51 protein-coding genes, 3 tRNA genes and 1 pseudogene (1 of these 55 running past the window's edge) are annotated in these 57671 nt (G+C 65.0%); 31 read left to right on the forward strand and 24 right to left on the reverse strand.

Annotated elements, in window-relative coordinates; translation table 11 throughout:
* From G557_RS14145 to G557_RS13455, 3 genes and pseudogenes are all read left to right on the forward strand, one after another.
* Positions 1-356 (forward strand): annotated as a pseudogene (locus G557_RS14145) (hypothetical protein); the annotation flags it as partial.
* The gene (locus tag G557_RS0107600) at positions 356-2053 is read left to right on the forward strand and encodes a type I secretion system permease/ATPase (protein WP_084627071.1); all 1698 of its coding nucleotides are present in this window, start codon (positions 356-358) and stop codon (positions 2051-2053) included. The pseudogene G557_RS14145 and the gene G557_RS0107600, both read left to right, overlap by 1 nt.
* Positions 2050-3375, forward strand: a complete 1326-nt coding sequence (locus tag G557_RS13455) for an HlyD family type I secretion periplasmic adaptor subunit (protein ID WP_028245575.1) — start codon at positions 2050-2052, stop codon at positions 3373-3375. Before G557_RS0107600 ends, G557_RS13455 begins: the two co-directional genes overlap by 4 nt.
* A 188-nt stretch (positions 3376-3563) precedes the next feature.
* On the opposite strand, the gene G557_RS0107610 is transcribed toward G557_RS13455, so the two are convergent.
* The 3 genes from G557_RS0107610 to G557_RS12375 are packed head-to-tail and all read right to left on the reverse strand — an operon-like array spanning position 3564 to position 8188.
* Complete coding sequence (locus tag G557_RS0107610; protein ID WP_028245576.1) at positions 3564-6086, reverse strand: MMPL family transporter; 2523 nt, start codon at positions 6084-6086, stop codon at positions 3564-3566.
* 32 nt (positions 6087-6118) lie between these two features.
* Positions 6119-6733, reverse strand: a complete 615-nt coding sequence (locus tag G557_RS13460) for a TetR/AcrR family transcriptional regulator (protein ID WP_028245577.1) — start codon at positions 6731-6733, stop codon at positions 6119-6121.
* Positions 6734-6760: 27 nt separating this feature from the next.
* Positions 6761-8188 carry an LssY C-terminal domain-containing protein gene (locus tag G557_RS12375; RefSeq protein WP_051224848.1) on the reverse strand — a complete coding sequence of 476 codons (1428 nt, stop codon included), beginning with the start codon at positions 8186-8188 and terminating at the stop codon, positions 6761-6763.
* A gap of 172 nt (positions 8189-8360) precedes the next feature.
* On the opposite strand from G557_RS12375, the gene G557_RS0107625 reads away from it, so the two are divergent.
* The 3 genes from G557_RS0107625 to G557_RS14150 all read left to right on the forward strand — a co-directional run bounded on the left by G557_RS0107625 (position 8361) and on the right by G557_RS14150 (position 11310).
* The gene (locus G557_RS0107625) at positions 8361-9731 is read left to right on the forward strand and encodes an Nramp family divalent metal transporter (protein ID WP_036961906.1); all 1371 of its coding nucleotides are present in this window, start codon (positions 8361-8363) and stop codon (positions 9729-9731) included.
* Positions 9732-9823: 92 nt separating this feature from the next.
* Complete coding sequence (locus G557_RS0107630; protein WP_028245579.1) at positions 9824-10513, forward strand: DedA family protein; 690 nt, start codon at positions 9824-9826, stop codon at positions 10511-10513.
* A gap of 56 nt (positions 10514-10569) precedes the next feature.
* Entirely contained in the window at positions 10570-11310 is a 741-nt protein-coding gene (locus G557_RS14150) for an alpha/beta fold hydrolase (RefSeq protein WP_281167734.1), read from the forward strand.
* Here the strand turns inward: G557_RS14150 and G557_RS0107640 are convergent.
* The 3 genes from G557_RS0107640 to G557_RS12385 form a co-directional block, all read right to left on the reverse strand.
* Entirely contained in the window at positions 11300-12049 is a 750-nt protein-coding gene (locus G557_RS0107640; protein WP_245542785.1) for a sulfite exporter TauE/SafE family protein, read from the reverse strand. The genes G557_RS14150 and G557_RS0107640 overlap by 11 nt on opposite strands.
* 402 nt (positions 12050-12451) lie before the next feature.
* Positions 12452-12541: transfer RNA gene (locus G557_RS0107645), tRNA-Ser, on the reverse strand.
* A 64-nt stretch (positions 12542-12605) separates the two neighbouring features.
* Entirely contained in the window at positions 12606-13943 is a 1338-nt protein-coding gene (locus G557_RS12385; protein WP_051224852.1) for an LCP family protein, read from the reverse strand.
* Between the two features lie 140 nt (positions 13944-14083).
* Between G557_RS12385 and nucS the strand changes: the two genes are divergently transcribed.
* A complete protein-coding gene (gene nucS / locus G557_RS0107655; RefSeq protein ID WP_028245581.1) occupies positions 14084-14779 on the forward strand; it encodes an endonuclease NucS in 696 nt (231 codons plus the stop codon).
* A gap of 172 nt (positions 14780-14951) precedes the next feature.
* Here nucS and G557_RS0107660 read toward each other — a convergent pair whose 3' ends face one another.
* Positions 14952-16349 (reverse strand): MATE family efflux transporter, encoded by a 1398-nt coding sequence (locus tag G557_RS0107660; RefSeq protein ID WP_245542786.1) that lies wholly within the window; start codon positions 16347-16349, stop codon positions 14952-14954.
* A gap of 304 nt (positions 16350-16653) precedes the next feature.
* Positions 16654-17175, reverse strand: a complete 522-nt coding sequence (locus G557_RS0107665; RefSeq protein ID WP_028245583.1) for a YbhB/YbcL family Raf kinase inhibitor-like protein — start codon at positions 17173-17175, stop codon at positions 16654-16656.
* A 41-nt stretch (positions 17176-17216) separates the two neighbouring features.
* On the opposite strand from G557_RS0107665, the gene G557_RS0107670 reads away from it, so the two are divergent.
* From G557_RS0107670 to G557_RS0107680, 3 genes are read left to right on the forward strand one after another with little or no spacing between them, the layout of a single operon-like run.
* Positions 17217-19199: a M13 family metallopeptidase gene (locus tag G557_RS0107670; protein WP_028245584.1), complete on the forward strand. Its 1983-nt coding sequence runs from the start codon at positions 17217-17219 to the stop codon at positions 19197-19199.
* A 15-nt stretch (positions 19200-19214) separates the two neighbouring features.
* The gene (locus G557_RS0107675) at positions 19215-19439 is read left to right on the forward strand and encodes an SCO4848 family membrane protein (RefSeq protein WP_028245585.1); all 225 of its coding nucleotides are present in this window, start codon (positions 19215-19217) and stop codon (positions 19437-19439) included.
* Between the two features lie 43 nt (positions 19440-19482).
* Positions 19483-20028: an antibiotic biosynthesis monooxygenase gene (locus G557_RS0107680; protein ID WP_028245586.1), complete on the forward strand. Its 546-nt coding sequence runs from the start codon at positions 19483-19485 to the stop codon at positions 20026-20028.
* 1 nt (position 20029) lies between these two features.
* Here the strand turns inward: G557_RS0107680 and G557_RS0107685 are convergent, their stop codons facing one another.
* Genes G557_RS0107685 through G557_RS12390 form a run of 3 tightly spaced genes read right to left on the reverse strand, consistent with a single transcriptional unit; the run spans position 20030 to position 22346 of the window.
* Positions 20030-21379 (reverse strand): D-alanyl-D-alanine carboxypeptidase family protein, encoded by a 1350-nt coding sequence (locus G557_RS0107685; RefSeq protein WP_028245587.1) that lies wholly within the window; start codon positions 21377-21379, stop codon positions 20030-20032.
* The gene (locus tag G557_RS0107690; protein ID WP_028245588.1) at positions 21376-21744 is read right to left on the reverse strand and encodes a hypothetical protein; all 369 of its coding nucleotides are present in this window, start codon (positions 21742-21744) and stop codon (positions 21376-21378) included. The genes G557_RS0107685 and G557_RS0107690 overlap by 4 nt, the downstream gene beginning before the upstream one ends.
* The gene (locus G557_RS12390) at positions 21741-22346 is read right to left on the reverse strand and encodes an EndoU domain-containing protein (protein ID WP_028245589.1); all 606 of its coding nucleotides are present in this window, start codon (positions 22344-22346) and stop codon (positions 21741-21743) included. Before G557_RS12390 ends, G557_RS0107690 begins: the two co-directional genes overlap by 4 nt.
* A 77-nt stretch (positions 22347-22423) precedes the next feature.
* Here G557_RS12390 and G557_RS12395 point away from each other — a divergent pair, with 77 nt between their 5' ends.
* The 4 genes from G557_RS12395 to G557_RS0107715 all read left to right on the forward strand — a co-directional run bounded on the left by G557_RS12395 (position 22424) and on the right by G557_RS0107715 (position 25828).
* Positions 22424-22945, forward strand: a complete 522-nt coding sequence (locus tag G557_RS12395; RefSeq protein ID WP_051224854.1) for a YbaK/EbsC family protein — start codon at positions 22424-22426, stop codon at positions 22943-22945.
* Complete coding sequence (locus G557_RS0107705; RefSeq protein ID WP_028245590.1) at positions 22942-23541, forward strand: nitroreductase family protein; 600 nt, start codon at positions 22942-22944, stop codon at positions 23539-23541. The genes G557_RS12395 and G557_RS0107705 overlap by 4 nt, the downstream gene beginning before the upstream one ends.
* Positions 23542-23670: 129 nt before the next feature.
* The gene (locus tag G557_RS0107710) at positions 23671-24249 is read left to right on the forward strand and encodes an NADPH-dependent F420 reductase (protein WP_028245591.1); all 579 of its coding nucleotides are present in this window, start codon (positions 23671-23673) and stop codon (positions 24247-24249) included.
* 187 nt (positions 24250-24436) lie between these two features.
* Complete coding sequence (locus G557_RS0107715) at positions 24437-25828, forward strand: NAD-dependent succinate-semialdehyde dehydrogenase (RefSeq protein WP_028245592.1); 1392 nt, start codon at positions 24437-24439, stop codon at positions 25826-25828.
* A gap of 83 nt (positions 25829-25911) precedes the next feature.
* Here G557_RS0107715 and G557_RS0107720 read toward each other — a convergent pair whose 3' ends face one another.
* The 4 genes from G557_RS0107720 to trhO form a co-directional block, all read right to left on the reverse strand.
* Positions 25912-26172 carry a GlsB/YeaQ/YmgE family stress response membrane protein gene (locus G557_RS0107720; RefSeq protein ID WP_028245593.1) on the reverse strand — a complete coding sequence of 87 codons (261 nt, stop codon included), beginning with the start codon at positions 26170-26172 and terminating at the stop codon, positions 25912-25914.
* Positions 26173-26279: 107 nt separating this feature from the next.
* Positions 26280-28766 (reverse strand): bifunctional lysylphosphatidylglycerol flippase/synthetase MprF, encoded by a 2487-nt coding sequence (locus tag G557_RS12400; protein WP_084627074.1) that lies wholly within the window; start codon positions 28764-28766, stop codon positions 26280-26282.
* A complete protein-coding gene (locus tag G557_RS0107730) occupies positions 28763-30112 on the reverse strand; it encodes an alpha/beta hydrolase (RefSeq protein WP_028245594.1) in 1350 nt (449 codons plus the stop codon). Before G557_RS0107730 ends, G557_RS12400 begins: the two co-directional genes overlap by 4 nt.
* Positions 30113-30123: 11 nt before the next feature.
* Complete coding sequence (gene trhO, locus G557_RS12405) at positions 30124-31026, reverse strand: oxygen-dependent tRNA uridine(34) hydroxylase TrhO (protein ID WP_051224858.1); 903 nt, start codon at positions 31024-31026, stop codon at positions 30124-30126.
* Positions 31027-31125: 99 nt separating this feature from the next.
* On the opposite strand from trhO, the gene G557_RS12410 reads away from it, so the two are divergent.
* Both G557_RS12410 and G557_RS0107745 read left to right on the forward strand, forming a co-directional pair.
* Positions 31126-32025 carry an alpha/beta hydrolase gene (locus tag G557_RS12410; RefSeq protein ID WP_051224859.1) on the forward strand — a complete coding sequence of 300 codons (900 nt, stop codon included), beginning with the start codon at positions 31126-31128 and terminating at the stop codon, positions 32023-32025.
* Complete coding sequence (locus G557_RS0107745; RefSeq protein ID WP_051224862.1) at positions 32022-32891, forward strand: DNA-methyltransferase; 870 nt, start codon at positions 32022-32024, stop codon at positions 32889-32891. Before G557_RS12410 ends, G557_RS0107745 begins: the two co-directional genes overlap by 4 nt.
* 3 nt (positions 32892-32894) lie before the next feature.
* On the opposite strand, the gene G557_RS0107750 is transcribed toward G557_RS0107745, so the two are convergent.
* Positions 32895-33896 carry an extracellular solute-binding protein gene (locus tag G557_RS0107750; protein WP_028245596.1) on the reverse strand — a complete coding sequence of 334 codons (1002 nt, stop codon included), beginning with the start codon at positions 33894-33896 and terminating at the stop codon, positions 32895-32897.
* Between the two features lie 55 nt (positions 33897-33951).
* Here G557_RS0107750 and pheA point away from each other — a divergent pair, with 55 nt between their 5' ends.
* Both pheA and G557_RS0107760 read left to right on the forward strand, forming a co-directional pair.
* On the forward strand, positions 33952-34893 hold the full coding sequence (gene pheA / locus G557_RS0107755; RefSeq protein ID WP_051224864.1) for a prephenate dehydratase: 942 nt from the start codon (positions 33952-33954) through the stop codon (positions 34891-34893).
* A 233-nt stretch (positions 34894-35126) separates the two neighbouring features.
* Complete coding sequence (locus G557_RS0107760) at positions 35127-36143, forward strand: hypothetical protein (protein ID WP_028245598.1); 1017 nt, start codon at positions 35127-35129, stop codon at positions 36141-36143.
* A gap of 163 nt (positions 36144-36306) precedes the next feature.
* On the opposite strand, the gene G557_RS0107765 is transcribed toward G557_RS0107760, so the two are convergent.
* Positions 36307-37323 (reverse strand): diacylglycerol/lipid kinase family protein, encoded by a 1017-nt coding sequence (locus tag G557_RS0107765; protein ID WP_028245599.1) that lies wholly within the window; start codon positions 37321-37323, stop codon positions 36307-36309.
* 41 nt (positions 37324-37364) lie between these two features.
* Between G557_RS0107765 and serS the strand changes: the two genes are divergently transcribed.
* The 5 genes from serS (at position 37365) to G557_RS0107790 (ending at position 42418) form a co-directional block, all read left to right on the forward strand.
* A complete protein-coding gene (gene serS, locus G557_RS0107770; RefSeq protein ID WP_028245600.1) occupies positions 37365-38633 on the forward strand; it encodes a serine--tRNA ligase in 1269 nt (422 codons plus the stop codon).
* Between the two features lie 65 nt (positions 38634-38698).
* Positions 38699-39580, forward strand: a complete 882-nt coding sequence (locus tag G557_RS12415; protein ID WP_051224866.1) for an HAD hydrolase family protein — start codon at positions 38699-38701, stop codon at positions 39578-39580.
* Between the two features lie 136 nt (positions 39581-39716).
* Positions 39717-39804: transfer RNA gene (locus G557_RS0107780), tRNA-Ser, on the forward strand.
* Between the two features lie 34 nt (positions 39805-39838).
* A complete protein-coding gene (locus tag G557_RS0107785; RefSeq protein ID WP_028245601.1) occupies positions 39839-40828 on the forward strand; it encodes a glycosyltransferase in 990 nt (329 codons plus the stop codon).
* 18 nt (positions 40829-40846) lie between these two features.
* A complete protein-coding gene (locus G557_RS0107790; RefSeq protein ID WP_028245602.1) occupies positions 40847-42418 on the forward strand; it encodes a helicase HerA-like domain-containing protein in 1572 nt (523 codons plus the stop codon).
* On the opposite strand, the gene G557_RS0107795 is transcribed toward G557_RS0107790, so the two are convergent.
* The 4 genes from G557_RS0107795 to G557_RS0107810 all read right to left on the reverse strand — a co-directional run bounded on the left by G557_RS0107795 (position 42405) and on the right by G557_RS0107810 (position 46494).
* Entirely contained in the window at positions 42405-43160 is a 756-nt protein-coding gene (locus G557_RS0107795; RefSeq protein ID WP_028245603.1) for a glycerophosphodiester phosphodiesterase, read from the reverse strand. The two genes, G557_RS0107790 and G557_RS0107795, sit on opposite strands and share 14 nt — an antisense overlap.
* Before the next feature lie 70 nt (positions 43161-43230).
* Positions 43231-44610: an ABC transporter substrate-binding protein gene (locus G557_RS0107800; protein WP_036961909.1), complete on the reverse strand. Its 1380-nt coding sequence runs from the start codon at positions 44608-44610 to the stop codon at positions 43231-43233.
* A 64-nt stretch (positions 44611-44674) separates the two neighbouring features.
* The gene (locus G557_RS0107805) at positions 44675-45577 is read right to left on the reverse strand and encodes a carbohydrate ABC transporter permease (RefSeq protein WP_036961914.1); all 903 of its coding nucleotides are present in this window, start codon (positions 45575-45577) and stop codon (positions 44675-44677) included.
* Positions 45577-46494 (reverse strand): carbohydrate ABC transporter permease, encoded by a 918-nt coding sequence (locus G557_RS0107810; protein WP_425414039.1) that lies wholly within the window; start codon positions 46492-46494, stop codon positions 45577-45579. The genes G557_RS0107805 and G557_RS0107810 overlap by 1 nt, the downstream gene beginning before the upstream one ends.
* Before the next feature lie 270 nt (positions 46495-46764).
* On the opposite strand from G557_RS0107810, the gene G557_RS0107815 reads away from it, so the two are divergent.
* Entirely contained in the window at positions 46765-47853 is a 1089-nt protein-coding gene (locus tag G557_RS0107815; RefSeq protein ID WP_028245607.1) for an ABC transporter ATP-binding protein, read from the forward strand.
* Positions 47854-47992: 139 nt separating this feature from the next.
* Here G557_RS0107815 and G557_RS0107820 read toward each other — a convergent pair.
* A tRNA-Leu gene (locus G557_RS0107820) sits at positions 47993-48076 on the reverse strand.
* 130 nt (positions 48077-48206) lie between these two features.
* On the opposite strand from G557_RS0107820, the gene G557_RS12420 reads away from it, so the two are divergent.
* The 7 genes from G557_RS12420 (at position 48207) to pknB (ending at position 56883) form a co-directional block, all read left to right on the forward strand.
* Positions 48207-48881 carry an FHA domain-containing protein gene (locus G557_RS12420; RefSeq protein ID WP_036961917.1) on the forward strand — a complete coding sequence of 225 codons (675 nt, stop codon included), beginning with the start codon at positions 48207-48209 and terminating at the stop codon, positions 48879-48881.
* Positions 48878-49387: an FHA domain-containing protein FhaB/FipA gene (locus tag G557_RS0107830; RefSeq protein WP_028245608.1), complete on the forward strand. Its 510-nt coding sequence runs from the start codon at positions 48878-48880 to the stop codon at positions 49385-49387. Before G557_RS12420 ends, G557_RS0107830 begins: the two co-directional genes overlap by 4 nt.
* A gap of 7 nt (positions 49388-49394) precedes the next feature.
* On the forward strand, positions 49395-50675 hold the full coding sequence (locus G557_RS0107835) for a PP2C family protein-serine/threonine phosphatase (RefSeq protein WP_028245609.1): 1281 nt from the start codon (positions 49395-49397) through the stop codon (positions 50673-50675).
* Positions 50672-52051 carry an FtsW/RodA/SpoVE family cell cycle protein gene (locus G557_RS12425; RefSeq protein WP_036961921.1) on the forward strand — a complete coding sequence of 460 codons (1380 nt, stop codon included), beginning with the start codon at positions 50672-50674 and terminating at the stop codon, positions 52049-52051. Before G557_RS0107835 ends, G557_RS12425 begins: the two co-directional genes overlap by 4 nt.
* On the forward strand, positions 52048-53499 hold the full coding sequence (locus G557_RS0107845) for a peptidoglycan D,D-transpeptidase FtsI family protein (RefSeq protein ID WP_028245610.1): 1452 nt from the start codon (positions 52048-52050) through the stop codon (positions 53497-53499). The genes G557_RS12425 and G557_RS0107845 overlap by 4 nt, the downstream gene beginning before the upstream one ends.
* Positions 53496-54989 carry a protein kinase domain-containing protein gene (locus G557_RS12430; protein WP_051224870.1) on the forward strand — a complete coding sequence of 498 codons (1494 nt, stop codon included), beginning with the start codon at positions 53496-53498 and terminating at the stop codon, positions 54987-54989. Before G557_RS0107845 ends, G557_RS12430 begins: the two co-directional genes overlap by 4 nt.
* A gap of 112 nt (positions 54990-55101) precedes the next feature.
* On the forward strand, positions 55102-56883 hold the full coding sequence (pknB, locus tag G557_RS12435) for a Stk1 family PASTA domain-containing Ser/Thr kinase (protein WP_051224872.1): 1782 nt from the start codon (positions 55102-55104) through the stop codon (positions 56881-56883).
* Between the two features lie 50 nt (positions 56884-56933).
* Here pknB and G557_RS0107860 read toward each other — a convergent pair whose 3' ends face one another.
* The gene (locus G557_RS0107860) at positions 56934-57569 is read right to left on the reverse strand and encodes an anthranilate synthase component II (protein WP_028245611.1); all 636 of its coding nucleotides are present in this window, start codon (positions 57567-57569) and stop codon (positions 56934-56936) included.
* Positions 57566-57671, reverse strand: the 3' portion of a protein-coding gene (locus tag G557_RS14155; protein WP_169337765.1) for a hypothetical protein. It continues 53 nt past the right edge of the window; only the last 106 of its 159 coding nucleotides appear in the window; its start codon lies off the right edge, out of view — the gene reads right to left on this strand; it ends in the stop codon at positions 57566-57568. The genes G557_RS0107860 and G557_RS14155 overlap by 4 nt, the downstream gene beginning before the upstream one ends.

Consider the following 57671-nt stretch of genomic DNA (forward strand, 5'->3'; position numbering starts at 1 on the left):
ACGCGGACCATGTGTTCGCGGGTGCCGGTGACGACACGATCACCACGAACGCGGGCGACGACACCATCGACGCCGGAACCGGTGACGACACCATCTGGTCCGGGTCAGGGCACGACGTGCTCATCTTCGGCCCAGACTCCGGCCATGATGTGGTGAAGGACTTTACTGCCCATGTCCGCGGCGGGCAGGATCTGATCGACCTCCAGCAATACGGAGTGTCGACATTCGACGATGCACTGGCACACGTCGTCGGGACGACCTCCGGTGTCAGCCTCGAGTTCGGAGAAGCCGATGTAATCCTGCTGCAGGGAGTTGCCGCAAACGATTTGACGGTCGACGATTTTCGCTTCGTGTGATGAGCCGCAGAACGACCGCACTCGTACCCGGAAAGGCTCGGAGGGAGAACCTTTTCTCGGGATTCGGCCCCGTGGTCATCGGCCTGATCGTGCTCAGTCTGGTCAGCAACGTACTGGTGCTGACCGGCCCGCTCTTCATGATGCAGGTCTACGATCGCGTGCTCAATTCGCGGTCTGTGCCGACACTTGTAGCGCTCACGATCATCGTGGCCGTGCTCTTCGCCTTCTATGGGGTCATCGATGCCCTGCGCCTGCGCATCTCGAATCGGCTGGGCGACGCTCTCGACGAGCGGATACGTCCGTCCCTCTTCCACGCCGGTCTCGCCGGGAGCCTGCGCAGCCGACTGCGGCATGACCCTGTCGCCGATGGCGACGCCGTGCACGCGTTCATCACCAACGGGTCCGCCCTCGCATTCCTCGACCTCCCATGGGCCCTCGTCTACATCTGCGTGGTGTTCGTGCTGCATTCGACGATCGGCTGGGTCGCCCTCGCCTGCATCGCCGTGCAGCTTGCGTTGATGCTGCTCAACGAACTCGTCTCCGCACGAGCCGTGCGCAGCACCCGAACTCAGCGAGACCAGCGCAGACTTGCCTCGGAGAACGGCAGACAGGGAGTCGAAGAGGCCACGGCGATGGGCATGATCGAGATGATCGAATCCCGCTGGGAGGAGTCGACCCGGCAGCTGCGCGCATCTGAAGCGACCACCACAGACCAGACGACGGCCATCGGGGCGACAGGTCGCGCCGCCACACTCTTCTCGCAGTCTCTCGTGCTCGCCTCCGGTGCGTACTTCGTCATTCTCGATGAGATGTCGCCTGGATCGATCATCGCCGCCACCGTGACCACAGCAAGAGCCATCGCCATCATCAGTCAGGTCGTCGGCCGCTGGCGGTCCTTTCAAGAGACCCGGGATGCCTCACGGCGTATCGCCGAAGTCCTCGCCCTACCCGCAAATGAGCCGCCCACGACACAGCTTCCCGCGCCCAGTAGGTCATTCACCGTGGAGGATGCGAGCCTGCTCAGCACCGACCGTTCACGCGTGCTGCTGCGAAACATCGACCTGACACTCCCCACAGGGTCGGTGCTCGGCGTGCTCGGAGCCGCCGGCGCAGGAAAGAGCACCCTCGCCCAGGTCTGCGTCGGTGTACGGTTGCTCACCTCGGGCAGAGTACTGCTCGACGGTGCCGAGATATGCCAGTACGGTGACCGTCTCGGAACACAGATCGGTTACGTGCCTCAACGCATCGAATTGTTCGACGGCACCGTCGCCGCGAACATCGCACGATTCTCTCCGACCGCCTCCAGCGCCCAGATCATCACAGCAGCCCGTCAGGCGGGCGTCCACGAGGCGATCCTCTCGCTGCCCGCCGGTTACGACACGATCATCACACAACGCGGCACCGAGCTCTCCGGCGGCCAGCGCCAACTCGTGGCACTCGCCCGTGCACTGTATGGCAACCCTTTTCTCCTCGTGCTCGACGAGCCCGACGCCAGCCTCGACAACCGGGGCGAGTCGGCGCTTCATCAGGCTCTGCGCGCTCTGCGCAGCACCGAACACGTCGTGGTCATCGTCACGCACCGCCCAAGTCTGCTGCCGCTGACGACGCACATTCTCATGCTGCAGGAAGGACGGCAGGTGCTCTTCGGTCCCCGTGAGAAGACGTTGAAAGCCGCCTTGGAGGTCATCGACCGATGAGCCAGGATGGAACACACAGCGGTCGACAAGAGCCCCGCTCCTCTCAGATCCACTCCGCACGACGACTGGCAGTCGGTGGCGCCGTGACGATTGTCGTGCTCTTGGTCACCATGGTCACGACGGCAGCGCTCGTTCATATCGACTCCGCCGTCACTGCATCCGGCACTGTGACTGGAAGCGCCGGTACGCAGAACATTGCCTTCACCGTGGCCGGGCGCGTGGAAGCACTGCCTGTGTCGGAAGCCCAGCACGTCGAGCAGGGAGAGGTGCTCGCTGAACTCGATGACACGGAGGTCAGAGGTCAGCTGACCAGTGCCCAGCATGCGGCTGGCGAGGCGATCACACAGGCGATCATGATGCAAGATCAAGTCGATGGTCAGAGAACGCTCACTGTCGATCAGCAGTCGAGGGATCTCATGGGAGACCAGGCAGAGCATATTCTCAGTGGTGCACAGACGGCACTGGACGCCCACTTCGCAGCAGAGGACCTCCGCGCCAGACAGCTCCGTCAGGATCTCGCAGAGGCCGACCACGAGATCACCAGTGCACAGACGAGCGCATCCGATGCACGAGATCAGCTGACGAGCGTGACCGATCAGCTCCATGCGGCGCAAGCCCTGGGGCCTTCCGCAGAGGCCCAGGTGACGGTGCTCGAGTCTCAACGGCAGCAGGCCGAAGCACAGGCGGATCAACTTGACGAGGCCGTCCGTACCGCGGAACAGACACGAACAGGCATCCAGGCCGCTTTCGATCAGACGACCGCCGATCAACGATCAACCGCGACGAACTCGCTCGTTCAGCTGAACGCGGCCGCACAGACGGCACGGGACAACGTGAGCGCGCTTGAACTGCAGCTCTCACAACTCACGCTCACCGCCCCGGTATCGGGGACCGTCTTCAACACCTCCGTGGACACAACTGACACCGTCGTCACAGCCGGGCAAGTCATCATGCAGATCAGACCGGATGCCGGAGACCTGACCATCGATGTGCGCATCGCCCCCGACGACATCGACCAGGTGCATGCCGGAGCCGCTGCCCGTGTCGCCTTCACCGGCCTGAGCCGCGTTACCACGCCCCAGCTCAGCACGATCATCGACTCGGTTTCACCGGACCTCGTCACCGACGAGCAGAACACGCCAAGTCACTATCTGGCGCGCTTGCGAATACCCCAGAGCGAGATCGATCGCCTCGATGACGACGTACAGCTACAGCCCGGCATGAACGCAGAAGTCTACGTCACCGGCGAGAGTCGCACGATTCTCTCGTATCTCGTGAAACCCATCCTGGACCGCCTCGAACATACCTTCCGCGAGCCCTGATACCTGATAGAAATCCGGACGCCGCAGAACTCACCCAACACGCTCAACGATCAGCACGCCGATGAGAACGACATCCCGGACTGACCCGTCGCAGCCAGAGCTGAACCGTCCCGCCCCACGGCAGCGCTTGAACTACTGACGCGTCTGGCCTGGCTCGCCCGCCTGACCGCCCGACGTGATCGACGGCCTCAGCCCGCCGGCCGCTGCAACTTCGCGCCCTCCACATCGACGTCGGGCAGGATGCGATCAAGCCACTTTGGCATCCACCAGGCCGAGCGCCCGAGCAGGTGCATCGCCGCCGGAATGATCGTCATGCGCACCAGGAAGGCATCGATGAGCACGCCGAACGCCAGGGCGAAGCCGATCGGGCGAATCATGGTGAGTTCGGCCCAGATGAACCCGGCGAACACGCTGACCATGATGATCGCCGCGGCGGTGACCACCCGTGCGCCCACAGTGAACCCGTGCAGCACCGCCTGCCGGGGCGTCGCCCCGTGTGCGAAACTCTCGCGCATGCCCGAGCCGAGGAACATCTGATAGTCCATGGCCAGCCCGAAGAGCACACCGATCAGAATGATCGGCAGAAAGCTCAGCACCGACGTGGGGTCGTGCACGCCGAACAGGCCAGCCAGCCAGCCCCACTGGTAGATGGCCACCGTGGCGCCGAGGCTGGCCGCCAGCGACAGCAGAAACCCGGCTGTAGCAAGCACCGGCAGCACGATCGAGCGGAAGACCAGAATCAGCAGCAGCAGCGACAGCCCGATCACGATCGCCAGATAAGGCGGCAGTGCATCACCGAGCTTCTGCGAGACGTCGATATTGGCCGCAGCCAGACCGGTGACGCCAATCGAGGCGCCGGTTTCAGCTTCGATGTCGGCAGCACTCGCCCGAATCTCATCGACCACCTGCTCGGTCTCGCTGCTGGCCGGCCCGTTCGCCGAGATCACCTGCAGCACCGCAGTGCGGTGATCATCGCTGTAGGCACCGGGCACGGCAGCCGCCACGCCGTCGATGTCGCGCAGGTGGTCGGCGAGATCGAGTGCGGCGTCTTCGGCTGCGGTGGCCGAGGTGACGGTCTCGGGCAGCTCGGCCACCACAATCAGTGGCCCGTTGGCGCCGGCGCCGAAGTTCTCAGCGATCAGCTGATAGGCGCGATACCCGGTGCTGTCGGGCTCTTCAGAGCTGCCGTCGGGCAGGCCCAGCCGCAGAGACGCAGCCGGCACCGCCAGCAGCCCGGCGATCACGACGCCCGCCACCAGCGACAGCACAGGGTGACCGGTGACGAGTCGCCCCCAGTCCCGGCGACGGCGACGCGCAGCCGGGGCTGGGGCGACCGGTGCATCCTGCGGGCCAACGTCGTGGTTGACAGCCAGCGCAGCGCGCTCGCGACGGCTGAGGATGCGCGGGCCCACGAATGCGAGCACGGCCGGTGTCAGCGTGAGCGCCACGAGCACCGCGACCACGATGGTCGCCGCACCGGCCAGGCCCATGACGGTCAGAAACGGCAGGCCGGGCACCGCGAGCGCTGCCAGTGCGATCACCACGGTGAGCCCGGCGAACATCACCGCGTTGCCGGCGGTGCCAGCGGCTAGTGGAATGGAGTCGGTCACGCTCATACCCTGCTTCAGCTGCGTGCGGTGACGGTTGACGATGAACAGCGAGTAGTCGATGCCGACGGCCAGACCAAGCATGAGCGCGAGCATCGGCGACACTGAGGTCATCTCGATCACACCGGTGAGGGCGAAGGTGCCCCCGACGCCGACACCGACGCCGACCAAAGCCATCAGCAGGGGCAGCCCGGCACCGATGAGGGTGCCGAGCATAATCACGAGCACGAGGGCGGCGACCACAAGGCCGAGGATTTCGCCGGGGCCGATCAGCGATGAGAGGTCAGAGACGATCTCGGTGCTGTACTCGGCGGTCACACCGGTGCCGTTCAACTGCTGGGTGACGGTGTCGACGATGTCGGAGCGATCAGCGGCTGCCACACTCTCGGCCGAGGTGGTGAAGGTCAGCTGTGCCTGCGCCACGCGCCCGTTCTCTGAGACGAAGTGCACGTCGGCTGCAGCGTCGAGCGAGCGCTCGGCTCGCGACAGTTCGGCTGACTGGGTGTCAAGCTGCTGCTGCGCAGCGTCGAGCTGGGCCTGCTGCGCATCAATCTGCTGCTGCGCGGCGTCGAGCTGCGCGGTGAGCGCCTGCGCCTGCGCCTGGGCGCCCTGCGTCTGCGCGGCATCGCGCGCTTGACGCAGCTGTTGCACCTGCCCCTGGGCCGTCTCGATTTGGGTGCGCCCAGCGGCCAGCTGGGCAGTGGCCTGATCGACCTGGGGTTGGGCGGCCTCAACCTGCTCACGTGCCTCATCGAGCTGGCGCTCGGTCACGAACGGATCGATCACCGAGGCAATGGCCGATTGGTCTGCCACCTCAGCCAGTGCGCGGGTGATGGCTGCCTCTTGGTCTTCGGTGAAGGTCTGACCCTCGCCGGCGTCGAACACGATGCTCGCTGTGCCGCCAGACGAGGCGGGGATGCGCTGCTCGAGTCGATCGATCAACTGCTGCGATTGGGTGCCCGGAATCGTGAAGGTATTGCTCGTGGTGCCGGAGAACAGCGCAACCGCTGCGCCAACTGCCAGCAGCACGACCAACCAGATCGCTGTGATGAACCTGCGGTGTGCGGCGCTGAAGCGCCCGAGTCGTGCGAGAAGTGCTGCCATGAGAAGTCTCCTTGGGGGTCGGAAAACACTGGTCAGAGGTCGGCGAAGCCGTCGCGCAGCACCTCGACGGTGCTGAGCATGAGCTGTTTGAGCTCGCGCAGATCGGCTTCTGTGATGGGATGGTCGACTGCCGTGAGCCAGTCGGTCATGGTGGCACGAACGCTGCCGAAGACCGAGGCCACGAACACGGTCAGGCGCAGGCCGCCATCGGCTTGGTGCCCGCCCTGTGCCACCAGCGCATGAACGAAGCTGCGAGCGGCGTGCTCCCAGCTCTCGAGCTCGTAGCGCACGTATTCGGCGTGCCCGCCGATAGCTCGGTCGAGGTCGAGGCACACCTGCAGGTAGTCGAGTGTGACATTGGCCGAGATCACCCGCAGCACGGTCTCGACCAGGCTCTCGTCACGGGAGCGAGTATCGACTTCGTCGAGCACTCGGGCCAGGAGGTCGTCGGTGGGTGCGTTCAGCGCGGCATCGATGCTGGAGAAGTAGTTGAAAAACGTGCGTCGCGACACGCCCGCCTGCTCGGCAATGCGCTCGACCGTGACCGCTTCGCGACCATGTTCGATGACCAGCGCGATGGATGCGTCGCTGATGGCCGTACGGGTGGCCCTGCGGTTTCGATCACGGCGGCTGGTGGTCTCGGTCACGTCTTTACACTACGTGCAAGTTTGCACTCAGTGCAAGCCCTCTGTCGCGCGCTTCGCGTCGGCACGATCGTGCTGCCAGGTGTACTCACGGGCGTCGACGCTCGACAGCGCGAGCAGCACAAGGATGTTGGCGGCGATCGTGGCGACTTCACCGAGCCCGTCGACCAGTCGACCGTCGACGTACCAGTCGACGAACACGGTCGCAGTCGACACCGCAGACATTGCCATGACCACCAGACGCGCCACTCCCACCCCGCGAAGCACCATCACCCCGAGCGTCAGCTCGAAGGCGATCAGAGCCGCACCAGCAATGAGCACAGCGACAACTGCGCCTTGATCTGGCGACCAGCCAGCCAAGTCGGCGAGCAGACGGTCAGCGCTCTGCACTCCCGGGGTGAGCACGGCTGCCAGAGCGAGCACGGTGAGCGCCACCCGTGTGAACACGGCAAACGCTCCGAAGACGATAGTGGCCGGGCGGCCATGCCGACGCACCTGTTCGGCTGCCGCAGCCTCGGCCATCCGTTCGCCGCGTGTGAGATCGAAGGCCACGCGCTTGCCGACCGCGTCGGCTCGCCCAGCGGCGGCGGCCGTCGCCACCGCGAGCGGGGCAATGCCCGCCGGCTCGGGCTGATCGTTGACACCACGCACATCGATGACCGGCAGATCGCCGTCGGTGCGAATCGAGTCGCCACCGCCATTTCGGGAGTGGTAGCCAGTCGAGAAGTCTTTGAGCAGATACACTCGCGCGCCCTCGCCCGCCCCGAGCACCGTCGATACGATGTGGTCGCGCTCGACATCGGTGTCTTCGTCGATCTTGTGAGTGATCTGCAGCGTGAACAGCGAAAAACCGACCGCCCGGTCGAAGGTGCCCGCCGCCAGCCAGTCAACTCGATGGCCACCGGGCAGCAGCCAGCCGTCAGGGCATCGCCAGAATCGCACATGATGGCGTTTGGCCGGGTTGCCCGCGACCTCTTGCTGATAGGCGAAGTCTTGTTGTCTACCGAAGAGCATCAGCGGGCTCACCGGAGCCTCGTCATAGCTGCGTCGGGTGAGTGTCGAGACCACAATGCGCACGCTGGATGCGAGGGTCAGCTCATCGGCGAGAGTCCAGCCGGCAGCCCGCATCACCTGGTGCACTCGGTCTTCGTCGCCGAGCAGTGCCAGGTTGACCGGGTCGCCCAGCAGACCGTCGCTGGTGCGCGTGCGCCCGATGAAGTAGTCAGGCACGTAGATCGAGCTCAGGATGCGGTGCAGACGAGGCAGAGCCAGATAGGCCAGCAGCCCCCAAAACACAACGAGCAGCGGCAGCGCTCGCCACCCCATGCGGGTGGCGTCTTCGAGCAGCAGCAGGGCCAGCCAGAAGGTGGCAAGACCGGCGTACAGAAAAAAGACGTTGTCGAGCACGCGCAGCACACCGCGCTCACGCCGCGCGTGCACCACCGAGTCGTGCGCCATGCTCATTGCCTTTCGCTGTTTCTGCAGCTCTCAGCGTAGCGAAGCCCTGTGACACCACCGAGCAATCGAGCATCGGGGTATGTTCGGGTAACCAAACTTTGATATTAGTATGGTAAAACTATTACAGGGTGTGGTTTGGTCGCGCCCGAATCGCTCACAAGGAGAACTACTGATGCATGCAGACTCAGCGCGTTCACGTGCACGCCTGATTCAGCCGGCCAACGGGCCGTCGCTGCAGGAGATCAATGGCACCGTGCGCACGCCTGACGCGCACGCCGGGTTTTGGCGCACCCTGGCCGCCTACTCGGGCCCCGGCGCCCTCGTCGCCGTGGGGTACATGGATCCAGGCAACTGGGTCACCTCCATCGGCGGCGGCTCCCAGTTCGGCTACCTGCTCTTGAGCGTGATCCTCGTCTCGAGTCTGACCGCCATGCTGCTGCAGTACATGGCGGCGAAACTCGGCATCGTCACGGGCATGGATCTCGCCCAGGCCACCCGAGCTCACACCGGCCGCCGCACCGGCTTCGTACTCTGGATCATCACCGAGCTGGCCATCATGGCCACCGACATCGCCGAGGTGATCGGCGCAGCGATCGCCCTCCACCTGCTGTTCGGCATGCCCCTGGTCGTCGGCGTCATCCTCACCGTGCTCGACGTGTTCTTGCTGCTGCTCTTGCTGCACATCGGGTTCCGCAAGATTGAGGCGATCGTCGTCACCCTGATCGCCACCATCATGGTCGTCTTCGTCTATGAGGTGATCATCGCCCAGCCCGACCTGCCCGCGGTCTTCCAGGGCTTTGTGCCCCAGGCACAGATTCTCGAACCGGCGCAGCTGACCCTCGCGCTCGGTATCGTCGGCGCCACGGTCATGCCGCACAACCTGTACCTACACTCGGCGATCGTGCAGTCGCGCGACTACGCGCGAGAAGACGATGCCGAGAAGCGACGAGCCGTGCGTTTCGCGACCTGGGATTCGAACATCCAACTGTCTGCCGCATTCGTCATCAACTGCCTACTGTTGCTGCTCGGCGCCGCACTCTTCTTCGGCGTCGACAGCGACCTCGGCACATTCAGCTCTCTCTACAACGCACTGCAAGACTCCTCCCTCGCCGGCGCGGTCGCCTCTCCAGTGCTCAGCACCCTGTTCGCTGTCGCACTGCTTGCCTCCGGCCAGAACTCGACCATCACCGGCACGCTCACCGGCCAGGTCGTGATGGAGGGCTTTATCCGCATGCGTATGCCATTGTGGGCACGTCGCGTGATCACCCGCGGGCTCGCAGTGATTCCGGTGATCGCCTGCACCCTGATCTACGGTGGCAGCGAACAGGCGCTCGATAGCCTGCTGGTCAACTCTCAGGTCTTTCTCTGCATCGCTCTGCCTGTCTCCATGGTGCCCTTGGTCTGGTTCACTTCGTCAAAGCGCATCATGGGCACCCAGTTCGCCAACCCCCGCTGGGTGACCATGCTGGGCTGGCTGGCGACTGCCGTGCTCACTGTGCTCAACCTCAAACTCGTCTGGGAGACCATCACGGCATTGTTGTGACTCTCGCAGTCATTCACAGGCCGGCTCATCGACCGCGGTAGGCTGAACGGGCGCGTCAGCGCACCAAAACACTCCTTCCGGAACGGAACCCCATGATTCCCGGCATTGAGCTCACGCAGTTCATTCAGACCGCCGGTCTGATCGGCGTCGCCCTGATCGTCTTCGCCGAGACCGGTCTGCTGATCGGCTTCTTTCTGCCCGGCGACAGTCTGTTATTCACCACCGGCTACTTGGTGCACGCGGGGCTGCTGCCCTTCAACATCCACCTGACCGTGCTGCTGCTGTGGGCCGCAGCCGTGCTGGGCGACACCTGCGGCTACGAAATCGGGCGGCACTTCGGCGTGCGCCTCTACGAGCGCGATGACTCGCGTCTGTTTAAACAGGCGCACCTCGACCGCGCTCGCGCTTTCTATCATCGCCACGGCGGCAAGACCATCGTGATCGGACGTTTCGTGCCGATTGTGCGCACCTTCGTGCCGACGGTCGCCGGCGTCACTCGAATGCGCTACCTGCACTTTCTCGGCTACAACATCGTCGGCGCCCTGCTCTGGGCTACCGGTATCACCTATGCCGGGTATTTCTTGGGCGCATGGTTCAGCAGCATGGGGCTCGAGATCGACCAGGTGCTGCTGCCGATCATCGTGGTGATTCTGTTGGCCTCGGTAGCGCCCGCAGTCATCGGCGTGCTGCGCACCAAAGAGTCCCGCCAGGCTTTCCGCGATGGCGTGCGTTCCACGTGGAACAGCGTCTTTCACCGCCGTTCCGACGAAGGCACACGGTGACTCCGGCACCCGCACAGCCACGCGAGCCACTCACTCCTGAATCGCTTCGCCGCGTGGTGACGCGTTTAGGCGACGCCCGCATCTCTGCTTTACATGCCCCATGGCGCATATCAAATACATCACCCGCACACACGTTCGTCCTGATCCACGGCATCGGCATGGCCGGGGTGACGCTTTTAGGGTTGGCCCGCCAGTTGAGCGCGGTAGGCGAGGTGTGGGCCCCTGATCTCCCCGGCTTCGGGCACTCACCCGAGTTGGGCGAGCCGCGCGACATCGCCGAAACCGCAGATCTCATCGCCGAATGGATGGCCGCGGCAGGTATCGCTGTGCCGGTCACCCTGATCGGCCATTCAATGGGCACCCAGGTGGCCACCGAACTGGCCGTGCGGCATCCTGCGCTGGTCGAACGCCTCGTGCTGATGGCGCCCACAGTCGATCGTCATGCTCGTACGGTCGTGCAGCAGGTCAGCCATATGACCGAAGACCTGCGTGACGACAGCCAGCATGTGCTGCGCTTGGGCGCACTGAGCTACCTGCGCGTCGGGCCGCGCTGGTTTGTAGGCAAACTGCGCGTGATGATGCGCCACCATCTCGAAGACGTGCTGCCGAAGGTGAGCCAGCCCACGCTGGTTCTGCGCGGCGCCGACGATCTCGTCTGCCCCGAGGTCTGGGTGCGCGAATGCGCCGATCTCGTGCCGCAGGCCAGCTTCGAACAGCTCCCGGGCCTCGGCCACGAAACGATGATCTCGAACCCGCGACCCGCTGCTCGGGTGATCATCGACTTCATCAGCCGATAACGGCGGCAAGCCCCTTCAGCAGCGTCAACAGACCGCCCGCATAGCTGAGGCCGTAGACCACCCGGCGCCCGACGGTCGCCGAGATGCGGTGCGCCACGAGCCCACCGAGCCCCACCCCCAGCAGAATCGCCGTGAGCACGCCGGCCCACACAATCCAGTCAAGCTGCAGCATGCGCTCGGGATCGATGACGTACTTGGTGATGAACGAGGCCACCCCGGTCATCATGAAGAACGGCTGCAGCGTCGCCGAGAAACTTCGCTGGGGCCATCGCGTCAGCACAGCGCACACCGTCATGGCCGGCCCTCCAATACCAGCCGCGGAGTTCATCACTCCGGCAGCGAAGCCACTGCCGATCGTCCAGTTTTTCGATCGCCCGACAAAGCCCGTGCGGCCGATCAGCTGCGATGTGGCCAGACCGACCACGAGCAGACCACCCACGATGAGCTCAAGCCAATCGGCGGCAAGTGCGTGCGCGAGCATCCCACCGGCGACAATGCCCAGCAATGTTGTCGGTGCCAGCAGAGCTAGGCGGTGCCAGTCGACATCGCGCCACACCCGGGTAAGCACGAGCGTTGCCGAGACTACGGCGGCCAGGTTGAGAATCATCACACCCGAGTACGGCCCAAGCAGCAGCACGACGAAAGGTGAGACCACGAGCCCGAAGCCCATACCGGTGACACGCTGGGCAAACGACCCGATGAGCATCAGAACGAGCAACAGCAGAATGGGGGAGGACACAGGGACACCGTAGCCCATGTACACGGCAACGGTGCACGCCGAGAAGTAATCACCTCACAACGCGCCGCTGCAACCGCGCACCATCTCGACAGGATGCGCAACATCTCACCCTAAAACCGCCCAAAATGTCGAAAACATGCGCACGCCGTTGAAAACGCGCTCGGTGCTCACCAGACCACCCCGATTACCCGTGCACGCGCCTACAGACGCAATGTCCACGCCTCCAACGCAAAGTTCGCACAACGCGCCGTCTTGCTGCAGATAATGCGCTGCTCCTGCAGACATTGCGTCGGAAGCAGCGGCGGGGCGGGGTGCAGGGCGGGAGTAGTGTCGCTTGTAGTGTCGTTAAAAGCAAAAAATAACCCCTTCTCCCTTGATTTTACGCGGGAGAGGGGCTATTTGCGGAGACGGAGGGATTTGAACCCTCGGTCCCGGAACCCGGGACTCCACCTTAGCAGGGTGGTGCACTCGACCAGACTATGCGACGTCTCCATCGTGCCCGATTGGGCACCAGATCATCATAGCGGATGACGTGGTCGGGTCACGACCGCAACCGTCAGTTGTTCGCTTTGGCGCAGGTCTTGGTCTTGGCGGTCTGTCCGATGATGCCCTCGGGCAACACAACGGGTTCGCTGCTCGACGAGGCGCTGGGCGATGCTGACGCAGATTCAGACGAACCGCTGTCTGCTTCAGCGCTCGGCGAGGCCTCGGCGCTGGGCGACGCGGTGTCGTCTTCAGCCTCACCAACTACCTCTGATCCGCGGCCGGTCTCAGAGTCGGGATTGAGCACCACGCCATTGCCCGAGGCAATCGCGGTGAACAGCGTCTTCGACAGCGATGAGTCGAGCACCACCCGGTTCTTGTCTGAGGGGTCTGCCACCACCGGCGCCTGAATGAACGCCACATCGTCGAGGTTGATGTTGGCCGCCGTAGCCGCCAGGCTCGCCAGCGTGCTGACATCGCTCAAGTTCGACGAGAACTGCATATTGCGGGCTGCCGCAGACGCCAGGTCGTAAAGCTGAACGGGGTTGCTCAGCGTACCGTCTTCTTTGATCTTGCGCACCAGCGACGAGAGATAGACCTGCTGCGAACTGATGCGCCCGAGGTCGCTGCCGTCGCCCACCCCATGACGATTGCGCAGGAACGCAAGCGCATCTGAACCTTGAATGGTGTGCTCGCCGGCGGTCAGATGAAGACCCGAGTCGTTGTCGTTGATGTCGTCGCTCACACACACTGTGACACCGCCGATCGCATTTGTCATCTCGATGACGCCTTTGAAGTCGATCTTGGCTGCGTAGCTAATGTCGATCCCGGTGAGCTTCTCGACGGTCAACGCGGTGCACCCTGCGCCACCGTAGGTGATGCTGGTGTTGATCTGCGCCTTCGACTGCGCCGGGTATACCGTGCCATCAGAGCCAGTGCACGAGGGGATGGCCACCATCAGGTCGCGCGGAAAGCTCACCGCCACCGCCGTCTTATGGTCGGCTGAGATGTGCAGCAGCATGATGACGTCAGCCAGATCGCTGGTTTTATCTTCGGCGCTGAAGCCGTCACCCTGATCTTTGCGAGTGTCAGAGCCGATCAGCAGAAAGTTCACCGGGCCGTCGAGTGAGGCCACCTGTTCACTGCCGTCTTCGTTGGTGAACTCGAAGTAGGTGATGTCTTTCTGCACCGACCAGAACAGCAGACCACCGAGCGTTGCCACGGCGAGCACGGCCATGGTGGCGACCAGAGCCGTCCATTTCAGTGCGCCCTTGACCCCACCGCCAGCGCGTTTCAGCCGACCATGGTGAGCAATCGGCGTGTACTCGCGTGCAGAGTCGTCGCGATCAGCGAGCAGTTCCAGCGCACGCTCCTGCTCCGCTTCACGACGCTCGCGCCGAGACTGTGGCATCGATGTTCCTTCGGCCGGGGATTGGTGCTCGAATGATTTACTCTACCGCGCACGCCAAGGCGATGTGAAAAAGGCGCAATACCTGTGAGCGAGGTATGTGCGCGGCAGGATGTCCGCGCAGCGCCCACTACACTCTTGATGTGCGACTCGTCATAGCTAGGTGCACCGTCGATTACGCCGGCCGCCTCACCGCCCATCTGCCGCTTGGCACCCGCCTGCTCATGCTCAAAGCAGATGGCTCGCTGCTCGTGCACGCCGACGGAGGTTCGTACAAGCCGCTCAACTGGATGTCACCGCCGGCCACACTGCAGGTCGACGAGCCTGATGACGACCAGCGCGCCGCCGGGGTTGTCGAAGTCTGGAACGTCACTCAAGCGAAGACCAGCGACCGGCTGATCGTCAGCATCCATGAGGTACTGAGCGACACGACACACGAACTCGGCACCGACCCCGGCCTGATCAAAGACGGAGTCGAGGCCCATCTGCAAGAGCTGCTGGCCGCTCAGATCGAACTGCTGGGCGAAGGCTCACAGCTCATCCGCCGCGAGTACTTCACCGCGATCGGCCCGGTCGACATCATGGCCCGAGACGCCAACGGCGAGCACGTCGCCGTCGAGCTCAAGCGCCGCGGCGACATCGACGGCGTTGAACAGCTCACCCGTTATCTCGAGCTACTCAACCGTGACCCGCTGCTCGCTCCCGTGCACGGAGTGTTCGCCGCCCAAGAGATCAAGCCCCAGGCGCGCACGCTGGCCGAAGATCGCGGCATCCGCTGTCTCGTGCTCGACTACGACGCAATGCGCGGCACCGACGACGCCGACGAACGGCTTTTCTGAGCGATGCGCCGGGCACAGCAGAGCCCGTGGCCACACGTTCCGCTCGCTCGCAGGAGCACCTGTCGGCTGCGCCGACATCCTGAGGCTCGCTCCAGTGTGACCACGGGCTCTGCTCACTGGTCAGCTCAAATCGACGACGCAGAGAACCCGACGATAACCGCTCCCGTGCACCTCACACAGCGGTGCGCAGCCACGCGGTGCCACGCGCCCGCAGACCGAGCGTGAGCGCGCGCATCGCCATGTAGACGACGCCAAAGCATGACCACACCGCCACGAGCGACCACTCGGGGGCGATCCAACCGGCCGTGTGTGCCCAACCAACCAGCAGCATCCATGGTGCCATCACCACCAGGTTGATCACGCTGGCGATCGCCAAATAACGGCCGTCACCAGCGCCGATCAGAATGCCGTCGAGCACGAACACGTAGCCGGCCAGTGGCAGAGTCAGCCCCATGGCCACGATGCCTGGCGTGAGCGCCGCGAGCACCGCCGCGTCAGAGGTGAAGGCCCGGCCGAGCCACGGTGCGACTGCGGCGAAAGCAACGGTGAGCGCGGCACCCAGCAGCACCCCCCACCGCTGCAGACGCTGCTGCACGGCGCGCACGCGGCGCACCCCACGCTCGTCGCCATCGCCGAGTTCGAGACCGATCAGCGCCTGACCGGCCACCGCCAGCGCGTCAAAGGCCATGCCGAGCGCGGTGAACAGCGTGAACAGCACCTGGTAGCCGGCCACGGTGGCGGTGCCGAGGCTCGCGGCGAACCAGACCGTCACCACCAACGCGACGCGCAGGGCGAGGGTGCGCACGAACAGCCAGCCTCCATCACGCATCGACCGGCCCACTCCCTGCCAGCGCGGCCGCAGATCGGCGCCCGCCGCCAGTGCCTGCCGCACCACCACGGCGACCAGCGCTGCGGCCATGCCGATCTGTGCGATGACCGTGCCGGCGGCCGACCCGGCAATGCCCCAGCCAAGGCCGTAGATGAGCAGCGCGTTGAGGGCGATGTTGGCGATGACTCCGAGCACCACCACGAGCAGTGGGGTGCGGGTGTCTTGCAGGCCGCGCAGCACACCGGTCGCGGCGAGCACGAGCAGCATGGCGGGCACCCCGATGAGTGAGACGCGCAGGTAGGCGCTGGCTTGGCCCAGCACCTCGGGATCTGTGGTGAACAGCCCGAGCACCGGCGTGCCGAAGAGCGCCCCAGCGACAGCGAGCACCACGCCGATGGCTGCCGCGAGCCAGAGGCCGTCGACGCCCGCAGAAAGTGCGAGGTCGCGGTGCCCCTGCCCGAGCCGCCGAGCCACCAGCGGCGTGGTGGCGTAGGCCAAGAAGATCATCAGGCCGATGGCCGTCTGCAGCACGGTGCTGGCGATGCTCAAGCCAGCCAGCGGCGTTGCCCCGAGATGACCGATCATGGCTGAGTCGACGAGCACGAACAGCGGCTCGGCGACCAGCGCACCCAGGGCGGGCACCGCCAGCTGACGGATGCGGCTGTCGAGTTCGCGCCCGCTCTCACGGCCGTCGGCACTCGGCTGGTTCGCTGCACTCACTGTGGGGTCGGGGTTGCTCACCCGCTCCACCCTAGTGGCCACACAGGTGTCACGAGATGCGGGTAAGCACTCGTATACCCACCATTCGCGACACCCCTGTGTCGATCTCGGACACAGAACACGCACGTGACAACACAGGTGTCGCCAAATGCGAGTCGTGCACACCGGTGTCACGAATTGCGAACCGTGGCCACACAGGTGTCACGAGAAGCGGGTAAGTACTCGAATACTCACCATTCGCGACACCGCTGTGCAGATGTCTCACCCACACCGCCCCACTGGTTGACGTTGGGTTGGGTCTCGTACGGCACACGACAACCAAGCACTACCGCTGGTAAACCCCCACTAGGGTGGCGCGAGCCAGGGTGTGCGAGAAGAGGTTGAAGCCCAACACCGCCGGGGTTGCCCCTTCAGGCAGATCAAGATGGTCGACGTCGAGCGCGTGCACCACAAAGTAGTAGTGGTGCGGCTTGTGACCGACCGGCGGAGCGGCCCCGACAAAGTCGCGCCCGAGGGAGTCGTTGACCAGGGCGATCGCGCCAGCCGGCAGCTGACCGCCGGCTGCGCTGTTGCCCGCGCCAGCCTCCAGTGTGGTGACCGAAGCGGGGATGTTGTAAACCGCCCAGTGCCAATACCCGCTGGCGGTGGGGGCGTCGGGATCGTAGAGGGTGACCGCGAAACTACGCGTCTGCGCGGGAAACCCCGACCAGGCCAGCTGCGGGGAGCGGCCCTCGCCGCCCGCACCGACGCCGACCTGAGCCTGACTCAGTGTCTGGCCGTCGACAACGTCGTCGCTGGTCAGGGTGAACGAGGGAACTTGTGGCAGTGCATCGTATGGATTCGACATACCTCATGCTAGGCACACCTCGGCTGGCTAGGCTAGGCGACATGACATCTTCGACTCCGCAGCAGCCTTCGGGCCTGGCCATCGCCGATCTCGACGCCTCGATTCGACCCCAAGACGACCTGTACCTGCACGTCAACCGCGCCTGGCTCGACCGCACCGAGATTCCCGCCGACAAAGCACGCTACGGGGCCTTTCTGCGACTGGCCGAAGACGCCGAGCAGGCGATCCGCGAGATCATCGAGCAGGCGGCCGATGGCGAGGGAACTGATGCCGCCGCAGCCGATCGCCAGCGCTTCGGCGACCTGTACGCGAGCTTTCTCGACGAGCAGCGCGCCGAACAGCTTGGGGCCACGCCCATCGCCGAAGACCTCGCTGCAGCACAGGCGCCGACCACCATCGCTGAGTTCGTGCAGGCCGTGGGCCGAGCCGAGGAGCGCGGTTCGAGCGGCTTCTTCGGCCTCTACGTCGACAACGACCCCGGTCAGCCCGACCGCTACGTGCCATTTCTGCTGCAGGGCGGCATCGGTCTGCCCGACGAGTCGTACTACCGCGAAGACAAGTTCGCCGACATCCGCACCGTCTATCTGGCCTACCTCACCAAGCTCTTCGAGCTCGCGGGTCTGACCGAACCCGCTGCCCAAGCGCGCCTGGTCTTCGACCTCGAGACGGAGATCGCCGCCGCGCACTGGGATGTCGTGGCCAGCCGCGAGATCGAAAAGACCTACAATCTGCGCACCTTCGCCGAGCTCACCGCACTCGCCCCCACCATCGACTGGCCGACCTACCTGGCCGCGGCCGACATCCCTCGCAGCGTGCTCGACGAAGTGGTGGTCGCCCAGCCCTCGGCGATCACGGGCCTAGCCGCGCTGCTCACCGAAGACCGGCTGCCCGCCTGGCGCGCCTGGCTGGCCGCCAACATCGTGCGCTCGGCCGCGCCTTACCTCTCGAGTGCGTTCGTGCAGCTCAACTTCGGCTTCTACGGCCACACCCTCAGCGGCACCCCCGAGCTGCGCCCCCGCTGGAAGCGCGGCGTCTCGCTGGTGCAGGGCGGTCTCGGTGAGGCGGTCGGCCGTGAATACGTCGCTCGGCACTTTCCGCCGAACGCCAAGGCCCGCATCGACGAACTCGTCGCCAACCTCATCGAGGCCTACCGCCGCTCGATCGACTCGCTGACCTGGCTCGGCGACGACACCAAGCGTCTGGCCCTCGCCAAGCTCGAGAAGTTCACCCCCAAGGTGGGCTACCCGGTGAAGTGGCGCGACTACTCCAGCCTCGAGATCTCGCGCGACGACCTGATCGGCAACGTGCGTGCGATCGGCCGCTTCGAGCAGGCACGCGAGCTCGGTAAGATCGGTCGCCCCATCGACCGCGACGAGTGGTTCATGACCCCGCAGACGGTCAACGCCTACTACAACCCGGGCTTCAACGAGATCGTCTTTCCGGCGGCCATCTTGCAGCCGCCGTTCTTCGACCCCGAGGCCGACGACGCCGCTAACTACGGCGGCATCGGCGCGGTGATCGGCCACGAGATCAGCCACGGTTTCGACGATCAGGGCTCGAAATACGACGGTGACGGCCGCCTGACCGACTGGTGGACGGCCGACGACCGCGCCGCTTTCGACCGTCTGACCGCAGCGTTGGTCGCGCAGTACAACGTGCTCGAGCCCCTCGATGCGCCAGGTCACACGGTCAACGGTGCGCTCACGCTCGGCGAGAACATCGCTGATCTGTCGGGGCTGTCAATCGCCTGGCAGGCCTATCAGATCTCGCTCGATGGGGCCGAGGCACCAGTCATCGACGGGCTCACCGGAGCCGAGCGGTTCTTCTTGGCCTGGGCGCAGGTCTGGGCCGAGAAACGTCGCACCGAAGAGGCCGTGCGCCTGCTCACGGTCGACCCGCACGCACCGAACGATCTGCGAGCCAACCAGGTGGTGCGCAATCTCGATGCGTTCCACGAGGTCTTCGCCACCGCATCCGGCGATCGCCTGTGGCTCGACAAAGACGCGCGCGTGCGCATCTGGTGACGGTAGGCTGGCCGCATGCTTGTGACACTCTCGACCCTGCTGCTAGTCAACGGCATCTTCAACGTTCTGGTTTGGCCGCCTTTCCTGCGCCGCGTCAGCGCCGACCCTCGCGCCCGTGATGACGAGGGCAATGCCACCAAGTTTCTGCTCGTGCACCGCGTGCTCATCACCCTGGCGCTCGTGCTCGCTGCGGTGAGCTTGGTGACCGCTGTCGTAGGGTTCGTGTTCGCCACACGCTGAGCCCGCAACACCCACGTAACAGCTCACCGCTAGCATCGTCGGCATGAGCCAGGCCGTCACCGTCTCGATCCGCCGAACCGTCGCCCCCGGGCACATCGACGAAGTCACTCGCTGGGTGCAGGCCGGGGTCAACCTTGCGAATAAATTTCCGGGCTTTTTGGGCTCCGGCTGGATCAGGCAGAGCTCCGACGGCGACGACTGGCAGATGCTCTACCGGTTCGCCGACGAGGCCTCCCTCGAGCAGTGGGAGCGCTCGACGCAGCGCAGCCAATGGCTCCTCGCCGGCCGTGAACTGGTAGTCAGTGAGACCCATCGGCGCCTCAGCGGCATCGAGGGCTGGTTCGACGAGCAGCCACTGGCCGTCGAACCCGTCGCTCCTCCGCGCTGGAAGCAGGCGGTGAGCATCTTCTTGGGATTCGCGCCGACCAACATCGTTTTCACCCTGCTGACCGCGCACTTCGTGCCTGGCTGGAACGAGATACCACTGGGCTGGCGCACGCTGCTGAGCGTGAGCATCCTGACGCCCGTGATGGTCTATGTCGTGCTGCCCTTCGTCACCGCACGGCTGCGCAACTGGCTGAGCCGCTGACTCAGGCGGCCTGTCTGGTCGACCCGGTGACCGCCGCCAGTGTGGGCTCCACGAGTTCGCCCAAATGGCTCATTCGCCAGCTGAATCCTGGGTCGGGGATGGCCGAGGCGAGCAGCAGCGCCGTCTGCTGCAGCGTCTGGTCGCCGCGCTTCAACACCAATGTGCCGGCTTGTGTGCCTGCTTGAGCCTGTGCGGGCACCGCCGCGCCCTGCACCTCGAGGGTGAGCGGCTCAGCACCCCACGTGAGCGCACGAACGCCGCCTGCCGCAACCAGGTCGCTCTCGCTCGACCAGTCGGTGCTGAGCGTGCCGACCTTCTGCCCAGCCGTGGCAAAGACCTGCACGGTGATTGCGCGCTGAATCGACTCGATCAGCGCCCCGACTTCTGGCTGCATCACGGTGTGGCCCTCGGTGGCGCCAAGGGTGGCACCGATCAGCTCGAAAGACGTGCCGTCGATCTCGAAATGTGCCGACCAGGCCAGGTTCGCTGTGCCCGAGAGCGTGCCAGTCTTCACCCCATCAACCCCATCGACGCCCAGCAGAGAGTTGTGGCTCTCGACCGTGCCCACCCCCTCGATGGTGGCGCTGGTCATCGAGACCACTTCACGCACCACCTCGTTGTCGAGCGCCAGGTCGGCAAGATGAACGATCTGCTCAGGTGTAGCCACGTTGCCGTCGCCCAGCCCGTTCGGGTCGACCTGCACGGCACCCGACAGACCGTTGGCGTCGAGCCAGGCGGCAGACTCGGCCAAAAACGTGGCATCGTCACCAAACGCCCAACGCGCCAGCGTGGTCGCGTAGTTGTTGCTCGAGGGCACCAGCACCAGCTCGATAATCTCGCGCTCGGTCAGCGATTGGCCCACTGGCACCGGCTGCGTGGCGCCGCCCTCTGACTCGTACTGTGCCCGCAGCTGCTCGTCGGCCTCGGTGAGCGTGATCTCGGGCCCCTGCTCGTCGCCTTGCAACGGGTACCGTTCGAGCACCCGCAGCACGGTGATCACCTTCGTGATGCTGGCGATGCGCTGCGCCGATTGGTCGCCGTTGCTCTGCTGCACGTTGATCTGCCGCGAGGCGTCTGCCGCCCCGTCGTTGCGCAGAGTGAACGCGGTCGAACCTGTGCTGGGCCAGGCCAGCTGCACTGCAGGGGCATCAGCCGTGGCCTCTGAAGACACCGTCGCCACTGTCGACGAGGTGTCGATATGCACCTGCTGCACCGGCAGCGGGCCCCAAGCACCCCATGCGCCAAGCGCCGCGAACACGGTGAGCATCCACACTCCGATGAGCAGCGCGAGCCCGCGACGCTCAACCAAACGCGGATCTCCCGCAACGATGCGTGCACCTCGACGAGTCATCGCGGGTCTTCCCCTCGGTTGTGCGCACGCACCTTCGCGGCATGCACACCCCAGTCGCGCAGCAGGCGCGTCAGTGTCACAGTCGGCAGCGAGACGGTCTCGTCGTCGCCCAGGTCATCATGGATGCTCGAACGCTCGGCTTCGATGTGCAGCCTGGTCGTGTTGCCAGCGAGCTCGGCACTGGGCAGACGACCAGAGCGCACCTGTTCAACAGCCTGCAGCAGTGGTCTGACATCACTGCCCTGCACGTCATTCATCAGCAATCGCCCGACCAGATGCGCGCCGGGGTCGACAAAGCGCACCAAGGGCACCTGCGTGCCGTCGCGCATCTGCAGGGTGTCAAAGTCGTGGTCGAAGCTGGTCATTGCTGCAGCGGGTACGCCGTGATGATCTGATCAGTATCGTCGAGCACGATCTGAATGGTAAGCCCACCACCCTGCCCGACGTACGCGCTGCCCTGGGCCTGACGGTCGTCGTAGGCCTCATTGATGGCGTCGACCACCTCTTGCGCGGTCATGTCGGTCGGGAAAAAGGTGGAGTAGCCGCCATTACCAGCTTTCGCCACTCCGTCAACAGTGACCTGCCCGGTGTAGATGCCCTGAGCGTCAGCGGTGGTCAGGGTGCCCTCGACCACGGCGCCGGCGGTGTCGGTGTAGGTCTGCGAGTGGTAGCCCACGGCCTTGCCTCGACTGTTGATCTCGCCAGAGAAGATATGCGTCAGGGCACTCGAGCGAAAGTGCTCGGTGTGCTGCAGCTGGCTCATGAGGTCGATCGAGCCAGAGGCGCCAACACCACCCTCGGCAACGGCGCTGTCGGTGGCCGAGGCACTCGGAGCCAGCGCAGCAGGATCACTCGTCTCCGACTGGCCCAGCTGCGAGACCGCCCACACGATCACCGCAATCACCACAGCAACAATGAGACCTGCCGTCTGCAGACGCGAGCGCGCGGTGGCAGGGTGTGATGTCATACGGATGAGTATAAGTGGACGCGTCGTCACCGCCATCTAGAATGACGGTGTTCCCCGTCAGAGTTCCTAGGAGTTTCATGTCGCTGGATGCCGTGCGCGCCGCTCTCGCCCCCTCCGGTCATGCTGCCGCGATCGTCGAGTTTTCGCAGTCCAGTGCCACTGTGGCTGAGGCTGCTGAGGCCATCGGCACCGAGCCGGCTCGCATCGCCAAGACGATCTCGGTCTACGACGAGGCGCCTGACGCGCCCGAGCACGGCAGGGCCATCCTGCTGGTGCTGGCTGGCGATGCCAAGGTGTCGAGCGGCCGCTTCAAACGACGGTTCGGCTTCAAACCGCACATGCTGGCGCCCGACGACGTCGAGCCGCTGACCGGCCACCGCATCGGCGGCGTCTGCCCGTTCGCCAACCCGGCCGGGGCCCAAGTCTGGCTCGACGAGTCGCTGCGCCGCTTCGACGTGGTCTGGCCAGCAACGGGCAGCGCAAACTCGGCCATTGGTCTGTCGCTGACCGATCTCGAGACGCTGAGCCATGCCCAAGGCTGGGTCTCCGTCGCCCAAGAACCCTCAACTGCTACGCCCAACACACAAGGAGCATCATGACCGAGACCACCACCGCACATCACGCCGCCGACCGCGCAATCGCCACAAGCGTTCCAGTTGCCGACTTCATCAGCGAACGCTGGAGTCCGCGCGCCTTCGATGCACAGGCCTCGATCTCCGACAGCCAGCTCGACGCTGGCCTAGAGGCAGCGCGGCTCGCACCCTCGACCTCGAACACACAGCCATGGCGGTTCATCGTGGGTCGGTGCGGCGGGGCGACCTTCGAGCGCATCCTTGCGCACCTCATCCCGTTCAATCAGGCGTGGGCAGCTCACGCGAGCGCGCTGATCGTCAACGCTGCGGTCACCGAGGTCGATGGCACCTCGCAGCCGACCGCCCTCTACGATCTCGGCCTCGCCGTGCAGAGCCTGGCCCTGCAGCTGCACGTTGATGGTTTCGCCAGCCACCAGATCTCGGGCATCGACGGGCCTGGCATCGATGCCGAGTTCGCACTGCCAGAGGGCGTGCACGCGATCACTGTCACGGTGATCGGCACTGTCGGCAACCCCGCTCAGCTCGACGAACGCCTCGCTGCCCGCGAGATCGCGCCACGTGAGCGACTGCCGCTGACCACCCTCGTGATTGCGCGCGACTGAACGGCGTACCCCCAAGCGACACGCCCGGGGTGATCGATTACCAGTTTTAGTTGACGCAACAAGTTTGCGCTCCTACAGTGAGGATGTCGGCGACGGCCGGCACACATCTTTTCAAAGGAGCACCACACAATGAGCACCATCACCGTCATCGGTCAGGGCAACATCGGCAAGGCAGTCGAGGCCATCGCACAGCGCGGCGGCAACACCGTGCAGTTCGTCGGCCACGAGGCCGACGCCACCATTGAGGGCGACATCGTTGTGCTCGCCGTGCCCTACCCGGCACTGGCCGAGATCGCCGGTCACCTCGGTGCGCAGCTCGCCGGCAAAACCGTCGTCGACGTCACCAACCCGCTCGACTTCAACACCTTCGACTCGCTCGTTGTACCGGCCGACGCGTCGGCTGCCGCCGAGCTGCAGGCTCAGCTGCCCGCCGCCAAGGTGCTCAAGGCGTTCAACACCAACTTCGCCGCCACGCTGGCCACCGGCAAGGTCGGCTCCTCCGACCAGACCACCACCGTGCTCATTGCCGGTGATGACGAGGCCGCCAAGGCAGCACTCGGCGAGTTCGTGACCGCCGGCGGTCTGAACGCGGTAGATGCCGGCAGCCTGAAGCGCGCTCGCGAGCTCGAGGCCATCGGCTTCGTGCAGCTGACCCTCGGCGCCGGCGAGAAGATCGGCTGGGATGCCGGTTTCGCGCTCGTCAAGTGAGTTCGCCGCTGGCGCAGGCACAGGCCTCTGCCAGCAAATGCTCTTCCCGCACCCAGCGCAGATCGCTACGATGTAGGCGAAGTGCACATCCGCACGACCGCACTGTTCAGGCGGTCAGTCCGAGCGAAGACGCTCATATGAGTTCGTCATCCTCGATGCAATGAATCGCAGAAAGAAGGCCAGTTCCATGGCATACGCAACCACGAATCCGTTCACCGGTGAGGTCGTCAAGACCTTCCCGAACGCCACCCCCGAAGAGGTCGACGCCGCTCTTGACCAGGCGCACAAGACCTTCCTCGAGTGGCGTGAGACCAGCTTCGAGCAGCGCGCCGAGATTCTCGCGAAGGCCGCGAGCATCCTGCGCGAGAACAAGAGCGAGTACGCACAGATCCTCACCCTCGAGATGGGCAAGCTGATCGGCGAGGCCGAGCTCGAGGTCGAGCTGAGCGCACAGATGCTCGACTACTACGTGAAGTTCGGCGCTGAGGCTCTGAAGCCGCGCTTCCTGCCCGCCGCCGGCTTCGGCGACACCGATGTGCAGCTGGTCAGCGATCCGCTGGGTGTGCTGTTCGCGGTTGAGCCGTGGAACTTCCCCTACTACCAGGTGATCCGCATCACTGCCCCGCAGGTGACCGCCGGTAACGTGATCGTACTGAAGCACGCCTCGAACGTGCCTCAGTCAGCCCTGGCAATGGTCGATCTGTTCCGCAAGGCCGGCGCCCCTGAAGGCCTGCTGACCAACCTGTTCCTGCCCCACGATCAGACCGAGCGCGTCATCGCCGATCCCCGCGTGCGCGGCGTTGCCCTCACCGGCAGCGAGAAGGCCGGATCAATCATCGCCGGTCTGGCGGCCAAGCACCTCAAGAAGAGCACCCTGGAGCTCGGCGGCGCCGACGCCTTCATCGTGCTCGAAGATGCCGACGTCGAGAAGGCAGCCGACTGGGCCGTCTTTGGTCGCCACTGGAACGGCGGCCAGGTCTGCGTGTCGTCGAAGCGTCTGATCGTGGTTGACGCCGTGTTCGACAAGTTCGCGGCACGCTACCGCGAGGGCGTGGCCAAGCTCGTCGCCGGTGACCCCACCGACGCCAAGACCACGCTGGCACCGCTGTCGTCGCAGCAGGCTGCTGACGACCTCAAGGCACAGGTCGAGAAGGCCGTTGCCGAGGGTGCCAAGGCCGAGACGCTCGGCGCTGCCGTGCCCGAGCAGGGCTCGTTCTACCAGCCGACGATCCTCACCGAGATCAGCGAAGACAGCGAGGCGTTCCACACCGAGTTCTTCGGCCCGGTGACCCAGCTGTACCGCGCCAAAGACGAAGACGATGCCGTGCGCATCGCCAACGACTCGCCGTTCGGCCTGGGTGGCTCGGTCTTCAGCCAGGACATCCACCGTGCTCAGGCGGTCGCCCGTCGACTCGACACCGGCATGGTGTACATCAACCAGCCCACCGGTGTGAAGGCCGACATTCCGTTCGGCGGCGTGAAGAACTCGGGCTACGGCCACGAGCTCGTCGACCTGGGCATCAAGGAGTTCGTGAACGAGAAGGTCGTTGTCGTCACCGACATCAACGGCTCGTTCTGATCAACTGAACAGACAAGAGAGGCGCAGTCCGCATCGTGCGGGCTGCGCCTCTCTTGTGTCTTCGGGTGACGACGTGCTGTTCGTCAGCGCTTCTTGCCGGTCAGCGCACCATAGATCAGCAGCACGATGATCGAACCGCCGATCGCAAGCGCCCACGACCCGAGGCTGAAGAAACTGTCAACCGACGCACCGAACAGCAGTCCGCCGATCCAGCCGCCAACCATCGCGCCGATCACGCCCAAAATCAGAGTGGCGATCCAGCCGCCGCCCTGCTCTCCGGGCAGGATGGCCTTGGCGATGGCTCCCGCGATCAGCCCGAGCAGAAGGAATGCGAGAAAGCTCATGGGGTGTCCTCTCGTTGGCCCGGAGCGCCTCGGGGAAAGCGAGGCACCGACCCGGGTGTCTCGTCACACTAGCCGACAACGCGCCAGAGCGCATCCCTCGTATATGGTCAGCCCCGCTCTGGCGACGTCTCCTCGTGACGTAGCAGGCGTGCCAAGTCACGGGGGCGCAGGTCGGGCAGGTAGGCATGTGCCACGGCCAAACCGATATTCGACAGCGCCGCCGCATCGGGGTACACGATATAGATCGGTTCTTCACGCGGCTGGAACTTGCGCTTGAACAAGAACAACGAGCGGAATCCGTAGACAGGCTCAAGGGTGTGGCTGATGTAGCCGAGCAGGCCCGAGATCGCCGTGGCTGGAGTCGTCTCGAGCCCCGCGAGCGGCGCGGCCGACAGGCTCATGAACTCCGCTTCACCCTCTTCTTGCAGTCGCTCGGCCATACGTGCGATGAGAAACTCCATCACTCCGTTGGCCGAGTCTGGGCGGCGGCGCATGAAATCGAGCGTCCAACCGACCACCTTGCCATCACGCCAGAAGGGCAGCCAACTGGTCACCGCCTGCAGCTGACCGTGCTCATCTTGCGCAATGAGCAGGCGCACACGACGATCATGCAGTTGCTCGACACCGCCGAGAGTGAAGCCCATCTCCGGCAGCGCCTTCTCGCTCACCCACTGCTCGCTCAGGGCGGCGATCTGCAACTGCACCGCCAGCGACGCATCGGCGAATGTGGTCAGCGTATCGTGCACCCCATCGCGACGGGCGCGATTGATCGCCGTGCGCACATCCTGCCAGCGCTTGCCCTTCGTCTGCCAGGCCCTTGGGTCGATGACCGATTCGAGCCCCACCGAGAATGACTGCCACTCTCTGGCCGCCAACAGGTCGCGACACGGCTGATGCACGCTGTAAAATACCGGGGTCAGGGCACGGTCGTCGCAGAAGCGCACAAACTCGAACACCGCCGCGTCGGCCTCGTCTGGGTCGCCGAATGGATCGGCCAGCGTCAGGGCGATGCCGTGCGACACTCGATAGGCAATGCCCACTCGACCAGTCGATGAGAACCAGTAGAGGCTGCCGGGCCACGTGGCCATGAACGACAGCGACTGCCCGCCAGCCCGAAGCAGCTGATCGACCTCGTGCCGGGCCGATCGCTCATCGCGCGGCAGCACCACCTGCAACAGGTGCACGAGCACCCCGAGAGCGACCAGCCCGAAGAGAGGGCCAATCCACTCATAGACGAAGGCGGTGAGCAGGCTTGTCGGCAGAAACCCGGGTGACGTGAGGCGCAGAAAACCCACCGGGATGAACCGCTCCGGCAGATCGGCAATCAACTGCCCCAGCGTTGGTGCCGTGGTGAATCCGTCGGGCAGGCTCAGGCCCACGACAACATACACCACGGCCAAGCCCAGGCCAGTGCCAAGCACCGTGATGAGACCCCGGCGAACGCGCTGCGGATGCGCCGGCAGCTGCAGGTGCCGCAGCCCCGCGACCAGCACCGCGACGACACCCAGCGGGGCAAGCCCAGAGGCCACCAGAGCGATGCCCAACTCTCCCTGCAGGTGCACACGATGGGTGAGATCAAGCCCCTGCAGCCCGAACGGCCCGATGACGAAATACCACAGTGACAACAGCGAGATCGCCGTATTCATACCGATTGCCACCCACGCGGCAACGCGGCGACCCTTGAGAATGCCATATGCCGCAACGAGCATAATCAGGGTGGGCAACAGCGACACCGCGATACCACCCGGTGTGCTGACGCGCTGCAGCGTGAACTCGTGCAGACACTGCGACGAGATCGCTCCGCCCAGACACTCCGCCAGGCGGTCTGAGTCGACGGTGCCCTCATCGCTGAGCAGCAGCCCCAACGGCGCGAGCGGCCCGAGGCGCAACGACGAGAACACTGTCAGCAGCGGGCCAACGGCCATCAGCGCCACGGTGAGCGCCAGCAGCACCCTCGCCTCATGATGCGAGCTGCGCCGCAGATCGCGATGGGTGATGTCTCTGCTCCAGAAACGTCCGAGCGCATGCCCGATGGCGATGGCGAACAGCGCGTAGAGATCGACGGGGTCTGCGATGAACAGCAGCAACGTGATGACCACGGCATAACCGACCACGTGCACGCGCCTGCGCCAGAGCACACCCATGAAGCTGGCCGAGGCCATCAGCACGCCCAATAGGGGTACCGCCATGCTCACCGAGATTTCGTCGGCCACCGCAGTCGCCCACAGCTCAGCCCGGCTGGCCCCGAAGACCGCAATCGCCATGCCGATGGCCACGCCGCCCACACCGCTGAGCACGGCGGCCACTGCAGTGCGGGCCCAGCCCATCCTGGGCTCGGCCAGCCCGAGCACAATCACGAGCAGCAGCAGATGCACCACGAGCAGTGCCCAGTCGGCGTCGAACAGGAACGACACCAAGATACTGACCACATCACCCGAGCGAACTCGGTCGACACCAGTGTGCGCCAGCGTGGTGAGCAGGTCGGTGCCGGCAGCCACATCCCACAGTCGCACCACGATGTTCGCGGCGAGCACCAGCGCGACGGTGGCCAAGGTCAGAGGCCGCGTGCGCATCCAACCGACAAGCCGACTCATGGGCCCTCGATTTCGCTCACCGACGACCAGGTCGACAACGACTGTGCCTGATCGGTCAGGCCGAACCAGACGCCGAGCTGATCGATGCCAGCGGGCAGCACGTTGCGCACCGTCCAGAAGTCGTGGCTGGTGCCCTCAGAGAGCACTCCGCGAGTGGTCATGCCAGCAGCATCGGCTGCAGCACGCAGCTGCGTAATGTTGCTCTGTGCCTGAGAGTCACCGCTGCCTGCAGCGAACAGCACATGCTGACTCGATGGCGCATGCTGCGCGATGGCGCCCAAGGGAGTGTGCGAGACGAAGGCATCGCGCGATCCGGCGAAATACTGGTCGATCATCTGCTGCTCGGTGCCGTTATTGGGCTCAATCTCACTCGAGATCGCAAACATGCTGCCGAACAGCTGCGGATAGGCCGGGCCGATCTGCATGGTGCAGGTGGCGCCTTGCGAGAATCCCGCGAGCGCCCACTGGTCGACACCAGAAGCCACCGGCAGATGAGCGCGAATCCAGTTGGGCACGTCGACGGTGAGATATGTCTCGACGTTGCCGTACTGCGTGGAGTCAACGCAGATCGGGTTGTTCAGCGGTGCGCCCAGCTGGTCGGGCGCCACCACGATCGGGGCCACCCCATCGTGTGCGGCCGCGTACTGGTCGAGCACGGTGTCGAGCCCACCGGCCACGAACAGATCATCGGTAGAGCCGGGCTGCCCAGAGAGCACGATGATGACTGGCAGCGCGGCTGCCTCATCGGTCAGTGCGGCAGGAGGCAGCCAAACGTTGGCATGCCGGGCGGCGAATCCCGAGGTGGTCGCCGGGATGTCCACCGAATACGTTCGCCCTGTGCTCGGTGCTGACGACGACTGTGTCTCACGCCACTGATCGATGTCGAGCGTCGCGGTGCGCTCGAGTGAGCTGCTGAGTGCCGCGTAGTAGGGCATGCCGAACAGGCTGCGTACCTTGGGGTACTGGTTGTATGCGCCGTCGATCTGGGTGCCGGTGAACACCAGCACCAGCACGGCGAGCAGGCACGAGACCGCGCGCCGCCAACCGACGAGCGCGACGATGCCGACCACTGCCGCACCGAGCATCCCGAGCCCCAGCGCGGTACGACGAATCACCGTCCAACCCAGGGTTACGCCGAAGCTCACCCACACATCTGAGACCAGCCAGGTCAGCAGCAGACCGAGCCCGAAGCACACGACGCCCACGATGACAGCGACCAGCAGTCGGCGTCGAGAGCGTCGCCACAATGCCACCGCCAGCCAGGCAAGGCCAGCAAACACCAGCACGCGCACCGTATCAACGAACCATCCGCTGACGATGTTGATGTCGAGCAACCAGTCGAGCATAGTGGGTCTCCTCAGGCGTTCGCCGGGGTGCGCAGCCCGAAGCGCTCAGCCACAGTGGCGGCCAGCAGAATCTGCGTGGGCTCGGCGTCTTCGAGCCCGAGTTCGGCGAGCAGTTCGGCGGGCATGCGATCGGTGTCGTAGTACTCGGTGGCCGGCTCGCCGGTGAGCGCACACCGCCCGATGACCGCCGCGTGGTCAGAGAACGTCACCGTCTTACGATCGTCGAACACATAGAGCGAGCCCTGCCAGAGCCCGTCGTCGCCAAAGCGCTCTCCGTAGCGCACGATGCCGCCGTCGATCTGGTAGACCTCGCTGAACCCGCGGGAGAGCATCAGCGCGCTGAGCACCTCGCAGCGCACGCCGCCAGTGCAGTAGGTCACCACCGGGCGATCTTTGATCTCGTCGTAGGCACCGCTGTCGAGTTCTGCGATGAAGTCACGGGTGTGGCTCGTGGCCGGCACCACGGCGTTGCGAAAACGCCCAACTTCGGCCTCGAAGGCGTTGCGCCCGTCAAAGAACACGACGTCGTCGCGCGTGGCGACCAGTTCGTTGACTTCGTCTGGGCTGAGGTGGCGACCACCGCCGACCACGCCCGACTCGTCGACCACGACCTCGTCTGGCACCCCGAATGTGACGATTTCGGGGCGCACCTTCACGCTCAACCGCGGAAAGACCTGGTGTTCGGTCGATGACCACTTAAACTCCGTGTCACGGAACGGGGCATACTCACGAAACCGGCGCACATAACGGCGGCAATCTTCGATGTCACCGCACAGCGTGCCGTTGATGCCGTGCTCGGCGATGATGATGCGCCCCTTGAGCTCGAGCAGCTCGCACAGGGTTCGCTGCCAGAGCCGAATGGCCTCTGGGTCTTCGACGGGGGTGAACAGATAGAAGAGCAACACCTTCTGCATGCCGCCAAGCCTAGCGGTCGACGCGCCGCACAGGGCATGCCCGTGTGCGACTGACGCAATTCACGCCACACGCACAGCCCGCCGGGTACAGTGGTGAGCATGCCCACTGTCGACGAAGCCATCGAAGCGCACCTCACCGCACTGCGCGAGTCGGGTGCGAGCGTCGAATCGTTCGTCGACCCGTGGGGCGTCGAGGTCTTCACCTCCACCTGGCGCACAGACGCTGCTCAACCACGCGGCGTCATTCAGCTGGTGCATGGCATCGGTGACCACATGGGTCGCTACCGAGACACTGCGCAGCGCCTGACGGCCGCTGGGTATCACGTGATCGCCGATGACCACCGGGGCCATGGTGCCACCGGCGCGCGCGCGCTCGACGATCTGAGTCTGATCGGCCGGCTCGGCCCGGGGGGGCTCCAGGCGGCAATTCGCGACGTCTACACCGTCACTGGCTTGGCCACGAAGCTCGGTGACGGGCAACGCCCCATCCTCTTCGGGCACAGCTGGGGTTCGTTCATCGCCCAGCACCTGCTCAACCTGCGCTCTCGCGCATATGACGCCGCGATCCTCACCGGCACCGGCTACTGCCAGCCGGGCTGGGTGCACTCAAGTCGGTTCAACCGCGCCTGGCAGACCCCCGAGGCCACCGGCTTCGAGTGGCTGAGCAGTGTTTCCGAGGTGGCCGAACGCTTCGCGGCCGACCCGCTGACCTCAGACTGCACGGTGCTGGCCAGCCACGGCTTCTGGGATGCCCTACACCTCATGACACGACCCAGCCCGAGCATCCGCTCAGATTTGCCGTTGTTCATCGCCAATGGTGTGGCCGACCCGGTGGCTTCGCCCAAGTCGGTCGAGCGACTCGCGCGCGCCTACCGCGAGGTGGGGCTGCAGAACGTCAGCGTCACCATCTACCCGGGCATGCGACACGAGATTTTCAACGAACGCGATGCCGATCGGTTCTTCGCCGACCTGCTGGCCTGGCTCGACGACAATCGATGAGCGCTCAGGGGCGATTCGCCGACTTGGCCGCCGGGCACGGGTTGGTGTTCGAAACCGACAATCTGCCACTGCTGCGCAGCTTCGCCGATGAGTCATTTCAACTGATCTACATCGATCCGCCCTTCAATACGGGTCGCACCCAAACCCTGCATCGGCGCACCGTGCAGCGCGCCGACGACACCGCCGAGGGCGTCCGCGTGGGCTTTCAGGGGCGCAGCTACACCACGACCCTCGGCGAACGACGCGCCTACACCGACCGGTTCGACGACTACTGGGCGTTCCTCGGCCCTCGGCTGGCCGAGGCCCGGCGTCTGCTCGACGCCACCGGCACGCTCTACGTGCATCTCGACTACCGCGAAGCTCACTACGCCAAGGTCGCCCTCGACGAACTGTTCGGTCGCGAGTGCTTTCTCAACGAGATCATCTGGGCGTACGACTTCGGCGGCAAGTCACGCCGCCGCTGGCCGGCCAAGCACGACACAATCCTGGTCTATGTGAAAGACCCCGAGCACTATCACTTCGACTCCACCGCGGTCGATCGCGAGCCGTACATGGCGCCGGGGCTGGTCACCGCCGAGAAGGCTGCTCGCGGCAAACTCCCCACCGACGTGTGGTGGCACACCATCGTGCCCACCAGCGGCAGCGAACGCACCGGGTATCCGACGCAGAAGCCCGCGGGCATCCTGCGCCGCATTGTGACCGCCTCCAGCCGACCGGGTGACCTTGTGCTCGACTTCTTCGCCGGCTCGGGCACCACCGGCGCGGTCTGCGCCGAGCTTGACCGACGGTTCGTGCTGATCGACGAAAACCCCGATGCCGTAAGCGTCATCGAACGCCGGCTGGGCGAACACGTACAGCGCGGCTGACGTTCAGCTGCCCGACTGCCACTGTGCCAGCAGTGCCGCCTGCTGCGGCTGCAGATCGCCGAGGGTGAGCCCGGCTGACAGGCGCTGATCAAAGGGATCGACGAATGCACGGTAGGCGTCGGGCACCGCAACGTCACGCTGCACAGCGACCGACTGCCACGAGTCGGCGAGATCGGCCTGCACGGATGCCCCAAGCAGCCAGTCGATGAACTTGCGAGCCTGATTCACATGCGGCGACTCGGCGGCGATGCCGGCGTAGCGCACGCGCCGCACACAGCTGCCGTCGACCACCGAGATATTCCGATCTGGAAATGTATTAATGGCGGCAGTGGCCGAGGCGAACACGATCGGCGCCGAGCCGCCGGCCAACGACGAGCTGCGCAGCACCTCGGCCTCTGTGGCAACCAGCGTCGCGCTGTGCAGCGCGGCCACAGCAGTGTCAGAAGCCTCAGCTGCGGCGGTGAGCACGGCCATCCCAGCGCTGCTCGTGGTGGGGTCTGGCACCACCACATGCTGGCCAGAGGCGAGCGCAGTGGCCAGATCGGCGGGCAGATCGGCACCCTCTGCGGCGAGCGCGTCGTCGTCAGCCACTGCGCACACATAGTCATAAGACACCGCAGTGAGGCGATCGCTCGTCGACAGCGCGAAGTCTGCCGCGCCGTCGCCGGCCGCGGGCGATATGTATGAGACCAGCCCGTCAGAGCGATCGAGGCGTGAGGCGTTGGCGTCGCTGACCCCCAGCACGAGATCTGGCGCGCCCCCGGTGATCGCGGCAGCCAGCTCGACGTCGCTGCGTGCGTTATCGACGGTGACGGTGATGCCGGTCTGCGCGGCAAAGTCGTCGAGCACCTGCTGCGGAATCTCGAGGCCTGCCGCCACCTGCACCTGCAGCGTGCCGTCGTCGATCTGGTTGACGGTGGGGGTGGCGCAGGCGCTCAATGTCACGCTGCCCGCAATCAGCGCGGCGGCCAGCGCACGAAGCGGGCGAGGGGCAGGTCGGGGCACAGCAGGAGTCTACCGCGAGCGCCTGCACCGTTCAGCTTCGGATACCCTGAAGAGCATGATCCACAGCACGCCCACGGTCGGCACCGGTACGTACAGCTATCTCGGCCCGGCCGGCACCTTCACCGAAGATGCCCTGCGCCAGGTGCCCGAGGCTGTCGGGGCGCTCTGGCGGCCAGTGGCTACCGTGGCGCAGGCCATCGACGACGTGGTCGACGGCACCAGCGTGCGGGCGGTGATCCCGATCGAGAACTCGATCGAGGGCGGCGTGAGCGCAACCCAAGACGCGCTGGCGACAACCCCGGGCGTGCGCATCTGGGGCGAGTATCTGGTGCCGATCCATTTCGCTCTGCTCGCTCGGCCCGGCACACGCATCGAGCAGGTGCGCACCATCACGACGCATCCAGTGTCATACCCCCAATGCCGCAACTGGATCGCCGAGCACCTTCCCGACCATGCCTTCATTCCCGCGCCCTCCAACGCCGCCGCCGCGGCTGCTGCCGTGAACGATGACCGCGTCGACGCTGCCATCGCGGGCCTGCGGGTGCTCGATCACTACGATCTCGAGGTGCTCGTCGACGACATCGGCGACAACCACAACGCTGTCACCCGCTTCGTGCTGATCGGCCCCGATCATGGCGTGCCCGAACCTACCGGTGCCGACAAAACCTCACTGGTGGCTGAGCTGCCGGTCGACGAGGCCGGTGCGCTGCTGCGGCTGCTCGAGCAGTTCAGCACCCGCGGCATCAACATGAGCCGCATCGAGTCGCGCCCCATCGGCGACGAGCTCGGTCGGTACCGGTTCACCATCGACCTCGAAGGGCATGTGCTGGATGCTCGGGTCGCCGAGGCTCTCAAGGGCGTGCGGCGGTTCAGCCCCAATGTGGTGTTCTTGGGGTCGTTCCCCCGGGCCAATCATGAGCGACCAACGGTCACCACAGTGCACGACAATGCCGCCTTCGCCACCGCCGAGCGCTGGTTCGACGAGCTGCTCGAATGAGCGAGTCTTCTGCGCGCCGTTCGCGCATCCATACCGTGGGCCATGCACGTTTGTGCGCCGTTCACGCAGCCATTGCAGCGAAATAAGAGCGCAAACGACGCACAAACACTCTCCGCACGCCCTTGCCTCCCCGCGAGCACGCGGCAGCACCCCCGCCGCTGAGGTTTTCCACAGGCAGTTGCACGTCTGTGGAAAACCTCGTGCCCTCCGCATCGCGCTGACAGAGTGGGCGCATGCGTCCTGCTGCCCTGCTTCCACCGTCACTCGGCGAGATCTTCACCGTCGATCAGGCCCTCGCCGCCGGGGTGCCTGCCGGCAGACTGCGCGGGCGTGATCTGGTCGCACCCTTCCGCAACGTTCGTGCCCGAGGCCAGGCCGCCGCAGCTCTGCGCCTGTGCGACTCCCCGCCCACTGCGCTCAGCGCAGCACAACAGCACGCGTTACTCACCGCGCGAGCGCAGGCGTTCAGCCTGCGCATGCAACCGGGCGAACACTTCAGCCACAGCACCGCGGCGCTGCTCTGGGGGCTGCCGCTGCCCACCCTGCCCGACCACCGCATCCATGTGACCATGCCGCCGGGCCGCCCCAGACGACATGTCCGCGGAGTCTGGCTGCACTCCGCGCCGCTCACCGCACCACAGACAGTGCTGCACCGGTTCGCTGGCCGCGCACTCCCAGTGGATGCTCCCGTCGCACACCCCATCTCCACCTGGCTGGCGCTCGGCAGATGGCTCGGTCTGCACGATCTCGTTGCGGTTGGCGATGCGGTGGTGCGCATCGACCGGCTGCCCTGGCCCATCGCCCATCGCCCGACACTCCCTCCGCTGGCGACGACCGCCGAGCTGGCCGCGGCTCTCGAGGCGTTCCGGGGCCACGGTCGCACCCGCCTGCAAGCAGCGCTGCCCCTGCTGCGCACCGACTCGTGGTCGCGCCCCGAATCACTGCTGCGGCTGCACCTGGGCGAGGCCGGGCTGCCCGAACCGCAGCTCAACATCGATATCTTTGCTGCCGATACGTGGCTGGCCTGCGTCGACGGCGCCTGGCCTCGCTGGCGGGTGTACTTCGAGTATCACGGTGCCGGGCATTTCACCGATCGTGCGCAGGTGGTCAGCGACATCGATCGACGTGAGCGGTTGGCACAGGCGGGCTGGGTCGAAGTGACCCTCACCGCAGAACACGTGCTGAAGCGCCCGCAAGAGGGTGTGGCCCGGGTGAGGGCAGCGCTGATACGCCGCGGATGGCGCGGCTGACGCTCTATGCCTGCCTCAGGCAAGTCGGTGCGTCGTTCACGCAGCCATTGCAGCGAGATGAGGCCGCAAACGACGCACAAACACTCCGCGCGCCACTCCGCGCGCGTCAGCGGGCGCACCACCAGCCCCACTCGCCCACTCGCAGGCCGAGTCACATGCAGCACTACCGCTGCGGCACCCGCACCAGCAGCGCCCCGGGGCTCACCCGCGCGTCGATGGCCACCGCCTCGCCGAACACGTCGCCATCGAGCTCGCAGGGGCGCACCCCGTCGATGCGCACACTCACCGTGCGACCGATCGAATGCGACAGCGTGGTCAGACGGCGCGTGCCGCCGAGCTGAATCAGCCGTTGCCCGGCCCGCGAGCGCGAGAGCGGATGCTCCACCACGATGCGTCGCCAGATGCCGAACCAGTCGCGCAGCCGCTTGGGCGAGATGGTCAGCACGTCGAGCTCGCCGTCATCGATCGCAGCATCGGGCACCAGCAGCAATCCGCCGGGCAGAGCACCGCAGTTGCAGATGAGCACGGTGTCAGAGCGCGTACGGATGCTGCGGCGGCGGTCGGTCGTGATGCTCGCGTGAAAGCGGGTCGAGCGGTTGACCGCACGAAACGCCCCACTGACATAAGCCACCCACCCGAACAGACGCTTGAACCGCGAGTTCGTCGCGACCATGATCTCGGCGTCGAGTCCGAGCCCGGCCATCACCACGAAGGCTTTGGTCTCGAGCGTGCCGTCAGGGCGAGTGATGTCGGCCATCCCCACGTCGACCGGCCGGTTCTCCCCGCCGAACGCCGTCTTCACGGCAACCGAGAGGTCAGAGAGATTCAGCTCGAGATTGCGTGCCAGCACGTTGCCGGTGCCGGCCGGAACGAGTGCGACCGGCACGCCGGTCGAGGCGAGCTCTTCGGCGACAACTCGCACTGTGCCGTCGCCCCCGGCCACCAACACGACTGCAGCACCATGCTCCACGGCGGTGCGGGCAGCCTGAGCGCCCGAGTCGTCGGGGTCGGTCTCAAGCCACTCTGTAGTGCCCCACCCGCGCCGCTCTGCCTCACCGTCGACCAGCGAATTCAGTCGACTGCGCTCGAGCTTCTTGGGGTTGTACACGACCGCGGCATGCGGCCGCGCGCGGTCACCGGTGGCGACCTGCGTGCTGTCGGGGGTCTCGGGGTCTGCCATGTCGCCCACTCTACCGGGGAGGATGCGTCTAGGCTGGGAGGGTGATCGATGTCGAACTGCTCCGCTCCACCCCCGATGCCTTCCGTGACAGCCAGCGCGCCCGGCAGGGCGACGTGTCGGCGGTTGACCGCGCCCTTGAGGCCGACGAGGCCCGTCGCGCAGCCCTCACCCGCTTCGAGACGCTGCGCGCCGAGCAGAAGGCCTTCGGCAAGAAGGTGGCACAGGCTCCCAAAGACGAGAAGGCTGCGCTGGTCGCCCAGGTGCAGGGGCTCGCTGAAGACGTCAAGCGAGCCGAGGCCCAAGCCAACGACGCGGCGCAGGCCTTCGACGTAGCGGTGCGGGGCATCCAGAATCTGGTGCTCGATGGCGTGCCCGAAGGCGGCGAAGATGACTTCACCGTGCTGCGCGAAGTCGGTGAACACCCCGCGTTCGACTTCGCGCCCAAAGATCACGTGGCCCTCGGCGAGAGCTTGCAGCTGTTCGACCTCGAGCGCGGCGCCAAGGTCAGCGGTGCCCGCTTCTACTACCTGACCGGCTGGGGCGCCCGCCTCGAGCTCGCCCTGCTCAATCTCGCCCTCGACCAGGCCATCGGCGCCGGCTTCACACCTCTGATCACCCCCACCATCGTCAACCCCGACATCATGCGCGGCACCGGATTCCTCGATTCGCACTCCGACGAGATTTACTACCTTGAGGCCGACGACCAGTACCTCACCGGCACCAGCGAAGTGGCGCTGGCGGGCTACCACTCCGACGAGATCATCGACCTCGCCGCCGGCCCCAAACGCTATGCCGGGTGGTCGACGTGCTACCGACGCGAGGCGGGCTCACACGGCAAAGACACCCGCGGCATCCTGCGCGTGCACCAGTTCAACAAGCTCGAGATGTTCGTCTACACCACCCCCGATCAGGCGGTGGCCGAACATCAGCGCCTGCTGGCCTGGGAAGAGCAGATGCTCGCCAAGGTCGAGCTGCCCTACCGCGTGATCAACACCGCCGCCGGCGACCTCGGCTCGTCTGCCGCGCAGAAGTTCGACACCGAAGCTTGGATCCCCACGCAGCAGACCTACCGCGAGCTGACCAGCACCTCGAACTGCACCACCTACCAGGCCCGCCGCCTGGGGGTGCGCTACCGACCCGAAGAGGGTGGCAAGACCACTCCGGTCGCCACGCTCAACGGCACCCTGGCCACCACTCGCTGGCTCGTGGCCATCCTCGAGAACCATCAGCAGGCCGACGGCTCCGTGCGCATTCCCGAAGCGCTGCGCCCATATCTCGGCGGCATCGAGGCGATCACTCCGGCCAGCTGACCGTTCGTTCACCTGCACGTCAGGTGCCCGGGTCACACTCGTACCCCGACGAAAGGATGGTGGTCATGGTCGGCAACGTACTGCCCTGGCAAGCTCCCGGCAAAGGGGCGTTTCCCGATACAGGCAGCATTCCCCTGCCCCAGATCACCGACGACCGCTGGCTGATCGCCCTCGATCTCGACGGCACCACCGTCGACGCCGACAACCGCCCGAGCCCTGCCGTGCAGCGTGCGATCGACCGCGCCCAGGCGGCCGGCCACATCGTGATGATTGCCACCGGCCGCCCGGTCTCAGGTGTGCTGGGCGTCTATCACGAGCTCGGGCTCACCGCGCCCTACACCGTCGTCTCGAACGGAGCGCTCGTGTGCGGCATGCGCGACGGCGACCGCCCGTATCGCGTGGTCGACATGACCATGTTCGACCCCGCACCGGTCATCGACGTGGTGGCACCCGCTCTGCCCGAGGCGATGTACGCCGTCGAGGATGCCGACCAGGGCTATCGCTTCGACCATCCGTTCAACGTGGGCACATTTGGGGCCCCCACCAAACTGGTCGACGTCGATGACCTGCGCTCGCGGCCGGTGACCCGTGTGGTAGTGGTCTCGCCACATCACGACACCGCAGATTTTCGCGCCATCGTGCGCTCGATCGGCCTGCACGAGGTCAGCTACTCGATGGGCTGGACCGCCTGGCTCGACATCGCCCCCTACGGCGTGAACAAGGCCACAGCACTCGAGAAAGTTCGACGTCGTCTGGGCATCTCCCGCTCTCGCGTGCTGGCCGTCGGCGACGGCCTCAACGACCGCGAGATGATCGCCTGGGCTGCCGAACAGGGCATCGGCGCGGCGATGGGCCATGCCCTGCCCGAGGTGCGTGCACTGGGCAATCATGTGGTGGCAGATCTGGCCGGCGACGGCGTGGCCGAAGCGATTGGGCTGGTGCTATAGCGCGCATCCATGCGCCGCCGCAGTGGGCGGCCGCACAGAACGCCGCGCTGCAACCGCCCCAAAGCAGCCCGAAACAGCCCGATGTCACACCGAACGGCCGAAGCTCTTATATGATGATCTGGTTGCTCTGCAACGAGGTGGGCTGTCCGAGCGGCCGAAGGAGCTTGTCTTGAAAACAAGTGAGGGGCAACTCTCCCTGGGTTCGAATCCCAGGCCCACCGCCAGTTTCATCCCACAGAGAACGGATTTTCTGCACTCGTGAGCGACCAGCCACAGTCCCAGCCGAAAGCTTCCCCGCTCGATGTGGCGATCGTCGTGGTCACCTACAAGCGATCGCAGCTGCTGGCCCAGCTGCTCGACAGCCTGGTCGAACTGCGCACGGCACCCAGCCGCATCATCGTCGTCGACAACGCCTCGGGCGATGACACCGGTGATGTCGTCGAGTCATACCGCGAGCGCCTGGGCAAGCGTGCTGACGGCGAAGATCGCCTCGTCTACGCGCCGCAGGCCGAGAACACCGGTGGCGCCGGTGGCTTCAGCGCGGGCGCGAAGATCGCTTACGACTTGGGCCACGAATGGCTGTGGCTGATGGACGACGACGTCGCCGTGCTGCCCGACGCCATCGATGCACTCGAACCCTGGACCCACCGGTTCAAGGTGATTCAGGGGCGCCGCTACAACTTCGACGGCTCGCCGTTCTACTGGCAGTTCGATTTCAACGCACACTTGGGCATTCCGAACCCGATCGCCAAAGACCACTTCGGCGCCGATGGCTGGCTGCCAATGAACACAGTGTGCTTCGAGGGCGGCTTGTTCCACCGCGACATCGTCGCCCAGATCGGTCTGCCCGACCCGCGCTTCTTCATCTACTGGGATGACACCGTCTACGGCTATCTGGCCTCGAAAGTCACCGATTTGGCTTTGGTGGATGCGTTCATCCTGCGTCGCACCCGAGAGCTCAAGCGTCTTGATCTGGGGCCACGCAAGCTCAACGGCACGAGCGACATGGTGCGGTTTCACATCATGCGCAACCGAGGCTATATGGCCCGCTACTTCGCGTTGCACGGCGACTACAACCGATTCGTGTTCGGTTTCGGCACGCTGCTGACTCTGGCGAAAGAGCTCATTCGCGTGGTCACCGTCGACCACTCATTCCGCAAGGGCGTGCCTGCGCTGTTCCGCGGCATGCGCGGTGCGCGCAGAATCTACCGCGACAAGTCGTGGCAGCCGATGCCGCCGCTGTCTTAGGCCGCATAAACTGATCGCATGCCCGAGAACACCGCACCGCTCTCCGACCAGGCCGTCGAGACCATCCGCACCGCGTACACCTTCGACGAAGGCGTGAGCGCCCTGCAGATCGGCGCTCTCGTCAACGGCGACCCACTGCCCGACGTGCAGGTGCGCATTCCGCTGGGCATGCTCAACCGACATGGCCTCGTGGCAGGTGCCACTGGCACCGGCAAAACCAAGACACTGCAGGGCCTGGCCGAGCAGATCAGCGCGAACGGCGTGCCGGTCTTCGCCGCCGACATCAAGGGCGACCTGTCGGGCATTGCTGTGCCCGGCGAGGCAAACGACAAGCTCACCGCCCGCACGCAGGGCATCGGCCAGCAGTGGCAGCCCACCGCGGCCCCCACCGAGTTCTTCTCGCTCGGCGGCGTGGGGCGGGGCATTCCGCTGCGCGCTACCGTCGAGGGGTTCGGCCCCACCCTCCTGTCGAAAGTGCTCGACCTCAACGAGACGCAAGAGTCGAGCCTCGGCCTCGTCTTTTACTACGCCAAGCAGCAGAGTCTGCCGCTGATCACCCTCGACGATCTGCGCCAGCTGCTGACCTGGCTGACCGGCGACGGCAAAGCCGAGCTCAAAGCCATCGGCGGGCTCAGCAGCCAGACCGCCGGCGTGATTCTGCGTGAGATTGTGAACTTCTCCGGCCAGGGCGCCGACGTCTTCTTCGGCCAGCCCGCCGTCGACGTCACCGACTTTCTGCGCACCGCAGCCGACGGTCACGGCATCGTCAATCTGCTCGAGCTGCCCGGGGTGCAAGACCGCCCGGCGCTGTTCTCGACCTTCTTGATGTATCTGCTCACCGAGCTGTTCCGCGTCCTGCCCGAGGTCGGCGATCAAGACAAGCCCAAGCTGGTCTTCTTCTTCGACGAGGCGCACCTGTTGTTCAACGGCGCCTCCAAGAGTTTCGTCGAAACCATCACCCAGACCGTGCGCCTCATCCGTTCCAAGGGGGTGGGCATCTTCTTCGTCACGCAGACTCCCAAAGACGTACCAAGTGACGTGCTCGGCCAGCTCGGCAGCCGCATCCAGCATGCCCTGCGCGCCCACACGCCCGAAGACGCGAAGGCGCTCAAAGCCACCGTCTCGACCTACCCCACCAGCGAATACGACCTCGGCAAAGTGCTCACCAGCCTCGGCACCGGTGAGGCGATCGTCACGGTCATCAACGAGAAGGGCGCTCCCACCCCGGTCGCCTGGACTCGCGTGCGCGCCCCACAGGGCTCAATGCAGCCCGCCCCCGATGCCAGCATCGATGCCACCATCGCCGCGTCACCGCTGCAGGGCAAATACGGCACACCCGCGCAGACCAAGGGCGCGGCGGCCATCCTCGCCGAGCGTCAGGCGGCGCAGGCCCCAGCTCAGCCAGCGCCCCAGCAGCCGGTGGATGCCCCACCCAGCACCCCGACCAAGTCACGACCCAGCGGCTCGGCTCGTTCGAAGAGCACCAAGTCAGATCATGGGGTCGCCGATGTGGTCAGCGACGTGGTGAAGTCGTCGACCTTCCGCACCATCGTGCGCGAGGTCATCCGCGGGTTCTTCAAAAAGAAGTAGCTGCCGCGGGGCGATTCGTGATGATCGCATCAACCCCGGCGTCACGCACCTGGCGCCAGGCCTCTGGGGTGTCGGGCGTCCAGACCGCAACACTGGCCCCCAGGTGATGCACACGCCGCACCAAATCAGGGTCGGCCACTACGCGCTGCCAGGCGGGGTTCACCGCTGAGACGCCAAGCAGCTCGGCCACCATCAGCTCACCTGGGTAGTGTGCCCGCTCGTCGACCAGCAGCCCGCGCGGATAGTCGCCCGCACGCTGGCCGAGTGCATGCACAGTGCGTGGGTCAAAGCTCTGCAGCACCAGCCGGTCGCCGACCCCGGCGCGTTCGAAGGCGGCAATCGTCGGCGTGACCTCGCCGGCGCGCCAGTGCCCTTTGTACTCCACGAGCACGTGGGCTGCCGTGCCGGTCAGCCACTCGACGAACTGTTCGAGCGAAGGGATGCGCGAGGCGACGAACTCTGCCGCGAACCAACTGCCCGCATCGAGCTGGTGCAGCTCGGCGAGCGTGTGGTCGGCCACCGCTCCAGCCCCGTTCGTGGTGCGCTCGAGCTGATCGTCGTGGATCACCACGACATGCCCGTCGGCGCTCAGCTGCAGATCGAGCTCGATCCAAGGCACCGCGCCGGCTGCCTGAGCGGAGGCTACCGCCGCATCGAACGCGGCCAGCGTGTTCTCCGGAGCCTCGCTCGAATTGCCCCGATGGGCGATCACCGTGTCGTTCCAGTCGATGGCTGCCATCATTTCTCTCTTTCTGCGCTCACGAACCGGGGGTGGCGCAGGCCCCATGAGCGAGGCCCGCGCCACCATACTCTCAGTTGTTGAGGTACGGCTTCACATTCTCGTCGTACGCCTGCTGCAGCTGCGGCGTGATCGAAGAGAATGCCTCCGACGCCGAGGTGTTGTTGATCAAGATCTGCTCGATGCCGTCGGTGAGGATCTTGTCGCCCTGCGGCACGAACACACGCACCCAGTCTTGGCTGCGGCTCTTCTGCTCGAGCTGGTCGATCGCCGTGCGAAACTGCGGCTTCTCGGTCAGCAGCTGCTGCACCGTGGTGCTCTCGACAGCCGAGGTGCGCACCGGAATATAGCCGGTCGCCGCACTGAACAGCGCCGTGTTGTCGGGCTCAGTGATGAACGACAAGAACATCGCCGCGGCAAGCTGGCGCTCCGGCGTCGACTTGGCCGGAATGCCGATACCCGTGCCACCGGTCGGCACGCCCGACCCCTGCGGGCCGTCGGGCAGAAAAGCTGTGCCGACCTCGAAGTTTGCACTGGCGAGGATTCCCGACAGCGAACCCGTCGAGCTCAGCGTGGCCGGGAAAGTGCCCGCCCCAAAATCGGTGTCCTGCTCGGTGGCCACCGCCGCATAGCCCTTGTCATGCACGAGTGCGCGCAGGTATTCGCCCGCTGCGAGTGTCTCCGTGGCGTCGAGGGTGAGTTCGAACTCCTTGGAGTACTGCCCGCCCTGCCCCCACAGGATGTTCTCGAACCACCAGGCCGCCCATGAGGTGCCCTTGCCGAGTGCGAGCGCGGCGCCGCTCTGTGCGGTTTTGCCGAGACTCGGCGCCCACTCCTCGAACTCGCTCCACGTCTCGGGCCCGCGGTCGGGCAGCCCGGCCTCGCTCCACGCTGACTTGTTGTAGTAGAACAGCGGCGTCGAACGAGCATACGGGATGGCCCACTGCTGCCCGCCGTACTGGTAGTCGCCCAGCAGGGTGGCGTTGTAATCGTCGAGTTCGGTGCCCAGATGCGAGAGCACCCCATCGAGCGGCAGCAGCTGCCCGTTGATGAAGTACCGGAACCACCACACGTCGCTGGCGATCACCAGGTCAGGAATGTTGTCGGTGCCCGAGGCCGCCTGGAATTTCGCAGCCACCTCGTCATAGTTTGCGCCGGCAGTGACCAGTTCAACGGCGATATCGGGGTACTTCTCGTTGAAGCGCCGAATCAGCTCGTTCTCGGTGTCTTGCGACTTGCCCGGGTGATTGCTCCACCAGGTGATGCTGCTCGCCGGCGTCACCCCCGACCAGTCGGTCTCGTCAGTCTGTGCCACGGTCTCGCCGCCGACCGAAGGGCCGGCGCAGGCGCTGAGACCGAAGGTGGCGGCGGCCAGACCGGCGAAGGTCAGGATGCTGCGGCGCGAGATCGCGCTGCTCGCCAAGGGCAGGGCCAGAGGGGTTCTGGGGGACATGAGACTCCGTTCATTTCTGCTGGGTGTTGCGTTGGTTTGCGATGAAAGAGAGAAGAGTGCGAGATCAGCCTTTGACTGCGCCTGCGGTGAGGCCAGCCACAAGACGTTTCTGCATGACGAGGAAGACGGCGATCACTGGCAGCACCACGATGACCGTGGCCGCCAGGATCACTCCCCAGTTATTCGAGCCGTCAACGTTCTGCAGCAGGGTCAGCCCCACAGGCAGGGTCATCATGTCGGGCTTATCGATGATGAGCAGTGGCCACAGGTACTCATTCCACTCGGTCACAATCGAGACCAGTGCAACGGCAACGATGGTCGGCGCCGACATTGGCACGACGAAACCCCAGAGGCGTCGCAGGTGACCTGCGCCATCCACCTGCGCAGACTCCAGCACCGACATGGGCAGACTGCGAAAGTGCTGATAAAACAGGAACGTGCCGAACGCGCTGGCCAGCCCGGGCACCACGATGCCTTGATATGTGTTGACCCAGCCCAACGAAGCCACGAGCGTGTAGTTCGGAATGATGGTGATCTGCTGCGGCACCATCAGTGCGGCGAGCACGGCCACAAAGATCACTCGCTTGAACGGAAAATCGACGAACACCAGGGCGTAGGCCGTGGTCAGCCCGAGCAGCACTTTCACCCCGGCGCCAATGCAGGTGACGATCAGACTGTTCACAAACAGGTTGCCCACCGGAATCGTCTCGGCGACCTCTTGATAGTTGTGCAGCTGAATCGAACTGGGCAGCCACTGTAGGGGCGAGGTGAAAATCTCATCGCGCTGCTTGAAGCTCGAGATCAGCATCCACAGCAGCGGGAAGACCATCACGAGCGCCGCCACAGCCATGGTGAGATAAGACCCGAGGTCGAGATGCCGCGTTCGCTTCGGCCGCGCCAGCGACGCTGAAGCTCGAGCGGTCGGTTTCGCTGTGGGCACCGTCGAGGCGGTGAGATCGCTGGGCATCAGAAACGCACCTTTCGCTCCATAACCACCAGCTGCACGATGGTGATCACCAGAAGAATGACGAAGAGGATTGTGGCCACCGCAGAGGCGAACCCTGCTCGACCGCTGACGAAGCCCTCTTGGTAGATCTCGTACATGAGCGTTGTCGTGCTGCCCACCGGCCCTCCGCGCGTCATCGCCTGAATCAGATCGAACGACTGCAGCGAGCTGAGCAGTGTGGTGATGCTCAGAAAGAAGGTGGTTGGGCCAAGCAGTGGGATGACCACCTGTCGCGTGGTCTGCCACCGTGATGCACCATCGATGGCTGCCGCCTCTACCACCTCGTGGGGAATCGCCTGCAGGCCGGCCAGGTAGATGAGCGCGACATATCCCACGTTCTTCCAGATGTAGACGATGATCAGCATGACCATTGCCCAAGGCGCCTGGTTGTACCAGTCTGGCGAGGGCACTCCGAGCGCACCCAGCAGGGTCGAAAGCACGCCATAGCGCGGGTCGAAGATGAACAACCAGAGCAGCCCCACGGCCACGCCCGAGAGCACATACGGGGCAAATGTCACTGTGCGCACGAACGTGTGCCCGGGCAGACGTCGGTTCAGCACCAGCGCCAGACCCAGACCGAGCACCATGCCACCGCCAACAGTGAACACGGTGAACACCAGGGTGTTCAGCATGATCTGCCCGGTTCCGGGAGCGGTGAACCAGTTCGTGTAGTTCTGCAAGCCGACGAAGCGCGCCACGTCGCTGCCCACGTTCCACTGCAGCAGTGAATAGTTCAGACTGAGCAGCAGGGGGCGGTAGACAAAGAACACGAGCAGGGCGATATTCGGCCCCGCCAACAGCGCAAACAGAGCGATGTCCCGCCACCGACGACGCCGCCGCGGCACCACACTGCGCCGATCACCAGTCACTGCGGTCACCGTCTCTCCTGTTCTCGCCGCTGTCTGCGGCATCCATTCGTGTGGTCAGGCCACCACCACGCAGTCAGCATAGAAACCGGTTCTGCCCTGACAAGCCTGTTTTGACAGGAGTTCGCGGGGCATTCACTTGGGCGTCAGATCGTTCGGCTGAGCGTCACTTCGCAGTCACCGAACGCTCGCGGAGCGCTGCTAGCGTGCCTTGCGGTCGGCTCACCTCCGACCGGGCGAACGGCCGCGTCGGCCGCGCTGTCTCTTGAGAAATGGAGCCCCATGTCATCCGTGCTGTTCGATGCCGTCACCTGCGTGTACCCGGGAGCCGAGCGCCCCTCTGTCGACGACCTCACGCTGTCGATCGACGACGGCGAGTTCCTCGTGCTGGTGGGCCCCTCCGGCTGTGGCAAGTCGACCACCCTGCGCATGCTGGCCGGTCTCGAGCAGGTCACCAGTGGCACCATTCGCATCGGCGACCGCGACGTCACAGATGTCGAGCCCAAAGACCGCGATATCGCCATGGTGTTTCAGAACTACGCGCTGTATCCGCATATGTCGGTTGCCGAGAACATGGGATTTGCGCTCAAACTCGCCGGGGTGAATCGTGCCGACCGCGAGCAGAAGGTGCGCGAGACCGCGCGGCTGCTCGACCTCGAGGCGGTGCTCGACCGAAAGCCGAAGGCGCTCTCTGGCGGTCAGCGCCAGCGGGTGGCCATGGGGCGCGCGATCGTGCGCGAGCCCAAGGTGTTTCTGATGGATGAGCCTCTGTCGAACCTCGACGCGCGGCTGCGCGTGCAAACCCGCGGCGAGATCGCGCGACTCACCCGAGAACTCGGCATCACCACCGTCTATGTGACCCATGACCAGACCGAAGCCATGACCATGGGCCACCGCGTGGCCGTGCTGAAAGACGGCGTTCTGCAGCAGCTGAGCGCCCCGACCACCCTCTACGACCGCCCGAACAATGCCTTCGTGGCCGGATTCATCGGCTCTCCCTCCATGAGCCTGTTCACTGTGCCGGTGGCCGACGGACGTCCGATGCTCAACGGTCGTGCGCTCAGCGGCCCGGTGGAGGCTGCGGGCGGGCTGGTGCAGGCCGGCATTCGCCCTGAAGACGTGCACCTCGCCGCGCCCGACGAGGCCAACACCGAACTCACCGTCGATGCGGTCGAGGTGCTCGGAGCTGAGGCGTTCGTGTATGGCCGCACGCATGTGCACGGGGCGGATTCCGCACGCCTGACAGCGCGGGTGAGCGGGCGGCGGCATCCTGGCATCGGTGAGACGGTGCCGGTGCGGCTCAACACCGAGCAGCTGCATCTGTTCGATGCAGCAACCGGACGACGCCTCGAGGCAACCGTGTCGGCTTAGCGGCCGCAATGTCCGCACCCGCTTCACAATGTCTGCGCAACACGCCCGCGCGCTGCAGACATCTCGTCGCGGTTGAGGGTTATCGGCCAGCGCATGAGAAAGGCCCCGGAACCGTTGAGATTCCGGGGCCTTCGGCGTGTGCCCGAGGGGGGACTTGAACCCCCACGACCTTGCGATCACTAGCACCTGAAGCTAGCGCGTCTGCCAATTCCGCCACTCGGGCAGACTGCTGTGAGCAGCTGCCGTACACTATGCGCAATCGCGCGAGTGCACTGAGACAGACTAGCATGAACAGACGCCTCAGTTGCAAAACGCATGACTATACAATCGTCAGGGGCACGCAAAGGAGATCTGTGGGCATTCTGGACAACGTCGAGCGAGGGCTCGAGCGCGCCGTCAACGGTGCGTTCGCGAAGACCTTCCGCTCACGTCTGCAGCCGCTCGAGATCTTCGCCGCGCTCAAATCCGAGCTCGACGCCAACACGCGCATCCTGTCTCGTCAGACCATCGTGGTGCCCAACGAGTTCACCGTGCACATCAGCCGCGAAGACTTCGACCGGCTCAAAACCGATGGTGCGCGCTTAGCCGACCAGTTCGTCGCTGATCTGCACACCTACGCCGATCAGCAGGGCTACCAGTTCACCGGCCCTGTGGTTGTGGCGATCACCCCCGACCCGGCGCTCAGCGTGGGTCTGCTCAACGTCACCTCCGTCGCACCGGGCACACAGGTAGATCTAGTGCCGGCCCTCGAGGTGCAGGGCCAGACCCTCCGCCTGCGCGAAGGGGTCAACGTGATCGGCCGCAGCCACGACAGCGACATCGTTGTGGCCGACTCGGCAGCCTCAAAACGCAACGCGAGCATCACGTGGGACGGCACCACCGCCGTGCTGCGCGACCTCGGCTCGACCAACGGCACCAAAATCGACGGTCAGCGCATCACCGCGCTCGAGCTGGCCTCCCCCACCACATTCACGGTCGGCTCCACCCCGCTGACCTACCGCATGGCACCGAAGGCGACTGCACGATGAGCGGCGAACTGCTCTATCTGATCATCAGCTCGGCATTCATCGCTCTGCTGTGGCTATTCGTCTTCTCTGTCGTCTGGGCGATCCGCTCTGATCTGTTCGGCCCCAAAGTCAAACGCATGCGCGGAGCACAACCAGCCGCACCGGCACCAGCGCAGGCTTCGGCAGCAGCCGCACCCGGGCGTCCTGCACCCCAGGCAGCGCCCGCAGTTGGCGACCAGCCGCTGCACTTGGTCTTCACCGCTGGCCCAGCCCGGGGCCGCCAGCTCACCCTGCGCAGCGACGTGCTGACCTTCGGGCGCAGCGTCGACTCGAGCGTGGTGCTGCGCGATGACTTCACATCGACACATCACGCCCGGCTCAGCAAACGCGGCGACCAATGGATGGTCGAAGACCTCGGCTCCACCAATGGCACCACTGTTGCCGGAACGCGCATCTCCGCCCCCACCCCAGTGGGTGTGGGCGTGCCCATCGGCATCGGCAGCACGACCATGGAGCTGAGGGGCTGATTCGCACATGACCGTGCTCAGAGCCACCGCGTTGAGCCACACTGGCAAGGTGCGGCGCAACAACCAAGACTCGGCCATCGCCGGGCAGTATCTGTTCGCCGTCGCCGACGGCATGGGCGGGCACGCCGGTGGCGACATTGCCTCGGCATTGACCATTCAGTCGCTCGTCGATCTCGATCGCCGCTTCGACACCGTCGACGAGGCCGCAAGCGCACTCGACCAGGCCTTGCATCGCGCCAATCAGATGCTCTCCGAAACGGTCGGCGACTACCCTGAGCTCACCGGCATGGGCACCACGTTCTCGGGTTTTCTCGCCGTCGACGACCAGATCGTCATCGCGCATATCGGCGACTCGCGCATCTATCGCTTTCGTGACGGCGCGCTGCAGCAGCTGACCAAAGACCACACCTTCGTGCAGCGTCTGGTCGATGCCGGGCGCATCACCCCCGAAGAAGCCCTGGTGCACCCCCGCCGATCAGTGATCATGCGCGTGCTCGGCGACATCGAGGCCAATCCCGACATCGATGTGTTCGTCGAACAGGTGCTGCCCGGCGACCGCCTGCTGATCTGCTCAGATGGGCTCAGTGGGCCGGTCGGCGATGACGGCATTGCGATGACTCTGGCCCGTTGTGAGAGCGCTGATCTCACCTGCGCCCAGCTGCTCGAGCAGGCGCTGCGCGGCGGCGCGCCAGACAATTGCACCGTGGTGCTGGTCGACCCCGACCCCGACCCCGACGCAGTGCCCCACGGCACCCCCGGGCACCCGGTTATCGTCGGTGCCGCAGCTCGCGAGGTGCGCTTCGACCATGTCGAGCGCCTGCGACACCAAAAGGCGCAGAGCCTCCACGCTCTACGCGAGGCCGCCAGTCACCTCAAACCACGGCGACTCGAGCCGACCCAGTTCGAGTCACAGGCCGACGAATACCTGCAAGAGCTCATTCAAGAGGGCCGTCGCCGCACGATCGCCCGACGCGTGACGCTGACCCTGATCGCCGTGCTGTTGGCCGCCGGCATCACTCTCGCTGGCTGGCTCGGCTACCGCTGGGTGCAGACGCAGTACTACATTGGCGAGCGCGATGGCTACGCCGTGATCTTCCAGGGCGTCAATCAGTCAATCGGCCCGTTCGACCTCAGCCATGTCGTCGAAGACTCTCGTCTGCCCCAGGTGCCGCTCGACACCCTGGATACCGGTGCCCAGCAACAGGTGCGTGACACCGTGGCGTTCTCGTCGCTCGACGAGGCTCGCGAGCGCCTGGCCGAGCTCAGCGGACAGGCCTCGACCCCATGAGCAGACGCACCACCACTCATCGACTGGTCGAACGCAACCTCCGCGGCATCGAGCTGTGGCTGCTGATCTTGGGCGGCCTGGTCGCCGGCACCGCTTTGGTCGCCGTGCAACTCGGCGCCCGCGGTTCACTGAGCCCGGCGGCCTTCGTCGTCGGCGGAGTCTACTGGGCCGCGGTGATCGGCCTGCACGTAGTGTTGCGCATCACGGCGAGCAAGTCAGACCCCATCATCGTGCCGATCGCGGCTGTGCTCAACGGCATCGGTTTAGTCGCCATCTATCGCATCGACATCGCGCAAGACGCCACCGGATCCGGGTCCTCCTCTACGCGACAGGCGATCTGGAGCATCGGCGCGGTCATTCTCGCCGCACTTGTGGTGTGGTTTCTGCGCAACCACCGCATCCTGCAGCGCTATACCTACCTGTTCATGCTGATCAGTGTGGTGTTGCTGGTGCTGCCCATGATCCCCGGCATCGGCACCGACAACGGCACTAATGCCTCTCTGTGGGCCAAGATCGGCCCGATCACCTTCCAGCCCAGCGAGTACGCCAAGATCTCTCTGGCGATTTTCTTCGCCGGATACTTGGTCACGCACGCTGACACCCTGACGTTGGCCGGTCACCGGTTCGCCGGCATGACCTTCCCGCGCCTGCGTGACTCTGGGCCCATCCTCACGGTATGGGCAATGGCGATGCTCGTGCTCGTCGTGCAGAAAGATCTGGGCACATCACTGCTGTATTTCGGCCTGTTTCTGGTCATGCTCTACGTGGCCACCGGTATGGCCAGCTGGGTGGTGCTCGGCATGGTGCTTTTCGGCCTCGGTGGGCTGGCCGCCTACCGCTTTATGCCGTTGGTTCAGGGCCGCATCCATGCCTGGCTGCATCCGCTCGACACTGATCTGTACAACCAGACCGGTGGCAGCTATCAGTTGGTGCAGGGCCTGTTCGGCCAGGCGCACGGTGGGTTGTTCGGCACCGGGCTCGGCCGCGGCTACCCACAGCTGACTCCCCTGTCACGCTCTGACTACATCTACACGTCAATCGCCGAAGAAATCGGTCTGATCGGCATGTTCGCCCTGTTGCTGCTGTTCTTGCTGCTGATCTCGCGCGGCCTGCGCGTGGGTTTCGCGGCCCAAGACGACTTTGGCAAGCTGCTGGCGACCGGCTTGTCGTTCGTGCTCTGCCTGCAGGTGTTCATCGTGATCGGCGGCGTGACCCGGGTCATCCCCCTGACCGGTCTGCCCACGCCGTTCTTGGCTGCCGGCGGCTCGAGCCTGCTGGCCAACTGGGTGATCGTGGCGCTACTGCTGCGCATCACCGACTCCATCCGCTCACAGGCCAACGCGCTCGTCAGCACGGGCCAGGAGGTGCGCTCATGACCACCAGACTGCGTCGCGTCACCATCGTGGTGTTCGCACTGTTTCTCTCACTGTTCGTCTCGTCGAGCCTGATCCAGACGGTATTCGCCGATTCTCTCAATGCCGACAGCCGCAACACTCGCGTCATTCGCGACGGTTACAAGATCCAGCGCGGCAGCATTCTGGCCGGCAACACCGTCATCGCACAGTCCGAGGCGAGCGACAGTGTCTTCAAATACGTGCGCACCTACCCGGGGGGCGAGGCGTACTCCTCAATCACCGGTTATTACTCGCATGTGCTGGCCTCTACTGGCATCGAGGCCAGCGAAAACGTCGACCTCACCGGCGTCGGAAAGTCGCAGACCGTCGAACAGCTCATCAACCGCATCAACGGCACCACGCAGCGCGGCTCCGACGTCACCCTGTCTATCGATCCCGACATACAGCAGGCTGCGTGGGATGCGCTGGGCGACCGCAACGGCGCCGCAGTGGCCATCGAGCCGTCGACCGGGCGCATCCTGGCGCTCGTCTCGAAGCCCAGCTACGATGCTGCCGCACTGGCCGACAACGACTCTGACACCGCAAATCAGGTGTTCGACACGCTCTCGGCAGATTCGAGCCAGCCACTGGTCAACCGGGCGATCGCCGGCGACACCTACGCGCCAGGTTCTACCTTCAAACTGGTCATGACGGCTGCCGCCCTCGAAAACGGCTACACGCCTGACAGCGACTTCGACAACCCAGCTGCTCTCACGCTTGAACAGAGCACGACGCAGATTCACAACGTCACCAACCGGGCCTGCGGCAGCGGCACCTCGAAGGTCACGCTGAAAGTCGCCCTGCAGTATTCGTGCAACATCCCGTTCGCCGAGCTGGGCCTCGAGCTCGGCAGCGACAAGGTGAAGTCGACCGCAGAAGCCTTCGGCTTCGATCAAGACCTGAGCATTCCGCTTGCGGTCACCGCCAGCCGCTATCCCACCCCAACCTCACCGGCCGAGCTGCAGCTGTCGAGCTTCGGGCAGGCCAATGTGCGCGTCACCCCCCTGCAGATGGCCTCTGTGGCAGCCACCATCGCCAATGGCGGCACTCGACTGCAGCCGAGCCTGATAGATCAAGTGCGCAATCAGAGTCTCGAAGTCACCTCGCAATTCGAGAAGACCGAACTCGGTCAGGCGATCTCACCTGAGACCGCTCAGACCCTCACCGATCTCATGGTGAACAACGTGTCTACCGAGATCTCAGGTGCAAGAATAGACGGGGTGGACGTCGCCGGTAAGACGGGCACCGCCGAGACGACCAAAGATGGGCAGTACAATCTCTGGTTCACTGGTTTCGCACCGGCCAACGACCCCAAAGTGGCCGTTGCAGTCGTTGTCGAAGACGGTGGTTCGTACAACAACTCGGAGGGCTCGAACAAGGTGGCTGCGCCCATTGCGCAGAAGATCATGAAGGCGGTGTTAGACAAATGAGACCCACGACAGGCCTCACGTTCGGCTCTCGGTACAAGCTGACGACGCGCGTTGCGGTCGGCGGCATGGGCGAGGTCTGGAAGGCATACGACGAAGTCATCGGTCGAGACGTCGCCATCAAGATCCTCAAAGACGAGTACATGGGCGACCCCGGCTTCCTCGAGCGATTCCGCGCCGAGGCGCGCCATGCTGCCCTCGTCAACCATGAGGGCATCGCCAGCGTCTACGACTACGGCGAAGAAAACGGCAGCGCCTATCTCGTCATGGAACTCGTGCCTGGCGAACCACTTTCGAACATTCTCGAGCATGAACGGGTGCTGCCCGTCGACGACGTGCTTGATATCGTGGCGCAGACCGCCTCGGCGTTGGCTGCCGCCCATAAGGTCGGCCTTGTGCACCGCGACGTCAAGCCGGGAAACCTGCTGATCACCCCCGACCATCGGGTCAAGATCACCGATTTCGGCATCGCTCGGATCGCCGATCAGGTTCCGCTGACGGCCACCGGTCAGGTGATGGGCACGGTGCAGTATCTCTCCCCCGAGCAGGCCAGTGGCCATCCAGCATCCCCGGCAACCGACATCTACTCGTTGGGTATCGTGGCCTATGAGTGCCTAGCCGGCCGACGCCCCTTCACCGGCGAGAGCCAAGTCGCCATCGCCATGGCGCAGATCAACGAGATGCCGCCACCGCTGCCGACCAGCGTGCCCAGCGCCGTCGACAAACTGGTAATGAGCTGCATCGCCAAAAACCCCGCCGACCGCCCCCAGTCGGCCACGCATCTCGCCAAAGCCGCACAGGCGCTGCGCGTCGGCGACATCAAAACCGCCGCCATCGAGGTGCCACAGATCACGCCCACCGGCCAGCAGACCACCGCGCTGCTTGGTGAGACCGCGCTGATCAGCACCCAGCCGGCCACGCAGATCATCGGTACGCAAAACGGCGTGCCCGTCTCCACCGCAGCCACACCCACCACCGCGACCGCTGACGCCAAAGCTGGCAACAAGAAAGGGCGCAGCAAATGGACCTGGCCGCTGGTCTCACTGATCGTGCTGCTGGCGCTCGTCGCTGGAGCAAGCCTCTGGTCACTGTTCAACGGAGGCTCAGAAGAGGCTGAGCCTTCCGCCTCGCCGAGCCCGAGCGCAACGCAATCAGCCTCGCCCAGCCCTTCGGCCAGCCCGAGCAAGACGGCAACGCCCTCGCCCTCGCCCTCGGCGTCACCAAGCCCCACTGCCGAGCTGATCTCCATCTCCGCCAATGAATACGTGGGTCAAGACTTCGCCGCAGTCAAGACTATTCTGAACAACCAAGGGCTGTCAGTGAACGGCTCTGAGGTGGCCAACACCACGGGCTCGGCCCAAGATGGCAAGGTCGTTTCACACGAAGCCGGTCAGTTTGAGGCTGGTCAGTCGATCACGGTCGAGTACTACGCGAAATACGTTGCACCTGCCGAGCCGTCTACGTCTACCTCGCCGCCGACGCCTACGCCTTAAAGACACGAATCCATAACGGTTCAGTAATCGACGGCGGCCGAAGGGCCAGCTTGAGCGCGTATCTGCGTGCTTTACCGGTAGAATCGGCCGAGGAACGACAACAGGTGGGTAAATGAGCGAGCAGCCACTGCTGAGCGGGCGCTACCGCGTGGGCCGATTGATCGGCCATGGCGGCATGGGCGACGTCTATCTCGGCACCGACACCCGGCTTGGGCGCACGGTGGCGATCAAGCTGCTGCGCCCGCAGCTCGCCGACGACCCGGTGTTCCAACGCCGTTTCCGTAACGAGACCACGGCTGCCGCACGCATGACCAGCCCTTACATCGTGCGCACTTTCGATGCCGGGCAAGATGTCATCGCTGCCGGGCCCAACGCGAAACCTCAGCAGGTGCCGTTTCTCGTCATGGAGTATGTCGAGGGCAAGACGCTGAAAGAACGACTCGAAGAGGGGCCCATCGATCGCAAAGAAGCGCTGCAGATCATCGACCAGGTGCTGCGCGCACTCGAGTACTCGCACCGAGCTGGCATCATTCACCGCGATATCAAACCCGGCAACGTCATGCTCACCTCGACCGGCAACGCCAAGGTGATGGACTTCGGCGTGGCCCGCGCATTGAGCGAGAGTGAGGGCACCGTCGGCATGACCGGTTCGGTTGTCGGCACCGCGCTCTACTTCGCACCAGAACAGGCTCGCGGCGACCGCGTCGACGGCCGAGCCGATCTCTACAGCGTGGGAGTGATTCTCTATCAGCTGCTGGTTGGGCGCCTGCCCTTCAAAGGTGACAGTCCGGCATCCATCGCCTATCAGCATGTGAATGCCACTGCGCCGACACCGAGCAGCCTGAACGAGAGCCTCACCGCCGACGACGACCGTCTGATTCTTGGTGCCTTGGCAAAAGATCCCGACCGTCGCTATCAAAGTGCCGACGATCTGCGCCGTGATCTCGAGCGCCTGGCACAGGGAATGCCAACCCTCGGCCCGACCTTCGATAACGACAGCACTCAGGTGCTCAACGCCGCGGTCACCGACGACTCCGACTTCGATCTCGACCTCGATGACGACGACCCCTCAACCAGACTCATCGACAAAGAGCTGCGTAAGAGTGGCGTGGGCGCACTGTGGGCAGTGGTTATCGGGCTCGGTGTCGTCGGTGTCATCGCATTGCTCTGGCTGGCGCTGCTGCAGCCTCGACTGTCTGGGCCAGACGGCGTGCAGGTGGCCATTCCAGACATTGCCGGCAACACCTATGAGGTGGCTGCTCAGGCGCTGAGCGACCGTGGTCTCACCGCCGAACGCGTCGACGAGTCGAGCACCACGGTGGCCAACGGTCGCGTCATCAGTGCCGACCCCGAAGAAGGCACCCTAGTGACCAAGGGCTCCACCGTCACCGTGCACGTCTCAACCGGTATGCCGATGGTCGAAGTGCCTGATGTCTCGGGCCTCACTCAAGACGAGGCCAAGGCCAAGCTCGAGGCCGCCGGGCTCAGTCTCGGAACCGTCTCAAGCGTGATCAACGATCAAGTAGACGCTGATCACGTGATCAGCTCGAGCCCGATCGCCGCCAGCCAGGTACGCCAGGGCACGTCGATCTCACTGACCATCTCATCTGGCATGGTGATCATTCCCGACGACCTCGTCGGTCAGCCGATCAATAACGCCATCGCTGAGCTGCGCGATCTCGGCATCACCGGCAAGGCCCAAGCTCTCAAGCGCTGCCAGGCCTCTGGCTACACGGTGCAGTTCATCTCACCGAAGGCGGGTGAGCAGGTGGCCAAGAACACCGACAGTGTGGTCACGCTCTACTACTACATTGCCGATAACTCGCTCTGTGAGCCCGAGCCGAGCGCCAGCCCAAGCCCCGAAGGCGACACAGGCGATACTGAGACGCACTGACCTGCCGCAGTTGGGCATCCTGACGGATGCGCCAAAGAGTTAATATCGATTCAGCCGGCGATCAGCGGGCTGAGGTGTGCGCCGCGCTCAGCCGCACCCACGACGCCGGTCTGCTCCAGCCAGTTGCCCAGCTGACGATAGCCGTGCTCGGTGAGTACCGACTCGGGGTGGTACTGCACGCCCCACAGCGGCAGGGTGCGATGCTGCACGGCCATGATCACGCCATCGGGTGTGCGTGCGGTCACTTCGAGTTCGTCGGGCACGGTCTCGTTGACGATGGCTAGTGAGTGGTATCGCGTGGCCTGAAAGCGCTCTGGCACGCCAGCGTAGAACGGCACATCGTCGTGGATCACCTGCGAGAGGCGACCGTGCATGAGCGTCTCGGCGGGCGAGACGGTGGCGCCGAACACCTCACCGAGCGCCTGATGCCCCAGGCAGACGCCCAACATGGGCAGACTGCGCTCGGCGGCAATCTCGATCGCCGTTGGTGAGATGCCTGCCTCAGCAGGGGTGCCAGGGCCGGGCGAAACCAGCAGGCCGTCGACTTCGTCGAGCGCCGCAGCCAACTCGGCGCGATCGAGCTCGTCGTTGCGCACCACCCGCGTTTCGGCGCCGAGCTGCTGTAGATAGCCGTTTATCGTGTAGACGAAGCTGTCGTAGTTGTCGATGACGAGAATCGTGCTCATTGCTGCACCGTGACCGATCCGGTGTCGACGAACTCGTTGACCCAAGGAAACACCACCCAGTTGAGCAAGGCGAGCACACCCGCCAGCAGCACGAGCGCCTCA

This window comes from Pseudoclavibacter soli DSM 23366 (genome assembly GCF_000423505.1).
Lineage (GTDB): Bacteria > Actinomycetota > Actinomycetes > Actinomycetales > Microbacteriaceae > Pseudoclavibacter_A > Pseudoclavibacter_A soli.

Coding starts and splice junctions, on each gene's coding strand:
- G557_RS0107600 (WP_084627071.1), top strand. CDS start 356: ATGAGCCGCAGAACGACCGCACTCGTACCCGGAAAGGCTCGGAGGGAG.
- G557_RS13455 (WP_028245575.1), top strand. CDS start 2,050: ATGAGCCAGGATGGAACACACAGCGGTCGACAAGAGCCCCGCTCCTCT.
- G557_RS0107610 (WP_028245576.1), bottom strand. CDS start 6,086: ATGGCAGCACTTCTCGCACGACTCGGGCGCTTCAGCGCCGCACACCGC.
- G557_RS12375 (WP_051224848.1), bottom strand. CDS start 8,188: ATGGCGCACGACTCGGTGGTGCACGCGCGGCGTGAGCGCGGTGTGCTG.
- G557_RS0107625 (WP_036961906.1), top strand. CDS start 8,361: ATGCATGCAGACTCAGCGCGTTCACGTGCACGCCTGATTCAGCCGGCC.
- G557_RS0107630 (WP_028245579.1), top strand. CDS start 9,824: ATGATTCCCGGCATTGAGCTCACGCAGTTCATTCAGACCGCCGGTCTG.
- G557_RS12385 (WP_051224852.1), bottom strand. CDS start 13,943: ATGCCACAGTCTCGGCGCGAGCGTCGTGAAGCGGAGCAGGAGCGTGCG.
- G557_RS0107665 (WP_028245583.1), bottom strand. CDS start 17,175: ATGTCGAATCCATACGATGCACTGCCACAAGTTCCCTCGTTCACCCTG.
- G557_RS0107670 (WP_028245584.1), top strand. CDS start 17,217: ATGACATCTTCGACTCCGCAGCAGCCTTCGGGCCTGGCCATCGCCGAT.
- G557_RS0107675 (WP_028245585.1), top strand. CDS start 19,215: ATGCTTGTGACACTCTCGACCCTGCTGCTAGTCAACGGCATCTTCAAC.
- G557_RS0107680 (WP_028245586.1), top strand. CDS start 19,483: ATGAGCCAGGCCGTCACCGTCTCGATCCGCCGAACCGTCGCCCCCGGG.
- G557_RS0107685 (WP_028245587.1), bottom strand. CDS start 21,379: ATGACTCGTCGAGGTGCACGCATCGTTGCGGGAGATCCGCGTTTGGTT.
- G557_RS0107690 (WP_028245588.1), bottom strand. CDS start 21,744: ATGACCAGCTTCGACCACGACTTTGACACCCTGCAGATGCGCGACGGC.
- G557_RS12390 (WP_028245589.1), bottom strand. CDS start 22,346: ATGACATCACACCCTGCCACCGCGCGCTCGCGTCTGCAGACGGCAGGT.
- G557_RS12395 (WP_051224854.1), top strand. CDS start 22,424: ATGTCGCTGGATGCCGTGCGCGCCGCTCTCGCCCCCTCCGGTCATGCT.
- G557_RS0107705 (WP_028245590.1), top strand. CDS start 22,942: ATGACCGAGACCACCACCGCACATCACGCCGCCGACCGCGCAATCGCC.
- G557_RS0107710 (WP_028245591.1), top strand. CDS start 23,671: ATGAGCACCATCACCGTCATCGGTCAGGGCAACATCGGCAAGGCAGTC.
- G557_RS0107715 (WP_028245592.1), top strand. CDS start 24,437: ATGGCATACGCAACCACGAATCCGTTCACCGGTGAGGTCGTCAAGACC.
- G557_RS0107720 (WP_028245593.1), bottom strand. CDS start 26,172: ATGAGCTTTCTCGCATTCCTTCTGCTCGGGCTGATCGCGGGAGCCATC.
- G557_RS12400 (WP_084627074.1), bottom strand. CDS start 28,766: ATGAGTCGGCTTGTCGGTTGGATGCGCACGCGGCCTCTGACCTTGGCC.
- G557_RS0107730 (WP_028245594.1), bottom strand. CDS start 30,112: ATGCTCGACTGGTTGCTCGACATCAACATCGTCAGCGGATGGTTCGTT.
- trhO (WP_051224858.1), bottom strand. CDS start 31,026: ATGCAGAAGGTGTTGCTCTTCTATCTGTTCACCCCCGTCGAAGACCCA.
- G557_RS12410 (WP_051224859.1), top strand. CDS start 31,126: ATGCCCACTGTCGACGAAGCCATCGAAGCGCACCTCACCGCACTGCGC.
- G557_RS0107745 (WP_051224862.1), top strand. CDS start 32,022: ATGAGCGCTCAGGGGCGATTCGCCGACTTGGCCGCCGGGCACGGGTTG.
- pheA (WP_051224864.1), top strand. CDS start 33,952: ATGATCCACAGCACGCCCACGGTCGGCACCGGTACGTACAGCTATCTC.
- G557_RS0107760 (WP_028245598.1), top strand. CDS start 35,127: ATGCGTCCTGCTGCCCTGCTTCCACCGTCACTCGGCGAGATCTTCACC.
- G557_RS0107765 (WP_028245599.1), bottom strand. CDS start 37,323: ATGGCAGACCCCGAGACCCCCGACAGCACGCAGGTCGCCACCGGTGAC.
- G557_RS12415 (WP_051224866.1), top strand. CDS start 38,699: ATGGTCGGCAACGTACTGCCCTGGCAAGCTCCCGGCAAAGGGGCGTTT.
- G557_RS0107790 (WP_028245602.1), top strand. CDS start 40,847: ATGCCCGAGAACACCGCACCGCTCTCCGACCAGGCCGTCGAGACCATC.
- G557_RS0107795 (WP_028245603.1), bottom strand. CDS start 43,160: ATGATGGCAGCCATCGACTGGAACGACACGGTGATCGCCCATCGGGGC.
- G557_RS0107800 (WP_036961909.1), bottom strand. CDS start 44,610: ATGTCCCCCAGAACCCCTCTGGCCCTGCCCTTGGCGAGCAGCGCGATC.
- G557_RS0107805 (WP_036961914.1), bottom strand. CDS start 45,577: ATGCCCAGCGATCTCACCGCCTCGACGGTGCCCACAGCGAAACCGACC.
- G557_RS0107815 (WP_028245607.1), top strand. CDS start 46,765: ATGTCATCCGTGCTGTTCGATGCCGTCACCTGCGTGTACCCGGGAGCC.
- G557_RS0107830 (WP_028245608.1), top strand. CDS start 48,878: ATGAGCGGCGAACTGCTCTATCTGATCATCAGCTCGGCATTCATCGCT.
- G557_RS0107835 (WP_028245609.1), top strand. CDS start 49,395: ATGACCGTGCTCAGAGCCACCGCGTTGAGCCACACTGGCAAGGTGCGG.
- G557_RS12425 (WP_036961921.1), top strand. CDS start 50,672: ATGAGCAGACGCACCACCACTCATCGACTGGTCGAACGCAACCTCCGC.
- G557_RS0107845 (WP_028245610.1), top strand. CDS start 52,048: ATGACCACCAGACTGCGTCGCGTCACCATCGTGGTGTTCGCACTGTTT.
- G557_RS12430 (WP_051224870.1), top strand. CDS start 53,496: ATGAGACCCACGACAGGCCTCACGTTCGGCTCTCGGTACAAGCTGACG.
- pknB (WP_051224872.1), top strand. CDS start 55,102: ATGAGCGAGCAGCCACTGCTGAGCGGGCGCTACCGCGTGGGCCGATTG.
- G557_RS0107860 (WP_028245611.1), bottom strand. CDS start 57,569: ATGAGCACGATTCTCGTCATCGACAACTACGACAGCTTCGTCTACACG.